Source organism: Aeromonas jandaei, from assembly GCF_037890695.1.
GTDB classification, from domain to species: domain Bacteria; phylum Pseudomonadota; class Gammaproteobacteria; order Enterobacterales; family Aeromonadaceae; genus Aeromonas; species Aeromonas jandaei.
Genome location: NZ_CP149571.1, coordinates 1,419,314 through 1,474,688, shown reverse-complemented (window position 1 = coordinate 1,474,688; position 55,375 = coordinate 1,419,314). Strand labels below are relative to the sequence as shown.

At 60.7% G+C, this 55,375-nt stretch carries 58 protein-coding genes and 1 pseudogene (2 of these 59 cut by a window edge); 22 read left to right on the top strand and 37 right to left on the bottom strand.

Annotation, left to right across the window (positions count from 1 at the left end):
* The 5 genes from rplS to ffh form a co-directional block, all read right to left on the bottom strand.
* On the bottom strand, positions 1-96 hold the beginning of the coding sequence (gene rplS, locus WE862_RS07165) for a 50S ribosomal protein L19 (RefSeq protein WP_005308701.1). Its footprint begins 252 nt before the window's first position; only the first 96 of its 348 coding nucleotides appear in the window; it begins with the start codon at positions 94-96; the stop codon falls past the left edge of the window.
* A gap of 32 nt (positions 97-128) precedes the next feature.
* Complete coding sequence (gene trmD / locus WE862_RS07160) at positions 129-878, bottom strand: tRNA (guanosine(37)-N1)-methyltransferase TrmD (protein ID WP_005308699.1); 750 nt, start codon at positions 876-878, stop codon at positions 129-131.
* 34 nt (positions 879-912) lie between these two features.
* Positions 913-1,434 carry a ribosome maturation factor RimM gene (gene rimM / locus WE862_RS07155; RefSeq protein ID WP_033114063.1) on the bottom strand — a complete coding sequence of 174 codons (522 nt, stop codon included), beginning with the start codon at positions 1,432-1,434 and terminating at the stop codon, positions 913-915.
* Between the two features lie 24 nt (positions 1,435-1,458).
* Positions 1,459-1,707 (bottom strand): 30S ribosomal protein S16, encoded by a 249-nt coding sequence (gene rpsP / locus WE862_RS07150; protein ID WP_339058721.1) that lies wholly within the window; start codon positions 1,705-1,707, stop codon positions 1,459-1,461.
* 182 nt (positions 1,708-1,889) lie between these two features.
* Positions 1,890-3,266, bottom strand: a complete 1,377-nt coding sequence (gene ffh, locus WE862_RS07145) for a signal recognition particle protein (protein WP_042030747.1) — start codon at positions 3,264-3,266, stop codon at positions 1,890-1,892.
* Positions 3,267-3,469: 203 nt separating this feature from the next.
* Between ffh and WE862_RS07140 the strand changes: the two genes are divergently transcribed.
* Both WE862_RS07140 and WE862_RS07135 read left to right on the top strand, forming a co-directional pair.
* Positions 3,470-4,258 carry a cytochrome C assembly family protein gene (locus WE862_RS07140; RefSeq protein WP_033114091.1) on the top strand — a complete coding sequence of 263 codons (789 nt, stop codon included), beginning with the start codon at positions 3,470-3,472 and terminating at the stop codon, positions 4,256-4,258.
* Between the two features lie 34 nt (positions 4,259-4,292).
* Complete coding sequence (locus tag WE862_RS07135) at positions 4,293-5,573, top strand: HlyC/CorC family transporter (RefSeq protein WP_033114061.1); 1,281 nt, start codon at positions 4,293-4,295, stop codon at positions 5,571-5,573.
* A 40-nt stretch (positions 5,574-5,613) separates the two neighbouring features.
* On the opposite strand, the gene WE862_RS07130 is transcribed toward WE862_RS07135, so the two are convergent.
* On the bottom strand, positions 5,614-6,084 hold the full coding sequence (locus tag WE862_RS07130) for an Rrf2 family transcriptional regulator (RefSeq protein ID WP_033114060.1): 471 nt from the start codon (positions 6,082-6,084) through the stop codon (positions 5,614-5,616).
* A gap of 113 nt (positions 6,085-6,197) precedes the next feature.
* Here WE862_RS07130 and hmpA point away from each other — a divergent pair, with 113 nt between their 5' ends.
* Entirely contained in the window at positions 6,198-7,391 is a 1,194-nt protein-coding gene (hmpA, locus tag WE862_RS07125; RefSeq protein WP_339058720.1) for an NO-inducible flavohemoprotein, read from the top strand.
* Positions 7,392-7,489: 98 nt separating this feature from the next.
* On the opposite strand, the gene WE862_RS07120 is transcribed toward hmpA, so the two are convergent.
* The 6 genes from WE862_RS07120 to WE862_RS07095 form a co-directional block, all read right to left on the bottom strand.
* A complete protein-coding gene (locus WE862_RS07120; protein WP_042030752.1) occupies positions 7,490-8,098 on the bottom strand; it encodes a tetratricopeptide repeat protein in 609 nt (202 codons plus the stop codon).
* 410 nt (positions 8,099-8,508) lie between these two features.
* Positions 8,509-9,444 carry a malate dehydrogenase gene (gene mdh / locus WE862_RS07115; RefSeq protein WP_042030754.1) on the bottom strand — a complete coding sequence of 312 codons (936 nt, stop codon included), beginning with the start codon at positions 9,442-9,444 and terminating at the stop codon, positions 8,509-8,511.
* 220 nt (positions 9,445-9,664) lie between these two features.
* The gene (artM, locus tag WE862_RS07110; protein ID WP_042030756.1) at positions 9,665-10,327 is read right to left on the bottom strand and encodes an arginine ABC transporter permease ArtM; all 663 of its coding nucleotides are present in this window, start codon (positions 10,325-10,327) and stop codon (positions 9,665-9,667) included.
* 3 nt (positions 10,328-10,330) lie between these two features.
* Entirely contained in the window at positions 10,331-10,981 is a 651-nt protein-coding gene (gene artQ, locus WE862_RS07105; protein ID WP_021230953.1) for an arginine ABC transporter permease ArtQ, read from the bottom strand.
* 3 nt (positions 10,982-10,984) lie between these two features.
* The gene (locus WE862_RS07100) at positions 10,985-11,722 is read right to left on the bottom strand and encodes a transporter substrate-binding domain-containing protein (RefSeq protein WP_042030758.1); all 738 of its coding nucleotides are present in this window, start codon (positions 11,720-11,722) and stop codon (positions 10,985-10,987) included.
* A 24-nt stretch (positions 11,723-11,746) separates the two neighbouring features.
* The gene (locus WE862_RS07095; protein ID WP_042030759.1) at positions 11,747-12,487 is read right to left on the bottom strand and encodes an ATP-binding cassette domain-containing protein; all 741 of its coding nucleotides are present in this window, start codon (positions 12,485-12,487) and stop codon (positions 11,747-11,749) included.
* A gap of 203 nt (positions 12,488-12,690) precedes the next feature.
* On the opposite strand from WE862_RS07095, the gene argR reads away from it, so the two are divergent.
* Positions 12,691-13,161: a transcriptional regulator ArgR gene (argR, locus tag WE862_RS07090; RefSeq protein ID WP_005340378.1), complete on the top strand. Its 471-nt coding sequence runs from the start codon at positions 12,691-12,693 to the stop codon at positions 13,159-13,161.
* Positions 13,162-13,476: 315 nt separating this feature from the next.
* Here argR and WE862_RS07085 read toward each other — a convergent pair whose 3' ends face one another.
* The 5 genes from WE862_RS07085 to glnK all read right to left on the bottom strand — a co-directional run bounded on the left by WE862_RS07085 (position 13,477) and on the right by glnK (position 18,805).
* Entirely contained in the window at positions 13,477-14,382 is a 906-nt protein-coding gene (locus tag WE862_RS07085; protein WP_042030760.1) for a Dyp-type peroxidase, read from the bottom strand.
* A 103-nt stretch (positions 14,383-14,485) separates the two neighbouring features.
* The gene (locus tag WE862_RS07080) at positions 14,486-15,520 is read right to left on the bottom strand and encodes an ABC transporter ATP-binding protein (RefSeq protein WP_198493538.1); all 1,035 of its coding nucleotides are present in this window, start codon (positions 15,518-15,520) and stop codon (positions 14,486-14,488) included.
* A 79-nt stretch (positions 15,521-15,599) separates the two neighbouring features.
* Entirely contained in the window at positions 15,600-17,225 is a 1,626-nt protein-coding gene (locus tag WE862_RS07075; protein WP_198493539.1) for an ABC transporter permease, read from the bottom strand.
* 40 nt (positions 17,226-17,265) lie between these two features.
* A complete protein-coding gene (locus WE862_RS07070) occupies positions 17,266-18,273 on the bottom strand; it encodes a Fe(3+) ABC transporter substrate-binding protein (RefSeq protein WP_143241803.1) in 1,008 nt (335 codons plus the stop codon).
* A gap of 193 nt (positions 18,274-18,466) precedes the next feature.
* Entirely contained in the window at positions 18,467-18,805 is a 339-nt protein-coding gene (gene glnK, locus WE862_RS07065; RefSeq protein ID WP_033114048.1) for a P-II family nitrogen regulator, read from the bottom strand.
* A gap of 201 nt (positions 18,806-19,006) precedes the next feature.
* On the opposite strand from glnK, the gene arfB reads away from it, so the two are divergent.
* A complete protein-coding gene (gene arfB, locus WE862_RS07060) occupies positions 19,007-19,423 on the top strand; it encodes an alternative ribosome rescue aminoacyl-tRNA hydrolase ArfB (RefSeq protein WP_198493540.1) in 417 nt (138 codons plus the stop codon).
* A 21-nt stretch (positions 19,424-19,444) separates the two neighbouring features.
* The gene (locus tag WE862_RS07055) at positions 19,445-19,936 is read left to right on the top strand and encodes a methylated-DNA--[protein]-cysteine S-methyltransferase (RefSeq protein WP_042031988.1); all 492 of its coding nucleotides are present in this window, start codon (positions 19,445-19,447) and stop codon (positions 19,934-19,936) included.
* A gap of 315 nt (positions 19,937-20,251) precedes the next feature.
* Here WE862_RS07055 and WE862_RS07050 read toward each other — a convergent pair whose 3' ends face one another.
* The 4 genes from WE862_RS07050 to tapT form a co-directional block, all read right to left on the bottom strand.
* A complete protein-coding gene (locus tag WE862_RS07050; protein WP_033114045.1) occupies positions 20,252-20,680 on the bottom strand; it encodes a hypothetical protein in 429 nt (142 codons plus the stop codon).
* Positions 20,681-20,874: 194 nt separating this feature from the next.
* A complete protein-coding gene (yaaA, locus tag WE862_RS07045) occupies positions 20,875-21,648 on the bottom strand; it encodes a peroxide stress protein YaaA (protein WP_198493541.1) in 774 nt (257 codons plus the stop codon).
* 47 nt (positions 21,649-21,695) lie between these two features.
* Positions 21,696-22,805, bottom strand: coding sequence for a type IVa pilus ATPase TapU (gene tapU, locus WE862_RS07040; RefSeq protein WP_198493558.1), 1,110 nt, complete (start codon positions 22,803-22,805; stop codon positions 21,696-21,698).
* Positions 22,806-22,833: 28 nt separating this feature from the next.
* Complete coding sequence (gene tapT, locus WE862_RS07035) at positions 22,834-23,868, bottom strand: type IVa pilus ATPase TapT (protein ID WP_033114043.1); 1,035 nt, start codon at positions 23,866-23,868, stop codon at positions 22,834-22,836.
* 39 nt (positions 23,869-23,907) lie between these two features.
* Between tapT and WE862_RS07030 the strand changes: the two genes are divergently transcribed.
* The 5 genes from WE862_RS07030 to WE862_RS07010 all read left to right on the top strand — a co-directional run bounded on the left by WE862_RS07030 (position 23,908) and on the right by WE862_RS07010 (position 26,814).
* The gene (locus WE862_RS07030; protein ID WP_042031661.1) at positions 23,908-24,609 is read left to right on the top strand and encodes a YggS family pyridoxal phosphate-dependent enzyme; all 702 of its coding nucleotides are present in this window, start codon (positions 23,908-23,910) and stop codon (positions 24,607-24,609) included.
* Positions 24,610-24,675: 66 nt separating this feature from the next.
* A complete protein-coding gene (gene proC / locus WE862_RS07025) occupies positions 24,676-25,503 on the top strand; it encodes a pyrroline-5-carboxylate reductase (protein WP_198493542.1) in 828 nt (275 codons plus the stop codon).
* An 11-nt stretch (positions 25,504-25,514) separates the two neighbouring features.
* Positions 25,515-26,066, top strand: a complete 552-nt coding sequence (locus WE862_RS07020; RefSeq protein WP_042031658.1) for a YggT family protein — start codon at positions 25,515-25,517, stop codon at positions 26,064-26,066.
* Complete coding sequence (gene yggU, locus WE862_RS07015) at positions 26,066-26,365, top strand: DUF167 family protein YggU (RefSeq protein ID WP_033114039.1); 300 nt, start codon at positions 26,066-26,068, stop codon at positions 26,363-26,365. Before WE862_RS07020 ends, yggU begins: the two co-directional genes overlap by 1 nt.
* A 29-nt stretch (positions 26,366-26,394) precedes the next feature.
* Complete coding sequence (locus WE862_RS07010; protein WP_042031657.1) at positions 26,395-26,814, top strand: DUF4426 domain-containing protein; 420 nt, start codon at positions 26,395-26,397, stop codon at positions 26,812-26,814.
* Between the two features lie 101 nt (positions 26,815-26,915).
* On the opposite strand, the gene WE862_RS07005 is transcribed toward WE862_RS07010, so the two are convergent.
* From WE862_RS07005 to WE862_RS06975, 7 genes are all read right to left on the bottom strand, one after another.
* Positions 26,916-28,112 carry a NupC/NupG family nucleoside CNT transporter gene (locus WE862_RS07005; protein WP_033114037.1) on the bottom strand — a complete coding sequence of 399 codons (1,197 nt, stop codon included), beginning with the start codon at positions 28,110-28,112 and terminating at the stop codon, positions 26,916-26,918.
* Positions 28,113-28,294: 182 nt separating this feature from the next.
* Positions 28,295-29,230 carry a LysR family transcriptional regulator gene (locus tag WE862_RS07000; protein ID WP_033114036.1) on the bottom strand — a complete coding sequence of 312 codons (936 nt, stop codon included), beginning with the start codon at positions 29,228-29,230 and terminating at the stop codon, positions 28,295-28,297.
* Positions 29,231-29,313: 83 nt separating this feature from the next.
* Positions 29,314-29,850 (bottom strand): glutathione peroxidase, encoded by a 537-nt coding sequence (locus WE862_RS06995; RefSeq protein ID WP_198493543.1) that lies wholly within the window; start codon positions 29,848-29,850, stop codon positions 29,314-29,316.
* Between the two features lie 59 nt (positions 29,851-29,909).
* On the bottom strand, positions 29,910-30,473 hold the full coding sequence (locus WE862_RS06990) for an NnrU family protein (protein ID WP_198493544.1): 564 nt from the start codon (positions 30,471-30,473) through the stop codon (positions 29,910-29,912).
* Between the two features lie 230 nt (positions 30,474-30,703).
* Positions 30,704-31,837, bottom strand: a complete 1,134-nt coding sequence (locus tag WE862_RS06985) for a glycerate kinase (RefSeq protein ID WP_198493545.1) — start codon at positions 31,835-31,837, stop codon at positions 30,704-30,706.
* A gap of 9 nt (positions 31,838-31,846) precedes the next feature.
* Positions 31,847-33,109, bottom strand: a complete 1,263-nt coding sequence (locus tag WE862_RS06980; RefSeq protein ID WP_041209065.1) for a GntP family permease — start codon at positions 33,107-33,109, stop codon at positions 31,847-31,849.
* A 118-nt stretch (positions 33,110-33,227) separates the two neighbouring features.
* A complete protein-coding gene (locus WE862_RS06975) occupies positions 33,228-34,343 on the bottom strand; it encodes a sugar diacid recognition domain-containing protein (protein WP_198493546.1) in 1,116 nt (371 codons plus the stop codon).
* Positions 34,344-34,538: 195 nt separating this feature from the next.
* On the opposite strand from WE862_RS06975, the gene WE862_RS06970 reads away from it, so the two are divergent.
* Both WE862_RS06970 and WE862_RS06965 read left to right on the top strand, forming a co-directional pair.
* Entirely contained in the window at positions 34,539-34,913 is a 375-nt protein-coding gene (locus WE862_RS06970) for a YacL family protein (RefSeq protein ID WP_042031646.1), read from the top strand.
* 65 nt (positions 34,914-34,978) lie between these two features.
* Positions 34,979-35,269, top strand: coding sequence for a hypothetical protein (locus WE862_RS06965; protein ID WP_041209062.1), 291 nt, complete (start codon positions 34,979-34,981; stop codon positions 35,267-35,269).
* Positions 35,270-35,335: 66 nt separating this feature from the next.
* Here WE862_RS06965 and WE862_RS06960 read toward each other — a convergent pair whose 3' ends face one another.
* Positions 35,336-35,692, bottom strand: coding sequence for a hypothetical protein (locus WE862_RS06960; RefSeq protein ID WP_422388484.1), 357 nt, complete (start codon positions 35,690-35,692; stop codon positions 35,336-35,338).
* Positions 35,693-35,824: 132 nt separating this feature from the next.
* A complete protein-coding gene (locus tag WE862_RS06955) occupies positions 35,825-36,076 on the bottom strand; it encodes a hypothetical protein (protein ID WP_339058719.1) in 252 nt (83 codons plus the stop codon).
* 119 nt (positions 36,077-36,195) lie between these two features.
* Between WE862_RS06955 and WE862_RS06950 the strand changes: the two are divergent.
* The 3 genes and pseudogenes from WE862_RS06950 to WE862_RS06940 all read left to right on the top strand — a co-directional run bounded on the left by WE862_RS06950 (position 36,196) and on the right by WE862_RS06940 (position 39,330).
* A pseudogene (locus WE862_RS06950) lies at positions 36,196-37,025 on the top strand (CPBP family intramembrane glutamic endopeptidase).
* 200 nt (positions 37,026-37,225) lie between these two features.
* The gene (locus WE862_RS06945) at positions 37,226-38,542 is read left to right on the top strand and encodes a sphingomyelin phosphodiesterase (protein WP_042030367.1); all 1,317 of its coding nucleotides are present in this window, start codon (positions 37,226-37,228) and stop codon (positions 38,540-38,542) included.
* Positions 38,539-39,330, top strand: coding sequence for a hypothetical protein (locus WE862_RS06940; RefSeq protein ID WP_042030365.1), 792 nt, complete (start codon positions 38,539-38,541; stop codon positions 39,328-39,330). Before WE862_RS06945 ends, WE862_RS06940 begins: the two co-directional genes overlap by 4 nt.
* Here the strand turns inward: WE862_RS06940 and WE862_RS06935 are convergent.
* Entirely contained in the window at positions 39,314-40,534 is a 1,221-nt protein-coding gene (locus WE862_RS06935; RefSeq protein WP_042030363.1) for a DEAD/DEAH box helicase, read from the bottom strand. The genes WE862_RS06940 and WE862_RS06935 overlap by 17 nt on opposite strands.
* A 146-nt stretch (positions 40,535-40,680) precedes the next feature.
* Here WE862_RS06935 and WE862_RS06930 point away from each other — a divergent pair, with 146 nt between their 5' ends.
* Positions 40,681-41,508 (top strand): transporter substrate-binding domain-containing protein, encoded by an 828-nt coding sequence (locus WE862_RS06930; RefSeq protein ID WP_042030362.1) that lies wholly within the window; start codon positions 40,681-40,683, stop codon positions 41,506-41,508.
* Positions 41,509-41,566: 58 nt separating this feature from the next.
* On the opposite strand, the gene tpx is transcribed toward WE862_RS06930, so the two are convergent.
* Positions 41,567-42,067, bottom strand: a complete 501-nt coding sequence (gene tpx / locus WE862_RS06925; protein WP_041209055.1) for a thiol peroxidase — start codon at positions 42,065-42,067, stop codon at positions 41,567-41,569.
* A gap of 230 nt (positions 42,068-42,297) precedes the next feature.
* Between tpx and WE862_RS06920 the strand changes: the two genes are divergently transcribed.
* Positions 42,298-44,745: a zinc/cadmium/mercury/lead-transporting ATPase gene (locus WE862_RS06920; RefSeq protein WP_042030361.1), complete on the top strand. Its 2,448-nt coding sequence runs from the start codon at positions 42,298-42,300 to the stop codon at positions 44,743-44,745.
* Positions 44,746-44,955: 210 nt separating this feature from the next.
* On the opposite strand, the gene pulA is transcribed toward WE862_RS06920, so the two are convergent.
* Complete coding sequence (gene pulA / locus WE862_RS06915; RefSeq protein ID WP_225628292.1) at positions 44,956-48,633, bottom strand: pullulanase-type alpha-1,6-glucosidase; 3,678 nt, start codon at positions 48,631-48,633, stop codon at positions 44,956-44,958.
* 265 nt (positions 48,634-48,898) lie between these two features.
* Between pulA and WE862_RS06910 the strand changes: the two genes are divergently transcribed.
* Entirely contained in the window at positions 48,899-49,312 is a 414-nt protein-coding gene (locus WE862_RS06910; RefSeq protein ID WP_042030359.1) for a hypothetical protein, read from the top strand.
* 54 nt (positions 49,313-49,366) lie between these two features.
* On the opposite strand, the gene dmeF is transcribed toward WE862_RS06910, so the two are convergent.
* Positions 49,367-50,332 (bottom strand): CDF family Co(II)/Ni(II) efflux transporter DmeF, encoded by a 966-nt coding sequence (gene dmeF / locus WE862_RS06905; RefSeq protein WP_042030357.1) that lies wholly within the window; start codon positions 50,330-50,332, stop codon positions 49,367-49,369.
* A 71-nt stretch (positions 50,333-50,403) separates the two neighbouring features.
* Here dmeF and WE862_RS06900 point away from each other — a divergent pair, with 71 nt between their 5' ends.
* The 3 genes from WE862_RS06900 to WE862_RS06890 all read left to right on the top strand — a co-directional run bounded on the left by WE862_RS06900 (position 50,404) and on the right by WE862_RS06890 (position 53,037).
* Positions 50,404-50,679: a metal/formaldehyde-sensitive transcriptional repressor gene (locus tag WE862_RS06900; protein WP_033114018.1), complete on the top strand. Its 276-nt coding sequence runs from the start codon at positions 50,404-50,406 to the stop codon at positions 50,677-50,679.
* A 168-nt stretch (positions 50,680-50,847) separates the two neighbouring features.
* Positions 50,848-52,044 (top strand): aromatic amino acid transaminase, encoded by a 1,197-nt coding sequence (locus tag WE862_RS06895; protein WP_042030356.1) that lies wholly within the window; start codon positions 50,848-50,850, stop codon positions 52,042-52,044.
* A gap of 60 nt (positions 52,045-52,104) precedes the next feature.
* A complete protein-coding gene (locus tag WE862_RS06890) occupies positions 52,105-53,037 on the top strand; it encodes a LysR family transcriptional regulator (protein ID WP_042030354.1) in 933 nt (310 codons plus the stop codon).
* Between the two features lie 17 nt (positions 53,038-53,054).
* Here WE862_RS06890 and WE862_RS06885 read toward each other — a convergent pair whose 3' ends face one another.
* The 3 genes from WE862_RS06885 to WE862_RS06875 form a co-directional block, all read right to left on the bottom strand.
* On the bottom strand, positions 53,055-53,378 hold the full coding sequence (locus tag WE862_RS06885; protein WP_042030352.1) for a DUF1820 family protein: 324 nt from the start codon (positions 53,376-53,378) through the stop codon (positions 53,055-53,057).
* A gap of 129 nt (positions 53,379-53,507) precedes the next feature.
* Positions 53,508-54,392 (bottom strand): YjjW family glycine radical enzyme activase, encoded by an 885-nt coding sequence (locus tag WE862_RS06880; RefSeq protein ID WP_042030351.1) that lies wholly within the window; start codon positions 54,390-54,392, stop codon positions 53,508-53,510.
* Positions 54,393-54,402: 10 nt separating this feature from the next.
* Positions 54,403-55,375: the 3' portion of a YjjI family glycine radical enzyme gene (locus WE862_RS06875; protein ID WP_042030350.1), read on the bottom strand. It continues 554 nt past the right edge of the window; only the last 973 of its 1,527 coding nucleotides appear in the window; its start codon lies off the right edge, out of view — the gene reads right to left on this strand; it ends in the stop codon at positions 54,403-54,405.

Genomic DNA, 55,375 nt, shown 5'->3' with positions numbered 1-55,375 from the left:
AACACGAACTTGAACACGTACGGTGTCGCCCTGGGCAAAAGCCGGGATGTCGGTACGCATTTGCTCTTGTTCAAGCTGCTGAATAATCTTGCTCATTGTCTTTCCTTACCTAGGATAAACTGAAAACTCTACTTAACGCTGTCACGCACTTCGCGGACATACTCGGCAAGAAGTGATTCTTGCTCGTCAGTCAGAGCTAGGTTGTTAATAAGTTCCGGCCTTCTTTGCCAGGTTCGTCCGAGCGATTGCTTGAGACGCCAGCGTCGAATCACTTCGTGATTGCCGCTTGTCAGCGCCTCGGGCACTGCCAGCCCATCCAACACCTCCGGCCGAGTATAGTGGGGATGATCCAGCAAGCCATCCGTAAAGGAGTCCTGCTCGGCACTGGCCTGATCACCCAAGACTCCTGGAACCAGACGCGAAACCGCATCGATCAGGGTCATGGCAGGCAACTCGCCACCACTTAACACGTAATCCCCGATAGACCACTCTTCGTCGACTTCGGTTTGTATCACGCGTTCATCGATACCTTCGTATCGACCGGCTACCAGAATCAGTTTCTGATTCGTCGCCAACTCGGTTACGCCCGCTTGAGTCAGCTTGCGTCCCTGAGGGGAGAGATAGATGACTTTCGCCCCGTCTCCCGCCGCTTGCTTGGCTGCATGAATCGCGTCACGCAGCGGCTGAACCATCATTAACATGCCGGGCCCACCACCATAAGGACGATCATCGACCGTACGGTGTTTGTCGTGGGTAAAGTCCCGGGGGTTCCAGCACTCAATCTGCAGCAGGCCACTCTTGACGGCCCGACCCGTTACCCCGTGCTCGGTAATGGCTCGGAACATTTCAGGGAAGAGGCTAATCACCCCAATCCACATAAGAAACCTCCGGCACTCGTGTTACCGCGGGAAACTAGAAACCAGGATCCCAATCAACTTCGATTGTTCGAGCAGTCAGATCAATATTCTTGATCACCTGCTCTTCCAGGAACGGAATCAACCGCTCCTTTGCACCAAAGGCATCTTTTACATTGGCCTCAACCACCAACACATCATTGGAGCCGGTTTCCATCAATTCGGTCACCTTGCCCAGGTCGTATCCCTTGGTGGTCACTACCGAGCAACCAATCAGGTCACGCCAGTAGAACTCGCCCTCGGGCAACGCAGGCAACAGATCGGCGGCTACGCCAATCTCGACATTGGTCAATGCCAGGGCATCCTCGCGCACATCGATACCATCGAGTTTGCAGATCAGACCCTTGTTGTGACGTTTCCAGGATGAAACCCGAATTTCACGCCACGCCCCGTTCTGATTAATCAGCCAGGGGTTGTAATCGAAAATCGCTTCGGCAACATCGGTGAAGGAGTTCACTTTAAGCCACCCCTTGATGCCGTATACGGTACCCAGGGTGCCCAGAACTACAGGTTTTTCCACCTTAACTCCTTACCGTTTGACTGATTAAGCAGCTTTGGCAGCGTCTTTGATCAGCTTGGCAACGCGCTCAGAAACAGCGGCACCAGTAGCAACCCAATGCTCGATACGAGCCAGGTTCAGGTTCAGCTTTTCAGCTTGACCAGCAGCAACCGGGTTGAAGAAACCAACGCGCTCGATGAAACGACCGTCGCGGGCGTTACGGCTGTCAGCAACTACTACCTGGTAGAACGGACGCTTTTTCGCGCCACCACGTTGTAAACGAATGGTTACCATATCGTCCTCATTAACATCTAATGAACAAGGCCCGCAAACACGCGGACCCTAGCTTAAAATAAGCCGCATAATTCTACTTGGATTCGTAATAAATGCAACCAAGCCAGCCATTTTTTGCGCAGAGCAGCAATGAAAAGGGTCTGCCACCGGCAGACCCTCATGCAATACGTCAACCCGGATAATCAGAACGGGCCGCGACCGCCACCAAATCCCGGTGGCAGCATGTTCTTCATCTGGCTCATCATTTTGCGCATGCCGCCCTTGCCGGACATCTTCTTCATCATGCGCTGCATCTCGGTGAACTGCTTGAGCAGCTTGTTCACGTCCTGCACCTGCATGCCGGAGCCTGCGGCGATACGGCGCTTGCGAGAGCCTTTGATCAGGTCGGGATGGGCACGCTCCTTCGGCGTCATCGAGCTGATGATGGCCTCCATCCGCACAGTGAGCTTGTCATCCATCTGATCCTTGATATTGTCCGGCAAACCGGACATGCCGGGCAGCTTGTCGAGCATGCCCATCATGCCGCCCATGTTGCGCATCTGGGCCAGCTGCTCGCGGAAATCCTCAAGGTCAAAGCCCTTGCCGCTCTTGACCTTGCTAGCCAGCTTGGCAGCCTTCTCTTTATCGACGTTGCGCTCCACCTCTTCGATAAGAGAGAGCACATCGCCCATGCCGAGGATGCGGGAGGCGAGACGATCCGGATGGAACGGCTCCAGCGCGTCGGTCTTTTCACCCATACCGATGAACTTGACCGGCTTGCCGGTGATATGACGTACCGACAGGGCGGCACCGCCGCGGGCGTCGCCGTCCGCCTTGGTGAGGATCACGCCGGTGAGCGGCAGCGCTTCGTTGAACGCCTTGGCGGTGTTGGCGGCATCCTGACCGGTCATGGCATCCACCACGAACAGGGTCTCGACCGGCTTGATGGTGGCGTGCAGATCCTGGATCTCGGCCATCATCTCGCTATCGACGTGCAGACGACCGGCGGTATCGACGATCACCACGTCATAGAATTTCTTGCGCGCCTGATCGATGGCGGCAGTCGCGATGGCGACCGGCTTCTGGCTGGCATCGCTCGGGAAGAAGTCGACGCCGATATCGCCCGCCAGGGTTTCCAGCTGCTTGATCGCCGCAGGGCGGTAAACGTCGGCACTGACGACCAGCACCTTCTTCTTGCTGCGCTCTTTGAGCAGCTTGGCCAGTTTGCCGACCGTGGTGGTTTTACCGGCACCCTGCAGACCGGCCATCAGGATGATGGCGGGCGGCTGGGCAGCCAGATTGAGCTGCTCGTTGGCCTCACCCATGACGGTGACCAGTTCGCCGTGCACAATCTTGATGAACGCCTGACCCGGGCTCAGGGATTTGGCCACTTCCTGGCCGACAGCACGCTCTTTGACGCGCGCCACGAAATCACGCACGACCGGCAGGGCGACGTCCGCCTCGAGCAGCGCCATGCGGACTTCGCGCAGGGTTTCCTTGATGTTCTCTTCGGTCAGGCGGCCGCGGCCGCTGACATTGCGCAAGGTGCGCGAGAGTCGTTCTGTCAAATTCTCAAACATGACGCATTCCGGTTCTTGGCGTTGTAAATGGGGGGCATTATAACCCAGAGCAGCCGCGAGAACGATTATTCACCGCACTGCCGCTCATCAATGCTTCATACCTATATATGGGCGGATCGGCCATTGCACAACTGGCGAGCATTTCGCGTGCAAGGTATACTGCCGCTCTTACCCTCAAAAGCTTGTGCATCAACGACCTGGTTATGATCGTAATCTCTGTTCTGGCCCTGGCGTTTTATCTGCTGGCCATCATCGCCTCCCTGCATCTGTTACTGAGCGCCAAGCCGGTAGGACAGCGCTCCCTCTTTGCCTGCATCGGACTGGCCCTGATCGCCCACGCTACCGCTCTCGGAACCGAGGTGTTGCAGGGCTCCGGCCAGAACCTGAGCATGCTCAACGTAGCCTCGCTAGTGAGCCTTATCATCAGTACCTTCATGACCTGCATCACCCGCCGCTTCAACGGCTGGATCCTGCTGCCGGTGGTCTACAGCTTCTCGGCGCTGCTGCTGGCGGCCAGTGCCCTCATACCCGGGCGCTATATCACCCATCTTGAGGCCCATCCCCAGCTGTTGCTGCATATCGGTCTGGCACTGATGGCCTACTCGGTATTGATGATCGCCTGCCTTTTTGCCCTTCAGCTCGCCTGTCTGGACAAGCAGCTAAAGTCGAGAAAGATCAGCCAGTTGCCAGCCATGCCCCCCTTGATGACCGTCGAGAAGCGGCTGTTCCAGCTCATCTCAGCCGGCGTGCTGCTGCTGACCCTCTCCATCGCCTCGGGCCTGTTCTTCCTCGAAGACATGTTCGCCCAGGGCAAATCCCACAAGGCCGTGCTCTCCATCATCGCATGGTGCATCTACGTACTGCTCTTGTGGGGCCATCACACCTATGGCTGGCGTGGCCGCAAGGTGGTCACCCTGAGCCTGATCGGCAGCGTCATCCTGACCCTGGCCTATTTCGGCAGCCGCTTCGTCAAAGAAGTGCTGCTGAGCTGATAACCGTTAGTCACACCATCTACAGGAGCCCTTTTTGGACAGCATCTCAACGAGCACACTACTGATTGTTCTCGTTATCTTGATCCTTCTATCCGCCTTCTTCTCCAGTTCCGAAACCGGTCTGATGTCCATCAACCGCTACAAGCTGCGGCATCTGGCACAGACCAAACACAAGGCGGCCCGTCGGGTAGAGAAGCTGCTGTCACGCCCGGATCGGCTGCTCGGCCTGATCCTTATCGGCAACAACCTGGTCAATATCCTCGCCTCCGCCATTGCCACCATCGTCTGTATCAGGCTGTTCGGCGATCTCGGTGTCGCGGTGGCCACTTTTGGCCTGACCCTGGTAGTGCTGGTATTTGGTGAAGTGACACCCAAGACGCTGGCGGCCATGTTCCCCGAGAAGATTGCCTACCCCGCCTCCTGGATCCTCAAGGGGCTGATGGTGCCGCTCTCCCCGCTGGTCTGGCTGATCAACGGCATCACCAGCGGTCTGCTCAAGATGCTGAAGATCACGCCAAACAAGGATGACTCCCTCAACACCGAAGAGCTGCGTACCATAGTCAACGAGGCGGGCAGCCTGATCCCCCAGCGCCATCAGGAGATGCTGCTCAGCATCCTGGATCTCGACAAGATGCTGGTCGAGGACATCATGGTGCCCCGCAGCGACATCTACGCCATCGATATCAATGACGACTGGAAGAGCATCCAGCGCCAGCTGGCCCACTGCGCCCACACCAAGATCCTGCTCTATCGCGACAGCATCGACGACGTGGTGGGCTTTCTCCACGCCCGCGACGCTCTACGCTTGATGGCCCGGGATCAGTTCAACAAGTCGAGCCTGCTGCGGGAAGTGGACGAGATCTACTTCATTCCGGAAGGTACGCCGCTCAACGTGCAGCTGGCCAAATTCCAGCGCAACAAGGAGCGAATTGGCCTGATCGTCGACGAATATGGCGACATTCAGGGGCTGATCACCCTGGACGACATTCTGGAAGAGATAGTGGGCGACTTCACCACCTCCATGACGCCGACCCCGAGCGATGAGATCCATCCCCAGCCGGACGGTTCGTTTCTGGTGGAAGGCTCGGCCAGCGTGCGCGAACTGAACAAGGAGATGAACTGGCATCTGCCCATCGACGGGCCGCGCACCCTCAACGGGTTGATCCTCGAATATCTGGAGGAGATCCCCCAGCCCAATATCGGGATCCGGCTGGCGGGCTACCCCATCGAGATCCTCGAAGTCGAGAACAACATGGTCAAAATGGCGCGGATCATGCCGGCTTCCTACCGGGCTGCTACGGCACCGCAGAATTGAAAAAGGGCTGCCACTGGCAGCCCTTTTTCATTGCAGCTCTTTACTGTTCATCTTCGTCATCCGGCTCCAGCACCAGCGTCGGGATCAACTCGCCAAACACCCTCTGCAGCTCGTCGCGATTGGCCAGCAAGTCCTGCAGCGTATAACTGTCCATCACCGCCAGAAACGCATCCATCGCCTCTTTCAGCGCATTCTTGAGCAGACAGACAGAGACGATGTGACAGGCGGGCGAGCCGCAATCAATCCCGTCCAGATTCCCTTCCAGCGCCCGGATCACCTGCCCGATGTTGATGGTGGCGGGATCGCATGCCATGCGGATCCCCCCATTCTTGCCACGCTGGGATTGCAGATAGCCCAGCTTCACCAGCTGATTGACCACCTTCACCATGTGGTTGCGAGAAACGTCGTACAAGGCAGAGACCTTGGCTACGCTCGAGAGCTCCCCTTCCGGCAGGGTGGCAAGGTAGAGCAGGGCTCTCAATCCGAAATCTGTATAACTGGTTAGTCTCATAAAGCCTGATTAGCGCGATGCGAAAAGTGGAGTATTGATTCAAATCAAATAAACATCTAGGATGCCACTTATTAAATGGCATTTTAGATGTTCAATTAACGACAAGGCTCCCTATGCTAGACCAAACCACCATTGCCGTCATCAAAAGCACCATTCCTCTGCTTGAATCAGCTGGCCCCGCGCTCACCCAGCACTTCTACCAGCGGATGTTCAGCCATAACCCGGAGCTGAAAGATATCTTCAATCTGGCCCATCAGCGCAGCGGCGGTCAGCCACTGGCGCTGTTCAACGCCGTCGCTGCCTACGCCAAAAATATCGACAATCTGGGGGCGCTGGCCGGCGCGGTCGAGCGGATTGCCCACAAGCATACCGGATTCCTGATCCAGCCAGAACAATATCACATTGTAGGTAGTCATCTCTTAGCCACGCTCAAAGAATTGGGCGGAAGTGCGGTCACCGACGAGGTGCTGGAGGCATGGGGCAAGGCATATGGCGTGCTGGCCGACATTTTCATCGGCCGCGAGCGGGAGATCTATCAGGAGAAGGCGAGCCAGAGCGGTGGCTGGCAAGGGGCCCGCACCTTCATCATCAAGGAGAAGCGAGCCGAGAGCGAGCTTATCACCTCCTTCCTGCTGACACCGGAAGATGGCAAGCCGGTGCTGACCTTCCAGCCGGGCCAATACCTCAGCATCAAGCTGGTTCACCCCGAGCTCGAGCATCACGAAATCCGCCAGTATTCGCTCTCGGATGCACCGAACGGCCGCGACTATCGCATCAGCGTCAAACGCGAGCCGCAGGGTCAGGTCTCCAACCTGCTGCACGACCGGCTGCAAGCGGGCGACAAGATTGAAGTGATGCCACCCACCGGCGATTTCTACCTGAAAGCGGATAGCCAGACGCCGGTTGTGCTGCTCTCGGCCGGGGTCGGCCTCACCCCCATGATGAGCATGCTCAACCAGCTGCTAGCGAGTGACCATCAGGCCGACATCACCTGGCTGCACGCCTGCAAGCATGGTCGTGTCCACGCCTTCCGGGAAGATATCCGCAGCAAAATCAGCCAGCACACCAATCTGGTCAGTCGGGTCTGGTATCGGGAGCCCGCAGAGAGCGACAAGCAGGGAGAGGATTACGACTTCACCGGCACCATGGATCTGAACGCGGTGAAGGCGCGCATCACACCAGAGGCCCACTACTACTTCTGCGGCCCGCTCGGCTTCATGCAGGAGGTGAAGCGCCAGCTGACTGAGGCCGGGATCCCCGCAAGCCAGCTCAATTACGAAGTTTTTGGCCCCCACCAAGATCTATAACCGCCGGGTAGCCATATAACGAAAGGAGGTTCCAGCCTGTCATGGCACGGCGGCAGGAACCGGACCCACAGGTGCAGACCTGTGGGTCATTTTTTGGATCAGTGCATCGCCTTGGCGCGGGCCACCACGTTGGCCGGCATCCGGTTGCCAAGCCGGCTCAGCAGACTGGCCGCCTTCTGGTGCAGGGTTTTGTCACCGATAACGGAGCCGTGCAGCCAACGGTAGGCATCCTCGTAATCGAGCGGGCTCCCCATCCCCTGCAGCAGCATCTCGACCCACTCCATGCGAGCCCGCAGAAAACCGAGGCTGGCCGCTTCACGCATCAGCGTCTCGGCGCGAACCAGATCCTTCTGTACCAGCGTCCCTTTCCAGTAGTAGCGGCCCAGCTGCTCGAGCGCGGGAGCCAGCCCCTGATTGGCCGCCTCCCACATATACTGCACCCCCAGCTCTGCGTTGGACTTGGTACAGACGCCCCAGGCCAGCATATCCCCCCAGAGGAACTGGTAGGCAGGGATCTTCATCACCGACGCCCGCGCCTCGATATCCTGAGTCAACTGGCAGCGATCCTGTTTCACCTGAGTGAGGTGGCGTCCCTGCTCGATCCAGTTGAGCAGCTCGTCCTGACGATAGATGGCCACCGCCTGCAGGTCGCCGGCATTCAGCGGTGCCACCGAAGGCGCAGGTTCGGCAGGTGGCGCGGCTGGCACGGGGGCTGAAGCGGGCTCTGCGGCCGGAGCAGGCGCTACCGGATCAGCTGGCAACAACACAGGCGCAGGGGCCGCAGTCACCGCCGCCGACGGAGCCGCCTCACCGGTAGCCGCGGGAGCTGGGGCAGCCGCTTCAGCTGGCAACAACACGGGGGCCGGAGTAGCTGTCGCCGCTGATGCTGGCGCGGTTTCACCAGCGGTGGCGGGAGCAGCCGAGGCAGCTGGCACCGACTCGGCGGCATAAAGGGGCGCGCCAGCCAGACAGATAAGGGAGAGAAGGGTAAGGGGTTTCATCATAAGGGATCTCCTGCTGCTCTCTGTTATCGGCCACAACCCCCATCTTCTTAAGCTGGCGGGAGCCCAACAACGCAAAAGGGAGCCGAAGCTCCCTTTTCATGCGGTCATGCCGCTTATTTGACGAAGTCGACACCCAGCTGGATATCGGCTTTCAGGGTGGCCAGCATCCCTTCCATCGCTTCCTGCTCGAAGGCGCTCAGCTTGCCGTAGTCCAGCACGGTTTCGACACCGTTCTTGCCCAGCAGGATCGGCTGTGCAAAGAAGGTAGCGTGCTCGCCGTTGCCTTCAACGTAGGCACACTCGATGACGTTGGCTTCGCCCTGCAGGCCCTTGATGAGCGACAGACCGAAACGGCAGGCAGCCTGACCCATGGAGAGAGTGGCGGAACCGCCACCGGCCTTGGCTTCCACCACTTCGGTACCAGCGTTCTGGATGCGCTTGGTCATGGCAGCCACTTCTTCGGCAGTGAAGGAGGCACCTTCAATCTGGGAGAGCAGCGGCAGAATGGTCACGCCACTGTGGCCACCGATCACGTTGACGCGAACCTTGTCCACGTTCAGCCCTTTGGCGGCGGCAACGAAGGTCTCGGCGCGGATCACGTCCAGAGTGGTGACACCGAACAGGCGACGCTTGTCATAGACACCGGCTTTCTTCAGCACTTCGGCGGCGATGGCGACGGTGGTGTTGACCGGGTTGGTGATGATGCCGATCAGCGCTTTCGGGCAGGCTGCCGCGCACTTCTCGACCAGATTCTTGACGATGCCGGCGTTGATGTTGAACAGGTCGGAGCGATCCATACCCGGCTTGCGCGCCACACCGGCAGAGATCAGCACCACGTCGGCACCAACCAGTGCAGGAGTCGGATCTTCACCGCAGAAACCCTTGATGGCGACATCGGTAGGAATATGGCTGAGGTCTACGGCTACGCCCGGTGTGACCGGGGCAATGTCATACAAGCTCAGCTCGGAGCCGGCCGGCAGACGGTTTTTCAACAGCAGAGCAAGGGCTTGACCGATGCCACCAGCGGCACCCAGAACGGCAACTTTCATGATCAACTCCATGTTTAAGCGTAGGTTTAAGGTTATTTGTTCTTGTGCGCCCAACCTTAATGGATCCCCCCATAAAAAACAATCTGATAACAGTTGCAGTCACGGGTTCTGTGAGCCAAGAAACAGGCAGCGAATAAAAATGGGGAAAAATCCAAAAAATTGGAGGGGAAGCACAGTTTTTCTGCACTTCACCCTCCCATAAAGAGGTAGTTATGCCGACTCAAGCCTGGAATGCCAACGCCCGCTTTTCACACCAGCGAAAACCAATTGTTAACAATCCGTTCATGGTGAGGTAAAGGGCCCCCGCAACGCCGAAGACGGCAAGGGTGTCATAGGTCTGGGCATTGAGTCCCTGTGCAAGCCCCATGATGTCCATGATAGTGATGGTACTGGCGAGGGAGCTTCCCTTTAGCACCAGGATCACCTCGTTGGAGTAGGCTGGCACCAGATGACGGGCGGCGTGGCGCACCTTCATCCAGAGGGTCTGACGACCGTTAAAACCGAGCGCACGGCACGCCTCCACCTCACCGGCAGGAATGGCGTCGAGCGCCCCCTTGAACAACCGGGTGGAGTAAGCCGCAGTGTTGAGGCCCAGCGCCAGCACGGCACAGAACCAGGGTTGCTTGAGCAGCGGCCAGAGCGGGCTGGCTTTCAGCCACTCGAACTGACCCGGCCCGTAGTAGATGAGGAAGATCTGGATCAGCAGCGGTGTGCCGGTAAAGAGCAATACCCACAGCTGTACCAGCTGGGTCGCCACCGGCAGCCGCAACTCCAGCACCCAGGTCATCAGGGCCGCCAGCACGAAGCCGAGCAGCAGGCTGAACAGGGTCAACTCCAGCGTGGTGAGCAGCCCACCCAGCAGGGTCACAAGATACTCTTGCATCGATTAGCCTCCGTAGCGACGGGTGTAGCGGGCCGCAAGGCCGAGGCCATACTCGCTCACCAGGCTGATGGCCAGATAGATGAGGGCGGCGGCGGCATACCAGGTGAAGGGCTGATAGGTACTGGCCGAGGCCATCTGGGCCTGACGCATCATCTCGTTCACCCCGATAAGCGACACCAGCGCGGTGTCTTTCAGCAGCACCAGCCACTGGTTGCCGAGGCCCGGCAGGGCGTGACGCCACGCCTGCGGCAACACGATGCGAAAGAAGATGTGACTCTTGCCAAGGCCGAGTGCCAGCGCCGCCAGCCGCTGCCCTGAGGGCACCGCATTGAGCGCCGCCCGCAGGGTCTGGGTCGCATAGCTGGCGAACAGCAGAGAGAGCGCCAGCACGCCGCAGGCGAACGGGCTGAACTCCACATACTCGCCGGTGATGAGGAACAGCACCTGGGTCGAGCCAAAGTAGATGAACAGCACCACCAGCAGCTCGGGCAACCCGCGGATCAGGGTCGTGAGGGTGGCCACCGGCCACACCAGAGCGCGCTGCTTGCTCAGCTCGGCCGCACTGAACGCCAGTGCCAGCACCATGCCCCCGACCAGGGATGCCAGGGCCAGCCCGAGGGTCATCCAGGCTGCATCCAACAACAGGCTCAACATGGCTTAGTGCGCGAAGTATTTGTCGAAGATCTTCTGATAGGTGCCGTTGGCCTTGATATCGGCCAGCCCCTTGTTCAGCTGGGTCAGCAACTCCTGATTGCCCTTGGCCACCGCGATGCCAAAGCCGGTACCGAAGTACTTGGCATCGGTCACCGGAGCACCCACCACGGCATACTCCTTGTGCTGCTTCAGCCAGTCGGCAGCGACGGCGGTATCGGCAAACACGCCGTCGGTGCGGCCGTTCATCATGTCGAGGAAGGCGCTCTGGTAGCTGGCGTAAGGCACGGTCAGCAGCCCCTTGCTCACCCAGTTATCCACCAGATAGGACTGGTGGGAGGTGCCGTTCTGCACGCCGACCGTCTTGTCTACCAGCCCTTCCGGCCCCTTGAAGGCGCCTTTCTTGGCAACGAATACCGCAGAGTTTTCGTAATAGATGTCGGAGAAATCGACCTGCGCAGCCCGCTCCGGGGTCACGTCCATGGCGGCGATGGCGGCGTCATAGCGACGGAATTTCAGGCTGGGGATCAGGCTGTCAAAGGCCTGGTTGTGGAAGCTGCACTCCAGCTTGGCCTGCTCGCAGATGGCGCGCGCCAGATCGATATCAAAACCCTGAAACTCGTTCTTGTCGTCCAGATATTCGAACGGTGCGTAGGTGGCCTCGGTGGCGAACTTGATCTCTTTGGCCAGTACGGAGGTGCTCAGCAGCCCCATGGCTGCGACCAGCAACAGACTCTTTTTCATGACAGCTTCCTTATCGATTCAGTATCAATGCATCAAGAATTCGGCAAACCGGCTGGTTTGCGGGGATTGGAAAATGGCGGCGGAGCCGGACTCGATGATCCGCCCTTTCTCCAGATAGATCACCTGACTAGCGACCTTGCGGGCGAAGTCGACCTCGTGGGTCACCACCACCTGGGTGATGCCGGTCTGGCTCAGGGTGCGGATGATCTCGGCCACCTCCTTGGTGATCTCGGGATCGAGGGCGGCGGTCGGCTCGTCAAACAGCAGCACTTCCGGATCCATCATCAGGGTGCGGGCAATGGCCACCCGCTGCTGCTGACCGCCGGAGAGGCGTGCCGGCCAGGCATCGCGCTTGTCGGCCAGTTGCAGCTGGGCCAGCAGGTAGGCGCCCTTCTCGATGGCCGCCTCCTTGCTCATGCCCAGCACCTTGACCGGTGCTTCGATGAGATTCTCCATCACGGTGAGGTGTGGCCAGAGATTGTACTGCTGGAACACCATACCCACCTTGCGGCGCAGCAGTTGGGACTGGCGGTTGAATTCGGCAGTGGAGAGGGAGCTCGGGAAAGAAAATTCATTTTCCCCTATACGCAGAACACCGGCATCCGGGGTGTCCAGCAGGTTCATCATGCGTAGCAGCGAGCTCTTGCCTGCACCGCTCGGGCCCAGCAGTACCAAGGTCTCACCGGGGGATGTCCGAAAGCTCACCTGTTGTAGTACCGGCACCTTGTGCCAGGACTTCTCGATACCTATTAATTCAATACCCATACAGCCCAATTGAATAAGTTTTCAAAATTTCGTCCCGATTCTATCCCTTATAAAGGTTGATGCAAGCCATTTTTGAATCAATATGCAGAACAAGCGCCGCTTCCTTGCAAAAAACGGCATATGAATGCAAAATAGCCACGCTGTTCGTATCTGCCGCCTGGCTCTGAAACAGGCCGCCACACCTCCTCATTCGTGAGACCAAGATGAAACATAACGACAAGCAAGAAAAACTGGCCAAGGCCTTTAAAGCCTTGCTGAAAGAAGAGCGCTTTGGCTCCCAGGCAGAGATCGTCACTGCCCTGCAAGAACTGGGCTTCGAGAACATCAACCAGTCCAAGGTATCGCGCATGCTGAGCCGCTTCGGCGCCGTTCGCACCCGCAATGCCAAGATGGAGATGGTCTACTGCCTGCCGGTGGAACTGGGCGTGCCCACCACCTCCAGCCCGCTCAAGAATCTGGTGCTGGATGTCGACCATAACGGCGCACTGGTGGTGATCCACACCAGCCCGGGCGCAGCCCAGCTGATCGCCCGCCTGCTCGACTCCCTCGGCAAGGCAGAGGGGATCCTCGGTACCATCGCCGGTGACGACACCATCTTCATCACCCCGACCAGCGACACCGATATCGAAGAGCTCTACCTCTCCGCCCTCGAGCTGTTCGAACAGACCCCGTAATGGTCTACCGCGTCATCGCGGTCACGCCAGAACGAAAAATCCCGGCCAAGGCCGGGATTTTTGTTTGGTGAGCCAGCAGATCGGGAGCCTGCTCTGCCCCCTATCTCTACACCCCCACTTGCGATGTTGATCGAGATTGTTGCGCTTATCACTGGCGGAAATTGATTTTCGTTGCACCAGTGAAACAATCTAGTCAGCAGCGTCAGCCGCACCCGGAGCATGACAAGCCACCCCAACCGCCCGATCTCTTGGCAACCGGGCGCTCTCTGCGCACTTGGCGGCACGAGGGGGAAGGTGGCGCTGTCACATCCGCTATTACTTGCCCTGCGCCATCAGAAAACCTTCCGATGGGGCGAAGAAGGCGGCGCCGGTCACTGCCCTGGTGAAGCGCAGCAGGTGATCGAAGTGGCTGCCCTCCCCCTTGTACATGCTGGCCAGCATGGCGTTGAAGTGCTGCTGAGTGCGGCAGCAGGAGATGAAGTAGAGCCCCTGCTCGGTCATGGTGCCCCAGGGCATGCTCTGGCGCAGGATCTCCATGGACTCCCCTTTCGGGGTCTTGAGGTTGACCCGCTTGATGTGGGCGGTCAGCGGCTTGGCGGCAGATTCATACTCGATGTTGTCGGGCTTGGTGCGACCGATGATGTCTTCCTGCTCTTTTTGCGCCAGCTTCTCCCAGTCGCTCATGGCGTGGACCCAGCGCTGGACGTGGATGTAGGAGCCACCGGCAAACTCGCCCTCGGCCAGCAGTGCCACTTCGGCGCGGTGCTCATCCTGCGGGTTCTCGGTGCCATCGACGAAACCGGTCAGGTCGCGGCAATCCAGATTGCGGAAACCGCGCACCTCTTCAGCCAACTCTACCACTCCGGCCAGCAGCGCCATCACGCGGTGACCGGCGTGGTGCAGCACGTCCACCCGATCGGCACGCAGCTGAATGAAGAGATCAAACGGAGTGTTGGGGGCTTCCTGACCGTTGGCGGATTGCGCCATAAAGCTGCGGAACTGGGGCGGACGGGCAGCAGGGTAGAGACCATCCCAGGCATCGGCGCCGACGGCGACCAGACCGCTGAAACCGGCCTCGGGGAAATCGGCGGCAACCGCCTGCCACAGGGCGGGCAGTTTGGCCAGACGGCCGACCAGTTCGGCGGCATCGCCAGTGCGATTGAACATCAGATAGAGGGCGTGCAGATTCGGCTCTGCGCAGATCCCGGCTTGGGCTTTCATATATCTCTCCCCTGAGTAGGCGTTAGCGTTATGGGCTATTAGCGTTGCGCGATTATAAACCAGAGCAGCTCCAGTTCTTTGATTTCACGACGATATCACGCGTTCAGGGTAAAGGGTCAAACAACACCAGCGTATGAGGCGCCACCCGGATGCGGGCCCGCATCCCCTCAAGAGGCTCGCCAATGCTCGCCTCCACCTGCAGATCGCCACACTCGAACAGCACCCGGCAGTGATGGCCGAGGAACTGCTGCTCCACCACCTTGAGCTCCCCATCTGCGGCGCTCTCCAGCAGCAGTTGCTGGGGTCTGAGCATCAGCTGCAACTGCTCGCCCACCGCGCGGCCATGGGGCTCGCTGCCACAGATGACCCCGAGCGCCGTCTGCACGCAGTGGCTGTCCACCACCTCGGCGGCCAGATAGTTGACCCCGCCGAGAAACTCCGCCACGAAGCGGTTTTGCGGGCGGCGATAGAGCTGCTCCGGCTGGCCCACCTGCTCGATGTGACCGGCGCGAAACAGCGCCAGTCGGTCGGCGAAGGCGAACGCCTCCTCCTTGCTGTGGCTGACGAAGATGGCGCCGATCCCCTGCTGCTTGAGCAGGGCGCGGATCTCGAGGATCAGCTTCATCCGCACCTGGGTATCGATGTTGGAGAAGGGTTCATCCAGCAGCATCAGCCGCGGCTTGCACACCAGCGCCCGGGCGATGGCCACCCGCTGCTGCTGGCCACCGGAGAGCTGGTGCGGATAGCGATCCCCCAGCCCCTGCAGATTGACCAGCGCCAGCGCCTCGTCCACCTGCTGCTGGCGGGCACGGCGATCGAGTTTGGTCAGGCCGAAGCCGATGTTGTCGGCCACCGTCAGGTGGGGAAAGAGAGCGTAATCCTGAAAGATCATGCCGATATTGCGCGCTTCGGGCGGCACGCTGGCACCCGCCCCGTCGAGCAGGGTATCGCCGAGGCGGATCGAGCCCTCCGCCAGCGGCAGCAGGCCGGCGATGGCCTTGAGCAGCGTGGTTTTGCCGCAGCCGCTTGCTCCCAGCAGGCAGACGATCTCGTTGTCTGCCACCGTCAGGGAGAGCTGCTCCAGCACATTGCGGCCGTTGTAACGGCAGCTGATATTTTCAACCTGCAAACAGGACAAGGCTGACTTCCTCTCGTTTCTGGCGGTGCGCGGCCTTTTTCAGCGCACCGCATGCAATTTCATTGGCCGACGTGGCGACTCAGTGGCCCGGACTGTCCAGAGTGCGGTTGACCCAGATCAGCGGCAACAGCCCCACCAGCACGATGACGATGGCGCCGAGCGCGCCGCGCTCCAGCATCTCGTCCGAGACGAACTGGTAGACGTGGGTCGCCAGGGTATCGAAGTTGAACGGCCGCAACAGCAGGGCGGCGGGCAGCTCCTTCATGGATTCGATAAACACCAGCATGGCGCCGGCAAACAGACCGCGGCGCACCAGCGGCAGATGGACCCGCCGCAGCATGGTCCCATCTCCCTGCCCCAGAGAGCGGGCCGCCATATCGAGACTGGGAGAGATCTTGCCCATGCTGCTCTCCACCGAGCCGATGGCGATGGCCACGAAGCGCACCAGATAGCCGAACACGATGGCGGTGATGGTGCCGGTCAGCAGCAGCCCCGGCCCCTGACGCCCCAACCACTCGGCCAGATCATTGATGGCAAAATCAAGGGCGGTGAGCGGCACCAGCACCCCGATGGCGAGCACGGTGCCCGGCATGGCGTAACCCATGGCGGCGATGCGCAGCGGCAGCAGACTCTTGATCCCGCCATCGAGGCGGCGGCAGAAGCCGAGCAGCAGGGCAATCCCCATCGCCAGCAGGGCGGTCAGCGCCGAGATAAGCAGACTGTTGCCGGCGAAGCGGATGAACTCCGGCGTCCACGACAACTCGAAGTAGCGCACCCCGTAGTCCAGCAGGATGACGAACGGCAGGCCGAAACCGGCCAGCACCAGTCCCCAGCACCAGAAACCGGCCAGAGCGCGACTCATCCCCCTGAGCGGATAGCGCAGCGGCTGCTCATGGCCCATCGACTTCTGGAACACCTGCTGCCGACTGCGCGAGCGGCGCTCCAGCGCGATCAAGAGCACCACCGCCAGCAGCATCAGGCAGGAGAGTTTGGCCGCGGTGGCCAGACTGCCGTAGCCGAGCCAGGTGTCGTAGACCGCCGTGGTCAGGGTGTTGATGGCAAAGAAGTGAACGGTGGCAAAATCGGCCAACGTCTCCATCGCCACCAGCGACACCGCCACCATGATGGCGGGGCGCGCCAGCGGCAGACTGAGGCGGCGAAAGCTCTGCCACGGGGTACAGCCGAGCAGGCGGCTGGAGTGAATGAGGCTGACCGACTGCTCCAGAAAGGAGGCGCGGGTCAGCAGATAGACGTAGGGGAACAGCACCAGTGCCAGCACCCAGGCGGCGCCGCCAAGGGAGCGAATGGCCGGAAACCAGTAATCGGCCGGACTGTTCCAGCCAAAGAGGGCGCGCAACCCGGCCTGCAACGGGCCCGAGTAGTCAAGCAGGTCGGTATAGACGTAGGCGACGATATAGGAGGGCATCGCCATCGGCAGCATCAAGGCCCACTGCAGGGCACGACGCCCCGGCACCTGACACATGGCCACCAGCCAGGCGGTGGGCACGCCAAACAGCAGGCTGAGCAACACCACGCCGACCACCAGCCCCAGGGTATTGGCCAGATAATCGAGCAGCACGGTATCGGCGAGGTGGCGAAACAGCTCCCCCTCAGCCGAGAAGGCTGAGAAGAGCAGAGCGAGCACCGGCAAAGCCAGCAGCAGGGCTGTTGCCCAGCTGCCGGTAATCCATCCACAATTTTTCATGAGACCACAGAGGTTGATGGGGCCATTGGCCCCATCTGAATTACAAGTCAAACTTCACTTCATCCAGCAACTGCAAGGCGTCCTTGCGGTGCTTGGCGTAATCGCTGACCGGTAGCGCGTCAGACTTGAAACTGCCCCAGGACTTGACCATGGCGGAAGGCTCGACCCCGGCCTTGACCGGATACTCGGCATTCACGTCCGCATACATGTGCTGGGCGGTGTCGCCAGCCAGAAACTCCATCAGCTTCTGAGCGGCCTCTTTGTTCTTGGCATACTTGGTCATGGCCACGCCGCTCACGTTGACGTGGGCACCGCGGTCGGCCTGATTCGGGAAGTTGATGTAGACGGCATCAGCCCAGGCTTTCTGCGCCGGATCCTTCAACATGGCGCCCAGATAGTAGCTGTTGCCGAGCGACAGGTCACAGATGCCATCCTTGATCGCCTTGACCTGATCCCGGTCGTTGCCCTGCGGTTTGCGCGCCAGGTTGGCCTTGACCCCTTCCAGCCAGGTTTTGGTCTCGGCCATGCCGTGATGGACAATCATCGAGGAGACCAGCGCCACATTGTACTCATGCTTGCCGCTGCGGGTGCAGATTTTCCCTTTGAATTCCGGCTTGGCCAGATCTTCGTAGCTGATGGTATCGAGCTTGCCGAGGCGATCCTTGCTGGAGTAGATGGCACGCACCCGGGTGGTCAGGGCGAACCAGCGGTTCTCCGGATCACGATAGCTGGCGGGGATGTTCTCCTGCAGGATCTTGCTCTCCACCGGCTGCACCAGCCCCTTGTCTACCAGATCGGTCAGACGGCTGATATCGGTTGTCAGCATCAGGTCGGCCGGAGAGAGCTTGCCTTCCCGCTCCAGACGCTCGTTCAGCCCCTCTTTGGCAAACACCACGTTCACCTTGATGCCCGATTCCTTCTCGAACTGCTGGATGATGGGCTTGATCAGCTCATCCTGCCGGTTGGAGTAGACATTCACCTCTCCTGCCGCCAACGCAGACTGGGCTGCCAATGCAGAGAAAGCCAGTGCCAGCATCTTCATTTTCATCATCCATTCCTTGAGTTGCTAAATCGAGTGAGAACAATTGCTGTTTGCATTCTGCATATTCCAATTGCGAGATCAAGGAGGAGTGGCGGGGGAAGTTCACATATTTAAACGCGGCATAAATAAAAGGGCCGGATAGAATCCCATCCAGCCCCAATCGGGTTTTGCTATGGCAAGTGAGGTGACAAACCGGCGATCAGAGCGCCTCTTCGTCGTTCTCGCCGGTACGAATCCGCACTGCCTGCAACAGGTCATACACGAAGATCTTGCCGTCACCGATCTTGCCGGTATAGGCCGCCTTGCAGATCGCCTCGATCACTCCTTCCACGTTGTCATCCGTGGTGGCGATCTCCAGCTTCACCTTGGGTAAAAAGTCGACCTGATACTCGGCCCCCCGGTATAATTCGGTGTGTCCCTTCTGGCGGCCAAATCCCTTGACCTCGGACACGGTCAACCCCTCCACCCCCAGGTTGGCAATGGCCTCGCGGACATCGTCCAGCTTGAACGGTTTGATAATCGCACTAATCAGCTTCATCTGGTTGCTCCCAATCCATGGTGTGTCATAAACCGGGAATCAATTCTTGTGCCAAGTATTTTTATTATTAAATTTCATGAAGATAGCGTCTAATTACGGAGCAACCCCCAAAGCGAGCCAGGATCGGCCTGCCACGCGCCCCATAATGAGGCACCACGCTGTGGCGGCCAGCGCCACTGCACCAAACAAGAGCACAGCAGTATGTTAGTCATCTCCAACAGCATTACCCTCCCCTGGCATGAGCTGCAATTCCAGACCATGCGGGCCCAGGGCAACGGTGGCCAGCACGTCAACAAGACCGACTCCGCCGTCTGGTTACGCTTCGATTACCGCAACTCTCCCAGCCTCACCCCGCTCTACAAGGAGGGGCTCGACAAGCTGAGCGACAGCCGGGTGCATGACGGTTTTATCCTGATCCGGGTCGAGAGCCACCGCAGTCAGGACATGAACCGCAAGGAGGCGATGAGCCGTCTGGTGGAACTGCTGAAAAAGGCGGCGTGGCGTCCCAAGGCCCGCCATGCCACCAAGCCGACCCGCAGCTCCCAGCGCAAACGGGTTGATGCCAAGAAGCGCAAGGGGGAGATCAAATCGACCCGCGGCAAGCTGGTACTGGACTAACCCTGGCCCGAGGATCACAGCATGAAATACAGTTTTTGCGACAGCGCCCGTGGCCCTCTGCTCATCGCCATCGATCGGGACGGGCTGCGTTATGTGGAGTTCGTGCGGGGGGAGCAGCCGGTAACGCCGACCGCAGAGTGGCAACGGGATGATCTGGCTCTTGCTCCCTTCGTCGAGCAGTTCGTCGCCTACTTCGCCGGTCGTCTGCAGCAATTCGACCTGCCGCTGGCTGCCCGTGGCACGCCATTCCAGCAAGCGGTATGGCGCGTCCTCTGTGACATTCCCTACGGTGAAACCGTCAGCTATCTCAAGATTGCCCACGCCATCGGCAATCCCAAATCGGTCAGAGCCGTGGGAGCCGCCAACGGGCGCAATCCGCTCAGCATCATAGTGCCCTGCCACCGGGTGATCGGCCGCAACGGCGAGCTGACCGGTTATGCCGGCGGCATTCCCATCAAACGCTGGCTACTGGAGCTGGAGCAGCGTCACGCGCCGTTTGTCCTGACCTCATAAACGCGGTGCGCTGAAGAATCATCGCAGCAGAGGCGAGCCTCGGTCACCTTGCTGAAAACGTGTCGAGAAGATGAACAGAGGATGAAGAATTGTCTCAGAACTACTTCAGATAGCAGCTGGCATGATGGCTCCATACTTGAGTGGCACGGCTCATTCACCACTCCAAGTAGCACCCATGTGACGCTTCCAATCTGTCTTTTTTCCCCAGCGCCTCCCTTGAGGCGCTTTTTTTGTGTCCGGAAGAATTCGTCTGTAAAGAGAAGGGGGAAGGCTGAAACGGCCTTCCCCCCTTGTTGCTACCAGACGATGACCGGATCAGGATTCTCGCGGGGCGACAAACTGCAGCTCCGGAGCCGAAGAGGTGAGTACGTCGGCGCAGTAATCCCAGGTCGAGATGCGATAGTGCTGCAAATCTTCGTCCAGATGCAGGCCATCAGACTCCTGATGGAACCAGCTGGCGAAACGGGATGGGGTGATGAGCTGGATCTGCTCTTCGATGGCGTGGCTATCCTTCCCCTCCGCCAGATCGCAATCTTCGATCACCCGCAGGGCGTAGATGTGGCGGAAATAGACCCGGCAGAGGATTTGCGGAGGCAGATCGATGCTGCGCGCCCGACCCAGCATGATGGTCAGGGAGTCGCTCCAGAGATCCTGATGCAGCTCGGCAACGACCAGTCCGGGCGGGAGCTGGCGGGACGGAGCCCAAGGTACGGCAACCTGCCGAATGGCATTTTTCTGTTCCATATAAACCTCGCGACGACTCACTCCCTGTCTTGAGTCTATCTGAACCACATAGTCCCCGCGAAGGCAATCGATGGACAATAAAAACGGCAATAAAAAAGCCGACGTATCAAACGTCGGCGAATAAAAAGTGCTTACAACAGAGGATTCACATATTCAGACCCGCGGGTCGAAAGATTGGTTCCCTCTTTTTGTAATTAATTTTCGGCGCGTTTAAACATCAGGGTATTGGCGTCCGACTCCTCCGGCACGAAGTAGTAGCCATCGGCGTTGAAACCGGTCAGCTGCTCCACCTCGGTCAGACGGTGCTTGATGATGTGGCGAGCCATCATGCCGCGCGCCTTCTTGGCGTAGAAGCTGATGATCTTGAACTGGCCATTCTTCTCATCCTTGAACACCGGGGTAACGATCCGCCCTTTCAGGCTCTTGGGTCGTACCGACTTGAAATACTCGTCGGAGGCCAGATTGATCAGCACCTCATCACCTTGGGCGGCCAGCGCGTCGTTGAGGTGGTGAGTGATCACCTCGCCCCAGAACTGGTAGAGATCCTTGCCACGGCTATTGTCGAGCCTGGTTCCCATCTCAAGCCGGTAGGGCATCATCAGATCGAGGGGGCGCAGTACGCCGTAGAGACCGGAGAGCATTCGCAGATGCACCTGAGCGAAGTCAAAATCGGCCTCGCTGAAATCTTCTACTGCCAGCCCGGTGTAGACATCCCCCTTGAAGGCCAGCAGCGCCTGACGGGCATTGGCCGGAGTGAAGTCGGGTTGCCACTCGGCAAAACGGGCGGCGTTGAGACCCGCCAGCTTGTCGCTGATCTTCATCAGGGTGGCAATTTGATCCGGGCTCAGTTGGCGAGCCCGCTTGATGAGTTCTGCAGAGTGATCCAACAGCTCGGGTCTGGTGAATCGGGTTGTCACCAGCGGTGACTCGTAATCCAGCGTCTTGGCCGGGGAGACCACAATCAGCATAAGGTTCCTTTATTGCGTGGGGCCGAGCCGCAGCCCGGCCCCATTGTTCATTCATCCAGCGTCACATTGTCCAGCGTACCAGTTCCAAGCTGATCACGGCCGGAAAGCTTGATCAGCAGCCGCAGGTCGTTGGCCGAGTCGGCATGGGCAAGGGCCTCACTGTAGCCAATCTGGCCGGAGCAGAACAGGTTGAAGAGCGATTGATCGAAGGTTTGCATGCCAAGCTCGGTCGATTTGGTCATCACCTCCTTGAGCCGGTGCATCTCCCCCTTGCGGATAATGTCGGTGATAAGCGGGGTGTTCAGCAGGATCTCGAACGCCGCACAGCGCCGCTTGCCATCCACACTCGGTACCAGTTGCTGGGCGACAATGGCCTTGAGGTTGAAGGAGAGATCGAACAGGAACTGGCGATGCTTCTCCTGCGGTACCAGATGGAGGATGCGATCCAGCGCCTGGTTGGCGTTGTTGGCATGCAGGGTCGCGAGGCAGAGGTGACCAGTCTCGGCGAATTGCAGGGCAAACTCCATGGTCTCAGAGCTTCTGATCTCGCCGATCAGAATGACGTCAGGCGCCTGACGCAGCGAGCTTTTCAACGCCACATCGAACGACTCGGTATCGATCCCCACCTCCCGCTGGGTGATCAGGCTGCGGCCATGCTGATGGACAAACTCTACCGGGTCCTCCACCGTCAGAATATGGCCGTCGGCATGCTGGTTGCGATAACCGATCATGGTCGCCTGGGTGGTCGATTTGCCCGCCCCGGTGGCGCCGACAAACAGCACCAGTCCACGCTTGGCCAATGCGACCTCCTGCAGGATCACGGGCAGTTGCAGATCATCGAAGGTAGGAATACGTGTCTCGATACGCCTAACCACCATGCCCGGCAGCTCCTGCTGCCAGAAAGCGCTGACCCGAAACCGGCCCAAGGTTTCGCGGTGAATGGCGTAGTTGGCCTCCCTGGTGCGGATATAGCGCTCGAAATGCTCGGGGCTCAGGGTCTCCCTCACCAGCGTAAGAGCAGCTTTTTTATCGAGCGCTTCGCCTCCCAAAGAGAGCAGATGGCCGTTCACCTTGAGGGTGGGGGACGTCCCCACCGTCACAAAGAGATCCGACCCTTTTTTCTCTACCAGCTGGCCCAGCAGTTCATCCAGATTCATCATCGATCCCTCCCTGGATCCGGCATCATCAGATGCTGTTGGGGTCAACCGCCTTGGCCTTGGCGTCGAGAGACGCCACCATGCCACGGCTGACCAGCTGCTTGAGGCTCTGATCCATGGTCTGCATGCCGTGGGTCATCCCGGTCTGGATCACCGAGTAGAGCTGGGCGATCTTGTCCTCCCGGATCAGGTTACGCACCGCCGGGATCCCCATCATGATCTCGTGAGCTGCCACCCGACCGCCGCCAATACGCTTGAGCAGGGTCTGGGAGATAACCGCCCGCAGGGATTCGGAGAGCATGGAGCGCACCATGTCCTTCTCTGCGCCGGGGAAGACGTCGATGATACGGTCGATGGTCTTGGCCGCCGACGAGGTGTGCAGGGTGCCAAATACCAGGTGGCCGGTTTCGGCTGCGGTCATGGCGAGGCGAATGGTTTCAAGATCGCGCATCTCGCCCACCAGAATGATGTCGGGGTCTTCCCGCAGTGCCGAGCGCAGGGCATTGCTGAAACTCTTGGTATCGCGGTGCACTTCCCGCTGGTTCACCAGACAGCGCTTGTTCTCGTGCACAAATTCGATGGGGTCTTCGATGGTGAGGATGTGGTGATGGAAGTTCTCGTTGATGTAGTTGACCATGGCCGCCAGCGTGGTCGACTTACCGGAACCGGTCGGCCCGGTCACCAGCACCAGACCACGCGGGAACTCGGCGATCTTGCGGAAGATCTCCGGCGCATCGAGATCTTCGAGGCTCAGCACAGTACTGGGGATGGTACGAAATACCGCGCCGGAACCGCGCGCTTGCTGGAAGGCGTTGACCCGGAAGCGGGCAAGATTGGGCACCTCGAACGAGAAGTCGACCTCGAAGTTCTCCTCCAGCTCCTTGCGCTGGTGATCGTTCATGATGTCGTAAATGAGGGCGTGCACTTCCCGATGTTCCAGGGCGGGCAAATTGATCTTGCGAACCTCGCCATCAACCCTGATCATCGGGGGAACCCCGGCGGACAGGTGTAGATCCGACGCTTTATGCTTTACACTGAAAGCCAATAACTCTGTGATATCCATAGATTTGTCATTCTCCCATCACAAGATCACTAACGAAACATGAACCAGATTGCCCAGCACCTGCTTCAGGTAAAAGAACGTATTGCCCAGGCAGCCAGAGGGGCGAGCCGCGATCCGGAGCAGGTCCGGTTGCTTGCGGTCAGCAAAACCAAACCCCTTGAGGCCCTGATGGCCGCTCACGCTGCCGGCCAGCGCTGCTTTGGCGAATCCTACGCTCAGGAAGCGGCCACCAAGATCGACACCCTGCGCCAGCAACCCGAATATAACGACATAGAGTGGCACTTTATCGGCCCTTTGCAATCGAACAAATCCAGGCTGGTTGCCGAACGGTTCGACTGGGTGCAAAGCGTGGACAGAGAGAAGCTGATCGAACGTCTGAACAATCAGCGCCCTGCCAGCATGGCGCCGCTAAATGTTTGTCTGCAAATCAATATTAGCGGAGAGAGCAGCAAATCCGGAACGTCGGAACAAGAGATTTTCCGCCTTGCCGAACTGGTTTCTCACAATGAACGGCTGGTGCTGCGCGGGCTGATGGCCATTCCCGAACACACCAGTGACGAGACCATATTGGCCGCCCAAATGGCCCGTATGCAGACTCTGTTCACCGAGCTTGCGCGACAATACCCGAGCGTCGATACCCTCTCGATGGGGATGACCGAGGATCTTGAACTGGCGATCGCCCATGGCAGCACCATGGTGCGGGTCGGCACCGCTATCTTCGGCGCCCGCGACTACTCATAAGCAGGTGCGCGAGCGCAGGCAACGCACGCCGCGTGCCAGCACCCCACCAAGCAACAGGAGCCTTTAATGCAACAGCACAGGACGCTCGCCTTCATCGGCGCAGGCAACATGAGCCGCAGCATCATCGCCGGTCTGGTCAAGGCGGGTTATCCGGCAACGCTTATCACTGCCGCCAACCCGAGCCAGCCCAAACTGGATGCGCTGGCCAACGACTACGGCATTTGCACCACCCGGTCCAATGCCGAGGCTGCCCGCCATGCCGAGGTGATCGTGCTGGCGGTCAAACCACAGCTGATGGCCGGCATGCTGGCAGCACTGGTTGCCGAGCTGGGCTCCCTTGCGGGCAAGCTGCTCGTCTCCATCGCGGCCGGCATCAAGGTTGCTCGCCTTGCCGAGATGGCCGGTGGTCACGACCGTATCATCCGCACCATGCCCAATACCCCGGCCCTGCTGGGTCTGGGCATGACTGGCCTCTATGCGCCCGAGCATATTGCCGCCGCAGATCGCGACTTTGCCGAGCAGATGATGCAGGCGGTCGGCAAGACTCTCTGGGTAGAGCAGGAGTCCGGCATCAACAGCGTCATCGCCGCTGCCGGCAGCGCCCCGGCCTACTTCTTCCTCTTTATGCAGGCGATCGCCGAAGAGGCAGAAGCGATGGGCTTCTCACCCGAGCAGGCACGCCAGCTGGTGCAGCAGACCGCCCTCGGTGCAGCCGCCATGGTGGAGCAAAATCCCGAACTGTCGCTGCAAACCCTGCGTGAACAGGTCACCAGCAAGGGCGGCACAACCGCCGAAGCCATCAAGACATTCCAGCAGCAGGGGCTGATGCCGCTGACTGCCAACGCCATGCAGGCAGCCGTAGCTCGCGCCGCCGAAATGGAAACTCTTTTCTGACAGGAGCCCAGATGAACACCGCTTACTTTCTGATCAACACCGTTTTCGATCTCTACCTGATGGTGGTGCTGCTGCGCGTCTGGCTGCAGTGGGCGCGTGCCGACTTCTACAACCCCATGAGCCAGATGGTGGTCAAGCTGACCAACCCGCTGGTAGTGCCGCTACGCCGGGTTATCCCGGGTCTGGGAGGGCTGGATCTCGCCTCCGTGGTGCTGGCACTGGCTGTCGCCTTCCTCAAGCTGGCCCTGCTCAAGAGCATGAACGTGCTGCTGGCCGACTGGCTCAGTCTCAGCCTGTTTGCCGTGCTGACCGTGCTGAAGAAGGCCGGTTCGATGATCTTCTGGGTACTGCTGATCCGCGCCATCCTGAGCTGGGTCAGCCAGGGCCGCAACCCCATCGAATATGTGATGTACCAGCTGACCGAGCCCTTCCTCTCTCCGATCCGCCGCGTGCTGCCGGCGCTGGGCGGGCTGGATCTCTCGGTGCTGGTTGCCTTTATCGGGCTGCAGGCCATCAACTATCTGCTGGGCGACCTGTTCGGCCAGCTGTGGTGGATGATTTGATGCCTGCCGTCCTGCTACAGGGGGATGAGCTGGTACTGCATCTGATGATCCAGCCCAAGGCGAGCCGGGATCAGATCGTCGGATTGCACGGAGAAGAGTTGAAAGTGGCCATCACGGCACCGCCCGTCGATGGCCAGGCCAACAGCCATTTGATCAAGTTTCTGGCCAAGCAGTTCAAGGTGGCCAAAGGGCAGGTCACCATAGTGCGGGGCGAGCTGGGGCGACACAAGACGGTCGCCATCGACAGCCCCAAACAGTTGCCACCGGAAGTGAGCGCTCTGCTGGACAATCCGGCCTGAGCCAACATTGATACGAGAGGGATGACACCATGAAAACAGCCTGGATGAGCTGCCTGTTGGCTCTGCTGATGACCCTGCCCCTGCGGGCTGAACAGATGAAGGAGCTGGGCCCCTGGCAGGTGCACTACAACGCCTTCAACTCCAGCTTCCTCACTCCCGAGGTGGCCAAAACCTACGGTCTGGAGCGCAGCCGCTACAACGGCATCATCAACATTGCGGTGCAGGACAAGCAGGGCAAGGCCCAGGCTGTTTCCGTCACCGGCGAGGCCAAGAACCTCACTGGCACCATCCGCAACCTCAGCTTCCAGGAGGTCAAGGAGGGGGATGCCATCTACTATCTGGCAACCCTCCCCTACCGCAATGAAGATACCTACCAGTTCACCTTGAAGATCATGGGGGGCGGTCAGCAGCAGGTCCTCACCTTCCAGCAAACCTTCTACGTTGACTGAATAGCGCAACAAAAAGCCCCGACTCAGGTCGGGGCTTTTTATTCGGGAAAACAGCAAGGGCGCCATGATGGCGCCCCTGTTTTACGAATGATCCAGGCCTGTTACAGGGCGAGGAAGATGCTTGCGAGGGAGGCGCTCATCAGGTTGGCCAGCACGCCGGAGAGGATGGCACGCATGCCGTAACGAGCGATAAAGCCTTTGCGCTCCGGCACCATGGCGCCCAGACCGCCGATCAGGATGGCCATGGAGGAGATATTGGCGAAGCCGCACAGGGCGAAGGTGACGATGGCCTTGCTCGACTCGCTCAGGGTCTGATCCTGCACCAGAGCGATGAAGGCGACGAACTCGTTGACCACGATCTTGGTACCGATCAGAGCACCGGCAGCCTGTGCCTGCTCCCAGGGTACACCGATCAACCAGGATACCGGGGCAAACAACCAACCCAGAATGATCTGGAAGCTCAGATCCAGCCCCACCAGACCGCCAGCCCAGCCGAGCAGACCGTTGAGCATGGCGATCACACCGACGAAGGCCAGCAGGGTCGCACCGACCGCCACGGCGATATTGAGGCCGGCCATGGCACCATCGGCAGCCGCTTCAATCACGTTGGTGGCGCGGGGGATCTCGACATCCTGATGGTGATCCACCTCTTCAACACTCGGCGGCACCAGGATCTTGGCCATCGCCAGACCGGCTGGCGCGGACATGAAGGCGGCCGCAATCAGGTATTTCAGCTCGACCCCGATGCTGGCGTAACCGACCAGAGTGCCGCCCGCGACAGAGGCGAGACCACAGCTCATCACCGCGAAGAACTGGGAGTCGGACATCTTGGAGAGATAGGGTTTGACCACCAGCGGCGCTTCTACCATGCCGACGAAGATGTTGGCAGTGGCGGAGAGGCTCTCGGCACGGCCTGTGCCCAGCAGCTTCTGCAGACCGCCGCCCAGCAGGGCGATGACCCGCGGCATGATGCCGATGTGATAGAGGATGGCGATCACCGCGGAGAAGAAGATGATGACCGGCAGCACGTTGAAGGCAAAGATGAAGCCCAGCTTGAACTTGGCCAGATCGCCAAACAGGAAGGCGATCCCCTCCTGACCGTAGCCAATCACGCTGCTGACACTCTCGCTCACCCCGTTCAGCACGTGCTGACCAGCAGGCAGCCAGAGCACCAGCGCAGCAAACATGACCTGCAGGCAGAGGGCAAGGCCAACTGTTCGCAACGGGATACGACGACGATTATCAGAGCAGATCACGGCAAGCGCCAGGATACTCAGGATGCCGAGCAGGGCAATCATAGGGACTCCATCAGGTGGGGAAAAAGATGGGCGCGGATTCTGCGCCTCTCCCCCCGTCACTGCAAGTCCACTTGGTTACGGGCCTGTTAGAAAAAACGTTTGCACGATACCGGTTGCGCCAACTGGCTGATTTGGCTCGATTTTAGTATCAGAAGAAATCGAGTGTTTCCATTTAAAAACAATTATTCCTCACTGCCGGACAATCGACCACCGAGCCAGGGGGCCAGCCGCTGCTCCCAGTAGGGTTCCGGGCCAAAGCGGGCCTTGAGGAAATCGATAAAGAGACGGATCTTGGGATCCAGATGTTCGCGCCGGGCATAGACGGCGTGTACCGCCATCTGCTGATTCGGCCGCCACTCCGGCAGCAGCGGGATCAGCTTGCCGCTCTGTAACTCCTTGTCCAGCAAGTAGTTGGCGATATAGGCGATGCCAAGTCCGGCCAACGCCGCATCGCGCACCGCTTCCGCCATGTCGACCCGATAGTTGCCAGCAACCTGCACCGTCTGGCGCTCCTTGCCCTGACGGAACGACCACTGGTGATAGCGCCGCTCCCGGCTCTGATAGGTGATGCAGTTGTGCTGGGCCAGCTCTTTCGGGTGGAGCGGCGTGCCGTGGCTCAACAGGTAATCCGGCGAGGCCGCCAGCACGAAGCCGATATCGGCCAGCCGCTGCCCGACCAGCCCTTCCGGTTTGTCCTCATAGGTGGTCAGCCAGAGATCCAGCCCTTCGTCCACCAGATTGGTTTTGTGATCGAACAGGGAGACCTCCAGCTCAAGCTCGGGATAACGATCCTGAAACGCCTTGAGATGGGGAATGACATGCAGCCGCCCGAAAGATTGGCCCACCCCGAGATGGAGCACGCCACTCACCTTGCCGCGCCGCTCGGCGATCATCGAGTTCGCCTCCTGCGCCACCGCCACCAGCGCATGGCAGTGGCGGGCATACTCCTGACCCAGCTCGGTCAGGGCGAAGCGACGGGTAGTACGCTGTACCAGCTGGGCGCCAAGGGCGGTCTCCAGCAGCGCCAGCTGCTTGCTGATGTGAGATTTGGAGACGCCGAGACGACGGGCGGCAGCAGAGATCCCCTGCTCGCGCACCAGCGCATCGAAGATCACCATTTGCGGAAGACGTTGCAGCACAGGATAACCGGGTTGAAAGGGCGGGAGCCCATTATTCCAGAGCTCCTCGCCAAGGGGTAGGGTCAGCGCGCCAGCGCCCGGGTGATCTGCAACTTGAGGGGATCATCAGACGGATTCTGGTTGGCGCCGTAGCTGGCAATCAGCTTGCCATCGCGCCCCACCAGATACTTGTGGAAGTTCCAGCTCGGTTCATCGCCATCTGCGGCCGCCGCCAGCCCCTTGAACAGCGGCACGGCATCAGAACCACGCACAGCCACCCGGTTGAACATGGGGAAAGTCACGCCATAGTCGCGGCGGCACACCTCGGCGGTCTTGTTCTCGTTGCCCGCCTCCTGCCAGAAGTCGTTGGAGGGGAAACCGAGAATAATCAGCCCCTTGTCCTTGTAGCTCTGATAAAGCTTCTCCAGATCGCGAAACTGGCCGCTATAGCCGCAGTAGGAGGCGGTATTGACCACCAGCACCACCTTGCCCTCGGTCAGCTGACAGAGATTGTGGCGCTGGGTGCTATTGAGCTCGCGCATCTCCACATTGAAATAGTCGGGACAGGCGGCAGATGCCATGCCACTGCCAAGCAGCAACAACAGCGCTAACCATTTCATCGGCAACACTCCTTGTGGTTTTCTCTCTGATACGTCCCTTGCATCGGGGCGGTTCACTCTCAATGGAGAGGAATGCCGGTCAGCCAACCGTGGCCCCAGAAGATGAGCAGCGCCGTGGCCGCCAGCCCGGCCCCGACACTGATGCCGGTACCGGTCCAGTTGGCCTCGGGGCGTGGATACTTCTGCCAGTCCCGCACCGAAATCCAGACGATGCTCACCAGCGCCCACAGCCCGATACCGCCAAACAGCACCAGTGAACGCGCCTCGCTGTTGACCAGCAGGTGGGCAATGGCCCAGAACAGGGTGCCGAGCAGCTGCGGATGAACCAGCCAGCGGCGCAAATGGTTGGGGCCCTGCCCCGAAAAAAAGAGAATGAGGGAGATGGGCATCATCCCCATCATGGCCAGCGGCCCCCAATCCGGCAGGAAATAGAGCGGAAATGGCCGGACAGTGCGCCAGCCGGCAATGATGCAGGCGATGGCAACGAAAACCAGCAGGGAGAAGAGCCCCTTGTAGCGATTTTCCCCGAGCCGCTCGCGCAGCCGTGCCCGATGCGCCGCTGCAAAACAGGGATAGAGGTGGATCAGGGTAAACAGCGCGACGCCCAGAGTCAGCAGGATCATGGGTCTCTCCTTGTTCGTGTGGCTACCACTATGCCGGAAAGGGCGGAATGCGCCTATAGAAACCACGCAGCCCCATGGCGCCGAACATGGCTGTTAGACGATGCTGCAAGAAAAAAGCCGATCACAGAGGATCGGCAAAGAAGTGCTAGGGCAGCCAGACATCTCGCAGGATGGGAGATGCCCCAAACGGGGATATTGGGTGGCCGATGGCGCCCATCGGCCGAACCGGATCAGCCCTTGAGCTGATAGAGTGCCGCGACGTTGCGCGCAGTCAGCTGAATGTTGGTGCTGGCGGTCTCCAGTGCTTCCGGCAGAGACATGGCACGGTTGACCACGGCGAATACCGCATCCAGCCCGTGCTCGTGCACCACGCCGCAATCGTCGGTCAGACAGCCGGAGATACCGATCACCGGCTTGCCGAACTGCTTGGCACAGCGTGCGACACCGATTGGCGTCTTGCCGTGGATGGTCTGGCTGTCGATACGACCTTCACCGGTAATGACCAGATCCGCATCGGCCACTTCATCAGCCAGTTTCAGGGCTTCGATGACGATCTGGATACCGGGCTTGAGCTCGGCACCGAGCAGACCGACCAGCGCGGCCCCCATACCACCGGCAGCGCCCGCCCCCGGAATATCCTTCACCTGTTTGCCAAGGGCCTGCTCGATGCAGTCGGCATAACGGGAAAGGTTGGCATCAAGCTGCTGCACCATCTCCGGGGTCGCCCCCTTCTGCGGGCCAAACACCGCGGAGGCGCCTTTCGGGCCGCACAGCGGGTTGTTCACATCGCACGCCACCTCGATAACCAGCTCGCCCAGACGCGGGTCCAGACCGCTCAGATCGATGGTCGCAAGCCCGGCGAGACCGGCGCCACCCAGCTCGATGGCTGAGCCATCGGCTTTGAGCAACTTGCCGCCGAGCGCCTGGATCATACCGGCACCGCCGTCATTGGTGGCACTACCACCGATACCGAGGATGAGGTGCTTCACTCCCATCTTCAGCGCGGCCAGGATCAGCTCACCGGTCCCGAAGCTGGAGGTGAGCAGCGGATTGCGCTGCTCGGGAGCGACCAGATGGATACCGGAGGCGGCGGCCATCTCGATAACAGCGCGCTGGCCATCGCCCAGCAAGCCGACAAAACCCTGTACCTTGTTGCCAAGGGGGGCAGTCACTTCGACCGGCAGAATGCGGCCTCCGGTGGCATCGACCAGTGACTGCACCGTGCCCTCGCCGCCATCGGCCATCGGCAATTTGACGTAGGTGGCGTTCGGCAACACCTGTTTGAAACCGGCCTCGATGGCATCAGCCACCGCCATGGCGCTCAGGCTCTCCTTGAATGAATCGGGGGCAATAACAATTTTCATATCAATTCCTTAGGCGAGGCCAAACACGCCAAACATCAGGGTAGAGACAGCTGCAATGGTCAGACCGACCGCGGTTTCGTAGGGGATAAGCTTGAGTCGCTCACCCACGCCCATGTGGACGCTGCCGCCAGTAGCATGAAAGAAGGAGCCGTGGGGCATATGGTCAAACACGGTGGCACCGGCATGGATCATGGCGGCACCCGCCAGCGCGCTGACGCCCAGTTCAAGCAGGGTGGAGCTGAATACGTTGGAAGCCACTACAGTACCGGCGGTAGTCGAGGCGGTTGCCAGCGACATCAGGGCACCGGAGATGGGGGCCAGCAGGTAGGAGGGCAGACCGGAGGCGGTCAGGCCGCTGATCAGCACATCCTTCAGGCCGGAGTTGGCAATGATGCCCGCCAGAGTACCGGTACCCAGCAGCATGATGGCCACCGGTGCCATGCGGGAGAGACCGGAGACCGCAAACTGGTTCACCTTGCTGAACTTGCCCATCATCAGGGCACCGACCAGACCACCGAGCGGCAGCGCAATCAGCGGATCCACCACGATACCGGCGACCGGGCGCAGGGCCAGCAGCAGGATGGCAACCAGCGGCGCACTGATGGCGGCGGCAAAGCCTGGCAGTTTGGTGCCCTCGAAGCTCACCACCTCGTCAGCGGCAACCTTGCTGCCCTTGTTGTTCAGACGCTTGGCCAGCCAGTAAGCCATCACCAGACCAAACAGGCCCGGGATGATGCCGGCCGCCATGACCGAGGTCAGGGGCAGGTGGAAGGCATCAGCCGCGGCAATAGCGTTAGGGTTGGGGGACATGACGTTACCCGCCTTGCCGCCGCCGATCATCGCCAGCAGGATGGCCGCCTTGGAGAGGTCGGCACGGCGGGCGATGGCCAGCGCGATGGGCGCCACCGTGATGACTGCCACGTCCACGAATACACCTACCGCGGTCAGGATCATGGTCGCCAGCGCCAGCGCCAGCAGGGCGCGGGTCTCACCCAGTTTCTTGACAATGGTCTCGGCGATGGTGGTAGCCGCACCCGATTCGATCAGCACGCCGGCCAGTACGCCGGCCGCCAGGATCCGCATCACCGCAGTGGTGATCCCCTGGGCGCCGCCGATCATCAGGGCGACGGTCTGGCTGAGATCGGCGCCGCCGATCAGGCCGCCAGCGAGCGCGCCGACGATCATGCCGTAAGCGGGCGGAACCTTCTTCAGAATGAGGAAGATGGCGATGGAGAGCGCCGCGATGGCGCCAAGGGCAGTAACCGGGATCATGACGGACACCTTCAATGGGAGTGAATGGCCGCCATTATGGAGATCTGCAATCAGAATGCTTTGGCCAAATGGCCAAATATTGCATCCTTAAACAGGGTTTATTTGTCTATCTGAACAATCACAAGTCGAGGTTAAGGCCGAGATAGAGCAAAAATTTGTCGTCTAACTTGTTGAAATTCAATCCGGTTATCTGCTCGATCCGGCTTAGCCGGTAACGCAGGGTATTGGGGTGAATGAACAAGGCCTCGGCACAGCGATGCAGATCACAATCCTGCAAGAAATATTGGCGCAGGGTCTTCTGCAGCGCCCCCTTGCCATCTTCCCTGGCCAGTTTCTGCAGCGGTGTGCGCAGCTGATCCGCCTGCCAGGAGTCCGCCAGACTGCCGAGCAGCACCGGCAAGCGGTAATCCTCGAAGAAGTAGACCTGCTTGCGCGGCGCTTGGCGCATGCCGTGGCGCAATGTATCGCGCGCAGTCTGGTAGGAGCGCGCCAGCCCGTCGATCCCGGCGAAGTAATCCCCCACCCCGATCCGCACCTTGAAGTGGGGGATGCGCGCCAGCAGCTGCCTGATGCGGCTGCGCTCCTGCGCCGATTGCCAGAGGCCGTCGCTGAGCTGGGCCGGTTTTAGCACCACTATCTCGTCAAGACCGTTGATGGCCACCAGATTGTCCCGCTCAGGGTTCTCCAGCAGATGTACCAGCTCTCGCAGTCGGGCCGGATCGCTCTCCTCCAGTGCCAGCACCGCCACCACCCGCGGCTGGCCGAGATCGAGCCCGAGGAAGCGGGCCGCCTGCTGCAGCTGATCGACCCGCCCCTCACCACGAATGAGCTGCAGCACCAGCTCCTCCTTGTGGCGCTTGTCCCACTGCAGCTGTTCGGTGAGCGCCGCCTGCTCCAGGATCAGCTCGGCAGTCATTCGTACCAGCTCGGCGTAAGCTCGAACGATGTCCGGATCTCCGGAGATACCGATGACCCCCAGCAGCTCCCCCTGATAGGCGATGGGCAAATTGATGCCGGGACGCACCCCCTTGAGCTCGCGGGCGGTCGCTTCGCTGATCTCCACCACCCGGTTTTCGGTCAGCGCCAGCACGGCCCCCTCGTGACGCTGATGGAGCCGCTCCGGATTGCCGGACGCAATGATGAGACCGTGTTCGTCCATCACGTTGACCGAGAACGACAGGATCTTCATCGCCCGGCTCACAATCTGGCGCGCCAGGGTATCGTTTAGCTGCATAACATCTCCAAAGAAGGGACTCGGCAACCCGCAGGAAAGCGCCTGCTGCGGGGCAAAGATGCCACATCATCAAGACAAGCGAGAGGGGGATCGCTAGAATAGGCCACTTTACCCGATGTGAGCCCGCCATGGAGCAGGATTTGGTGCTGCCACCACGGCTTCGTGCAGGCCCATCCCCCCGATTTGGAGTGCGCTATGGATTATGAATTTCGCCGCGACCCGTTCGGTGGTTATCGCGCCCGCTTCTCCATGGGCCATGAAGCCATCGGCCAGTGGCTGATCGACGAAGTGGGCAAAGATGAGGAGAAGATCGACGAGCTCTTCACCATCATCGACCAGCTATCCAGTCGGAGTCGCACCGAATACCGGCTCACCGGCGGGGATTACTCTCTGCTGCTGACCCACGAAGAGGCGGAGGTGAAAGCCAACGTCCTCAATATCGAACTGGGCGAGGATCTCGACGATCTCGCCTACTACGATGATGAACAGCTGGCCATGTGCGGGCTGGAAGACTTTGCCCAGGTGCTCACCTCCTGGCGCGCCTTTATCCGCAACGAGGATATGGGCTGATTGACCCCGTTTCGCTTATTCTGGTCGGCCACTGCGGTCGACCATCCAAACCAACAGGATTGACTATGTCTATTTACGATTTTGATGACGAGCTGCCGGAAGACGAGCAGGATCAACCGAAGAAACCCGCCCAACCCAAGAAGAAGGGCAAGCAGGTGCTGAACACTCAGGTCAACCTGAGCCCGCGCGATGCCAGCCGTCTGAACGGCATGCACGTTGAAGCGATCACCACCCTGGATGATGTCAGCCTGCCGAAGAACGTCATCTTCAAGGCTGGCCTGATCGCGTTGGGTGAGCTGGATGCCAACCAGCGCGCCGACATCATCGCCCGCGTCATCGCCGAATCAGGCCGCTAATCGCGTCCCCTGAATGAACAAAGCCGGAGCCACTGCTCCGGCTTTGTTGTTTCTGCCCCTGCCACCTTAGTGACAATCAATGCCTTCTCCCGTGCGGGAAACCAGCTGATCATAACGCCCGTCGGCACGGGCTGCAGCCAGAGCATAATTGAAACGCTCGAGCAGACGGGCCGCATCCGGATAATGCCGTGAAATGATCAGGTAGAAGGTGTCGCTCTGGCGAAAATAGGGTAATGCCTGCAAATGACAGGGTTCCCCAAACAGCTTACGGCTGGCATCCCGGGTCACTGTCTCGTTCATCGGCAACAGATCAACCCGCTTGCGATCCAGCAGTTGCAGACACTGATCCAGCGTCTTGGGACGCTGCAAAGCCATGCCAAAGTGCTTGATCACCCCGTCGGCGTGGCTGGTACTCCACCCCAATGGGATACAGACCCGCAGCCCTTGCCAACGACCAGCCTGAATAGCCCCACCACGTCCTCGATAGGTGAACCAGGAGAGGCGATCTATATGAATGGGGGCGCTGTAGTAGAAGAGATTTGCCCGCTCGGCGGCTCAGGCATAAGGGAACGTTGCCGCAACCAGACCGTTGAGGGTCAGCTGATAGCCGCGGGGCCAGGGTAGGTAGTCAATCTTGACCTCCTGATAACCAGCTTCTTGCAGTAGAGTGGTCACCAGCCGGGTAGTCTCGCCCCCTGCAGCCAGCTCCTTGCCGCTATAGGGAGCAAACTCCCCGGTCGCCAGCAGCACGGGGGCTGCCTGCAACAAGGTGCACCAACAACAGAACAACCACAGATAGTGCTTCATCACCAACTCCCCCTTCACCCTGTGATGAGTATAGAGAAGGGGCCCGACCACCTGCTGCGCGGTTGTTCTCGCGGCGGCCCCTTGTTAAGGTGGCCGTTTGCCTCGACCAAGGAGATCCAATGTTACCCCTGCCCGATTCGCTTATCTGGGGCGCGCTGGCGCTGGCCGTGCTGTTTGCCCTGCTGCGCCAGCGCCTTCCCGCGTTTGGCCTGCTAGGCCTCTCTCTGCTGCTGGCCCTCTGGCTTGGCCGCATCACGCCGCCTGCGCTGGTCATCACGCTGGCGGGATTGCTGCTGGCGTGGCGCACGCCCACCCTGCCCCCCCGCTGGGCGACCATGGCCAGAGTTGCACTGATTGTCTGGTCGCTTGCGCTGACCCTGCACTTCATCCACGGCTTCAGCAATCTCAAGGTGCTGGACAAGGTGCTCGCTGGCCCCAGCAGCGTGCCGTTCAACATGTACCTCAATCTGGACAAGCCGCTGCTAATCTTCGCCCTGCTGCTCGCCTTCCCTACCCTGCTCGGCAAAGGAGGGAGCATTCGCTGGCGTCCGCTGGCTCTGCTGATCCTGCCGCTGGCGGCGCTATTCGGCATTGCCTGGCAACTGGGAGCACTGCGCCCCGAGGTGGGGCTGCCCCACTGGTGGTGGCTGTTTGCCCTCAACAATCTGCTGTTCACCTGTGTGGCGGAAGAGGCGCTGTTTCGCGGCGCGATCCAGCAGGAGCTGGCAAGCCGCAGCAAACCCTGGTTTGCCATTGTGACCAGCGCCCTGCTGTTTGGCGCCATCCACCTGCCGGGCGGAGCCTGCTGGCGCTCTTCGCTGCCCTTGCGGGCTGCTGTTATGGTCTGGCCTTCCAGCTAAGCGGCCGCCTCAGCGTCGCCATCGCAGTGCACTTCGCCTTCAACTTCGCGCATCTGGCGCTCTTCACCTATCCGCTGGCCCACCACTAACGCCTGCAGGCGCCCGACACGGGCGCCTTCCCTCGCTCCTCCCCCTCTCTCTTTAAGCGTGCTGCCTTGCTCGCTTTACAGCTCCACAAAGCTCCAAACAAAACCAATTCATTTACTTGTAACCAAAATGTAAACAAGCTGACCTCTGCATTCGCCATAACAGTCACTTTCCATTGCCCTGCAACCAAAAGGATCCTGTGATGCAGAAACCCCTCAGTTATGCCGCCCTGCTGCTGGTCAGCCAGTTCCCGCAACTGGCACTGGCCGATACCGATGTCTATCTCACCAACAACAGCCCTGAACCGCTCCAGATCGACATCCGCCAAAGCGGTACCGGCCAGCTGCAACCCGGCAGTCAGTGGCTTCAGCACCGCACCGAGCTGGGCCCATGGGAGAGTGCCATGGTGCTCAGCTTCAATCGCTATGAGGGGGTCAAGGCGGGCAAGAGCTATCTGTTCGAAACCCGCGTGACTACAGCGAGTGGCGACGTCTATCGGCTCAACCAGCTGATGGAGGGAACCTGGTGGAACACCACCTTGCAGCACGGCGGCGAGACGCCGACCAGCGCATCCGGCTGGCAAAACGATAGGGAGATCCATCGCGTGGCGGGGCCACAAGAGCTGGCCTTTGCCGCCAAGTTCACCGGCCGCTACGACGATCTGCACTATATGATCACGCCCCCCCAAAAACGGGAGCAGCCGGAACCGGCAGAAAACAGGCTCAAGGTGGCCAGCTACAACGTCTGGGCGCTGCCGGTGATCGCCTCCAGCATCGGTGAGCGGCTGGCTCTGCTGCCAGAGCATCTCAAGGGCTATGACGCCCTGCTGCTGCAAGAGGTATTCGATGGCCGCCGCGAGGGCTTTTTGCAGGCGCTGGCGAAAGAGTATCCCTACCAGACCAGGGTGCTCGACAAACCCGGGGTCAACGTCCACGACGGCGGTGTAGTGATCGTCAGCCGCTATCCGATAGTGCGGGAGGCACAGCTGGTCTATCCCCAATGCACCGGCACCGACTGCTTCGCCGACAAGGGGGTGATGTACGCCGAGGTGATCAAGGGGGGCAAAGCGTGGCACCTGTTCGCTACCCACACCGCCAGCTTCGACACCGACGAGGCGCGCAAGCTGCGCCAGACCCAGTTCGGCCAGATCCGCGCTCTGGCTGCCAGCCTGAAGATCCCCGCCAGCGACACCGTCATCTACGGCGGCGACTTCAACGTCAACAAACGCAAGTTTGCCGACGATTACGCCGGCATGCTGGCCAACCTCAATGCCGATGAGCCAGCCTACGGCGGCTATACCGAAGCGACCTTCGATCCCAGGATCAACCCCTATGCCGGCGGGCCGCTCTCGGGCGGAGCCAACGTCGAGTATCTGGACTATCTGGTGGTGAGCCGGGAGTACGGCGCCGTACGCCACAACCTCAACACGGTCTGGATCCCGCGCAGCAGCGCCGCCAGCCTCTGGCCCGCCAGCAACCTCTCCGATCACTTCCCGGTCAAGGGAGAGATAAGCCGATGAAACGTTACCACGGCTTGCTGGCGTTGGCTGTGCCGGCACTGTTGCTGTTCAACCTGTTCGGCGAACAAACAACACCAGAGCAGCGGGCTCCGGCCAGCCAGCCGACCCGACCAGCCAACGTGGCGGCTCAGGTGCCGCTTTCTACGGTCGCCGGCTCGCAGGCCACCACAGCGTCGTCTGCTCGCAGCGAACCACTGCCCGCCAGCTGGCATGCTATGCCGGATGAGCTGAGCCAGCAGCTCGCCAGCGAGGTAAACGACAGCGATCTGCCGCTGGCCGAGCGGCTTGCCAATCTGGAAGGGGCAGAGGCCCGCTGGCTTGGCGAGGGAGAGAGCCTGTATCGGCTACAGGGGCGCTATGCGCTGGCGCTGGAGGAGCTGGCTCAGGAGAGTGAGCAGTTATCACTGGCCGAGCGACTGGACGCCCTCAGCCGCTTGCAGGATCAGTGGGCGGCAGCTCACCCGGATCTGGCGGGCGAACTGTTCAATCCGGATGCCCGTTTGCAGCAGGCTCGCCAGCTGTGGGGGGATGAGGAGCTGGCGACGCTGGCTCGCCACTTCCTGCCAGCAGATCGAGCAGAGGCGACCGTGCAGTTTGCCGCCAACCGCCAGCAACAGCTGGATCAGCGCAGCCGCTATCAGCAGCAGCTCGCAGCGTTGGAACAGCAGCTGGCCACCGCGCAGGGGGCTATGGCGCCTACCGCGTGGCAGCAGTACCGCGAAGAGCAGCTAAGCCGGTTCAGGCGCGATTTTTTCGCCAACGAACAGAGAGTTAGCGCCGGCCCTTGAACTGCTTGACGCTGCGTTTGGCCTGAGTGCGACGATTGGCCTGCTTGTCGCGGGGTGGGCGCTTGCCCTCCCCGCTGGCTGGCTGGTCGGTGACCGGGAAGCCGGCCAGCTCACTCACCGGCAACTCACGTCCGGTAAGGGTGCGGATCGCAGTCAGCATATCGGCTTCACCATGACAGGTGAGCGAGATGGCGAACCCGCTGCGCCCGGCCCGGGCGGTACGGCCGATGCGGTGCACATAGACGGGGGCGCTGGCGGGCAGATCCAGATTGATCACCACCGGCAGAGCCTCAACATGGATGCCGCGCGCCATCAGGTCGGTGGCCACCAGCACCCGAATGTTGCCCGCCTTGAAATCAGCAAGAGCCTGCTCGCGCACCGCCTGCTCCTTCTCGCCATGGAGTGCCGCCACCGCGATACCCGCCTTGGCCAGCTTTCTGGCGACGCCGTCGGCATCATCCCGCGCACTGATAAAGACCAATACCTGCGACCACGCCTGCTCCTTGAGCAGGCTGATGAGCGCTGGCACCTTGCTGCTCTTGTTGACCAGATAGAGCCGCTCTTCGATATCGTCGGCCACGCTGTTGCGGGGATCCGCCTCCACCCGCTCCGGTGCCTTCAGCAGGCTGGCTGCCAACTCATCGAGCTCGCCCGGCAGGGTGGCAGAGAATAGCAGGGTCTGGCGCCCGACCGGCATGCCATTCATCAGCCACTGGATATCGGGCCAGAAGCCCATCTCCAGCAGGCGATCCGCCTCATCCAGTACCAGGGTGCGCAACCCGGCCAGATTGAGCAGTTGCTGACCCAGCAGATCCCTCAATCGCCCCGGCGTCGCCACCAGCAGTTGCGGCCCCTGCGCCAGCTCAACCTGTTGCAGCTCCTGCGCTACCCCGCCACACAGGGTCACCAGCCGCACGCCCAGCGCATCGGCAAAGCCTTGCAGCGCACCGCTCACCTGAGCGGCCAGCTCGCGAGTCGGCACCAGCACCAGACCCTGTACCTCAGACATGGCGGGATCCAGCCGCTGCAGCAGCGGCAGACCGAACGCCAGCGTCTTGCCACTGCCAGTGCGGGCCAGCGCCAGCAGATCCCGTCCCGCCAGCACGGCAGGGATAGCCAGTTGCTGTACCCGGGTCGGGTGCTTGAGGTCGGTTGGCAGGGCTGCCAGCAGGGCGGGCGCGAGGGCGAGTTCGTTAAAGGTCATGGCGTTACGCAGATATCGGCTGAATGAAGAGGTGGAGGCGAAGTCTAGTGAGCAGGGAGAGATAAGTAAAACCCAATCCGTTATGGCACGGCAGAGAGAGGGGGATGGCTACACTTGTCCTGACCCTATGCAAAGAGTGAGAAGCCATGATCAGACACATCCCCCTCCTGCTGTTGGCTGCAGCCCTGACCGGCAGCGTCACCCTCGGCCTCTCCCGCAGCACGGCGAGTGACACTGCCACCACTCAGGCCAAACCGGTTCGCATCATCAATGCCCACCTTGGCGAGCTACCGGGGCTGATCAATGCCGACAAGACGGGCCCTTTCGTCGATCTGGTGCACGCCATCGACGATCTCTACCCCGATGTGACCATCAAGATCACTATCTATCCCATTGCGCGAGCCATGGTCGGGGTGATCGCCGGCAAAGCCGATCTCGGCCTGCCCGCCATCCGCAATCTAAAGGATGTCGACATGCTGCCCTACCGCTTCAGCACCCGCAGCTTTGGCAAGGTGACCCATGTGATTTACAGCAATACCGCCAATCCGGTCACCACTGACATGGCTTATGGCATAGTTCCCACCAAACGGGATCTGCTGATCGAAGCCGTGCCCGACTATATGCCCTTCCCGGTACAGCGTTCGATGAGTATCGAGCAGTCACTGCGCAAGCTATCTCGGGGTCGCATCGACGCCTTTGTCTGGGCCCAGGAAGAGGCAGATCTCATGCTGAAAAGTCTGAAACTGACCAATATTCACCGTGAATTCTTTGGCGATTTCGAGGATGTTTTCATCATCCAGAAAGGGGGAAACGGGGATGAAATGGACGAATTTATAAGTCGCGCCATCGAGCAACTCGCCGCCTCCGGCAAACTGGCCGAGATTTACGAGAAAATCCACCGACCCTATGTGGATTGGCAACCATCCCCGCTTGCCAGGGCTGAATCGGTAACCACCAAGTCCACCAAGCCCTGAACAGGTTCTCTCCCCATAAAAAAATCCCGCCAAGGCGGGATTTTTTACGCTCAGCCTCTTACAGCACGGCCAGCGCGGCGGCGTAGTTCGGCTCGTCGGCCACTTCGGCCACCAGCTCGCTGTGCAGCACCTTGTTCTCTTCATCCAGCACCACGATGGCACGGGCTGCCAGACCTACCAGCGGGCCGGAGGAGAAGGCCACGCCGTAATCCTGCAGGAAGGCGGCACCACGCAGGGTGGAGAGGGTCACCACCTTGTCCAGCCCTTCGGCGCCGCAGAAGCGGGACTGGGCGAACGGCAGATCGGCGGAGATGCAGAGCACGACGGTGTTGTTCAGAGCGCTGGCCTGCTCGTTGAACTTGCGCACAGAGGTAGCGCAGGTCGGGGTATCGACGCTCGGGAAGATGTTCAGGATCTTGCGCTGACCGGCGAAGCTCGCCAGGGTCAGGTCGGAAAGATCCTTGGCCACCAGAGCGAAAGGCTTGGCCTGCTCACCGGCAAGCGGGAAGTGGCCAGCGACGGAAACCGGGTTGCCTTGCAAAGTGACTGAGTTGCTCATGTGTCATGTCCTTTATTGGTGTTGTAAAAATCAGGCCTCCCAGTATAGGCGTGCCGGGGGTACACAAACACCCGCCAACCACAGGGATATAGCTGGAAAAATGGCGCCTCCCCGGCCGAACCACCAACGCGATAAAAAGGGGGTTGACCTTGGATATAACACCAAGGTTTACACTCGATTCAGTTATTCAGGATCCCGCAGGGGCGGGATCCAGCCAAGAGGAACACACCATGAGCAAATCCTGCTGCTCCACCCAGCATGCTGCGGCGCCCATCAAGGCTGTCAGCAAGGCCAGCTCCTCCACCGAGCACCAGCATAACAGTCACTGCTGCGACAATGCCGCGCCAGTCAGCTGCTGTGGCGGCGCCACCTCTCATGACCATCAGGATCTCGAGAAGTGCGACTCCCCGGGAGATGAAGAGCCCCCCCTAGGCGGCGCGCACTCCCGGAGCTGCTGCACAGCGAATTCATCCCATGACCATGACCATGACCATGACCATGACCATGACCATCATGATCATGACCACGATGCGCAGGCTCCTGTCGAGCCGCTGACCGCACCGGCGCAAGGCAACAGTCGCCACAGCTGGCAGGTGTTGGGGATGGATTGCCCCAGCTGCGCTCGCAAGATCGAGACAGCCGTCAGCCGCGTCAACGGTGTCCAGCAGGCACGAGTGTTGTTTGCCACCGAGAAGCTGGTGGTGGATCTGGCCCCCGGCCTCTCCCCTGATCCCGTGACTGCCGCCGTACTGGCCGCCGGCTTCCAGCTTAAGGGCGAGAGCAACGGCAAGCAGGAGCCCGGCCGTGAGCGCGGCCCGCTGCAGACCCTGCTCGCCAAATATTGGCAACCATTGTCGCTGGCTGGCCTGATGCTGGTGGCGGCCCTGCTGCCGAGCCAGATCGGTCAGCCGCTCTTTACCCTGGCCACCCTCTGGGGACTGTGGCCCATCTCCCGCAAGGCGTGGGCACTGACCAAGAGCGGCTCCCCCTTCGCCATCGAGACCCTGATGACGGTCGCCGCCGTGGGCGCCCTGTTCCTCGGCGAAACCGCCGAAGCAGCCATGGTGCTGCTGCTGTTCATGCTGGGTGAGCATCTGGAGGCCTACGCCGCCGGTCGCGCCCGGGCTGGGGTCACCGCCCTGATGGCGCTGGTGCCTGACAAGGCATTGCGGATCCGTACCACTGCCGAGGGCGAGGTGCGCGAAGAGGTCGGCGCCGATGAGCTGCGTCCCGGCGACATTATCGAAATCGCCCCGGGCGCCCGTCTCCCAGCCGATGCCCGCCTGCTCGACGCCCTCGGTGCGTTTGACGAAAGTGCCCTGACCGGTGAATCCATCCCGGTGGAACGCCGCCAGGGTGACAAGGTGCCGGCCGGCAGTCTGGCTGCCGATCGGGTACTGCGTCTTGAGGTGGTATCGGAACCGGGCAACAACGCCATCGACCGCATCCTGCACCTCATCGAGGAGGCCGAGAGCCAGCGCGCCCCTATCGAGCGCTTTATCGACCGCTTCAGCCGCTGGTATACCCCGGCCATGATGCTGGTTGCCCTGCTGGTGGTGCTGGTGCCGCCCCTTGTCTTCGGCCAGAGCTGGGATGAGTGGGTTTATCGTGGGCTGGCATTGCTGCTGATCGGTTGCCCCTGTGCGCTGGTCATCTCCACCCCGGCAGCGGTTACCTCCGCACTGGCCGCGGCAACCCGGCAGGGGGCCCTGATCAAGGGTGGTGCCGCACTGGAGCGATTGGCCCATATCGATACTGTGGCGTTTGACAAGACCGGCACCCTGACCCTGGGCAAGCCGCAGCTGACCGAGCTGGTGAGCCTCAATGGTCAGAGCAATGGCGAACTGCTGGCGCTGGCTGCCGCTATCGAGCAGGGCTCCCACCACCCGCTGGCCCGTGCCGTGGTGGCCGCCGCCAACGAGCAGGGGCTGGCACAGGTAGAAGCCCGCGATCTGCGAGCCCTGCCGGGCATGGGTGTTGAAGGGCGCATCAACGGCGAGCTGTGGCAACTGCTGGCACCGAGCCGGATAGCTACGCTGAGCAAAGATCAACAGGCCCAGATCGCCATGCTGGAGAAGCAGGGCAAGACGGTGGTCGTGCTCTGCCAGAGCAGCAGCGAACAGGCTCTGCCGGTGGCCCTGCTGGCCCTGCGGGATCAGATCCGGCCGGAAGCGGCAGAGGCGCTGCAAGAGCTCAACCGGCTCGGGCTGCAGAGCATCATGCTGACCGGCGACAACCCCCGCGCCGCCGAGGCCATCGCCGGTGAACTTGGGATGGGCTGGCGCGCCGGCCTGTTGCCGGAGGGAAAGGTCGATGAGATTGCCAAACTCGCCAGCTCGCAGAAAGTCGCGATGATCGGTGATGGCATCAACGATGCCCCGGCCATGAAGCGGGCCATTATCGGCATCGCCATGGGTGGCGGCACCGACGTGGCACTGGAGACAGCCGATGCGGCGCTGACTCACAACCAGCTCGGCGGTATCGCCGCGATGATCCGCCTCTCCCGCTCGGCGCTGGCCAATATTCACCAGAATATCGCGCTGGCACTGGGACTGAAGGCCATCTTCCTGGTCACCAGTCTGCTCGGCATCACCGGCCTGTGGATTGCGGTGCTGGCCGATACAGGTGCCACCGCACTGGTCACCGCCAACGCCCTGCGCCTGCTGCGCAAGCGTTAAGCCAGCCGATAACATCCCAACCAAAAGCCGTCCCCCAACCGGGACGGCTTTTCTTTTTCCTCTCATTTCTCTCACGGCACCCCGTAAAAGAAAAAGCGCGCCTGCCGGTCGGCAGTCGCGCTTTGCTTACTCTCTCGGATTATCCCACCCTTGGCGAGGTGGAATTCAACCCGGGGACGCCGAGCCATCCCCCGGGCTCAATGGGTTTGCCTAGGGTGTTGCATCCGCCACGCTGACGCTCAGGGTCGGCTTCTCCTTGTCCATGGCGGTAAAGACAAACTTGTAGTTACCCGCCTTGCTCAGGGTCATACCGACGTCACTCCCCCCTTTGCACAGGGTAAGAGGGGCTGAAACGGTCAGCACATCGCTCGGCGCACACTTGCCATAGTTGGCGATGTTCCAGCTGGCATCGGCGATCTTCAGGGTGGTCTGACCCAATTGGCCATCGGTGACCGGCACGGTCAGCCCGTACATGTAGTTGCCATCAAAGCTCATCTGGTTGACCGCATCCCACTGACCCAGGAAGCCACGCACAAAGATGCCCGTGTTGCCAAACGGTGGCAGGGTGCTCAGGTCGGTTTTCTTGCCAAGCGGCAGACCCGCTCCCTGCGCACCGGACTGCGGCTTGACGAACACAGCGGCCGACCAGGCCCCCAGGGTCAGGGTGCCGCCACTGACAGCGGCATCGCGGGCGATACTGTTGCCAGCGTGGTGAGCTGAGCTCAGTTGCAAACCGCTCAGGTCGATCGGCTGATCGTTGCCATCACGGAAATCGCCGATACTCTGGCTCTGGTTGGTGGCGTTGATCATCACCACCAGACCGTCGATGGCCGGATCCAGATCCGCTCCTGCATTGACGCCGTCATCCACCGTCATCACGATAAGCCCGGGCACCTGAGCCGGGCCGGTATTACGGAAATCGACCCGCTTGATCACCTCGGCGCCGCTGCCAAGACGCAGCAGACGCGATGATTTGCGCAGCTCCACCAGCTCCTGATAGAAGCCAACCATGGTCTCCATGTCGGTGCCATTTGGCTTGCCATTGAGCGTCAGCACCTTCTCGATCAGCGGATAGTTGTCGCCATCCTTATCCTTGCGCGGCAACCCCTTGTCGAAGTTGTTGTCAGCCAGGGTGTAGTCGACCTTGTTGTACCAGTCGCCCGAGTCGTAGCTGTCCCGTTCCATGGATTTGGATCTCAGCAGCTCGACACCGGCGTGGGTGAAGGGGATACCCTGCCCCAGCATGGCGGTGGCGAGCGATACCCCCTGCATCCGCACCAGATCGGCGCTGGCAGGTGCCTTGTAGCTCAGGTTGTCGAACAGGGTCTGGTTGTCGTGCTTGTCGACATAGTTCTGCACCTCCCCCGGATCCTTGGCATAACCGGCGCTCTGGCCGTTATAGTCGATCTCGGAGCCCTTCTTCGGCACCCCGTCCTTGTCGGTCAGGACGAAGTCCCTGAGGTTGCCCGCCATGCCAAGACGCACCAGATCCGCCAGATGGAGCGCCTGATCCCTGGTCACCTTGCTCGCTTCATTGGGATAGACAAAAGCACCGTTGCCAAAGCCCTGAGTCTCGCGAATGGTATCGCCACCGTCGAACGGACTGCCACCGCGCACCGCATCCCGCAAGCGGTCGGAGAAGGAGCCGATGCCGGTGCCGCCCAGATGCTTCTGGGTCGCCTGCACGAAGCGCTTGTCATCCTGCACCTCGCCGAAGTTCCACCCCTCGCCGTAGAAGTACATATCCGGGTTGACCTTCTTCACCGCGGCCAGCGCCTGCACCATCTGATCTTTCGGGTGGTGGCCCATCAGGTCGAAGCGGAAGGCATCGATCTTGTAGTCGCGAGCCCAGGTCACCAGCGAATCATCCATCAGCTTGGCGAACATGGCGTGCTCCGGCGCTGTGTTGGAGCAGCAGGTGGAGTTCTCCACCGAGCCGGTCTCCGGGTTGAGGCGCTGATAGTACCAGGGCACTATCTTGTCGAGCACCGACTTGGGGCCAAGTCCGGATTCGTTGGTGTGGTTGTAGACCACGTCCATCACCACGTTCATGCCGATATTCTGCTTGATGGCCTTGACCATCTCGCGGAACTCCAGGATGCGCTGGGTACCCTCGGCATTGGTAGCGTAGGAGCCTTCCGGCGTGGTGTAGTGGTAAGGGTCATAACCCCAGTTGAAGGAGTCGACGCCGCGCAGATAGCCGGAGAGCTCCTGCACCTGCGGGTTATCCTTGCTGTCGCCCGACTTGAGAGCATCCAGCACCTGGCCGACAGTCTGGCCACCGCCGCAGTAAGTGCCAAACTTGGATGTTTTCACCTCCGGATTGACCTGACAGAGCTTGCTGAAGTCATCGCCGATATTGGCCACCTTGGCCGGATCCTCGTTGACGGTAGCTATGTCGAACACCGGCAGCAGATGCAAATGACTGACGCCGCTCTTGGCCAGCGCCTGCAGGTGGGCGACCGGCTTGGTGCCATGATCGGTCAGGCCGAGGAACTTGCCGCGATGCTCCACCGGGGTGGAATCATCGTTGCCGGTGAGATCGCGGACATGGGCTTCATAGATGGTAATATCGGCTGGATTCTGCTGGCTGTGGGGTGCTTTCAGGCTATCCCACCCTTCCGGCTTGAGGGCCGGATCGTTGAGATCCACCACCTGACTGAACTCGGAGTTCATCGCGAGGCTCAGGGAGTAGGGGTCGGTCACCTCATAGTGCTCGACCTTGCGGCTCAGCGGGTGGTACACCTCCATGTCGTAGCGGTAGAACTTACCGATCAGCTCGCTACCCCCTTCGTAACTCCAGCTGCCGCTGGCGCTGTCAAAGGTCATCGCTACCTCGCCACTCTTCTGGTGGCTGGCGTTGTAGAGAGCCAACTTGACCGACTTGGCGGTCGGCGCCCAGAGACGGAAGGTGACCCGGTTGCCATCTACCACGGCACCATAGCTGAGCTTGGTCGCCTCGGTCGCATAGAGGGCATCGAGGGCGCCAGCGCTCTGCACCAGGGTCGCCCCCTGCAGGATACCGTCGGCATCGGTACCGATAGCCACCAGTTCCCCCTTGAGCAGGGGTTTGAGATCCTTGCCGCTGGGCAGGGCAAAGGCAGCCGCATCCTTGAGATGCGGATATTTGGCCTGCTGCTCGGCGGTCAGAGCGGTCGCGGTCAGGGTGATATAGGGGAAGTCAAATACCCCATCGGCATTGGCCTTGATAGTGCCGGAGTCGGTGTAATAGAGACGAACATGGGGCTTGTCCTTGCCCCCTTGCCAAATCAGGGTGTTGCCATCGATCAGATGAGCGCTGGCCCCTGCCACGCCAAACGCGGCGGTGAAGGCTTCGGCACGGCTGCCAAATACCTCCTTCTTGCCGGCCACGATGGCCACGGTGCGATCCGGATGATCCTGGAAGATCACCTTCATGTCGCTGCCGGTCAGGTTGGCCAGATCGCCGTTGCGAGCGATAAAGTTGATGCAACCTTCCAGCTTGCTGAGCGGCACCACCCAGGCCGGGCCAAAGCTGTCAGCCGCTGCTGGGCTCTTGCTCTTGTCATCCCAACCGCTGTTCAGACCGCTCGCCTCGGTGGCAGAGCAGGCCTCATTGTTCCAGAGATGGAGGCTGTAGCTGGCAAAGGGCCCTTCGGCACTTCTGGCTGCCGCGGTCTGGGTATCGACCAGGGCAATCACCGCCTGATTGTTACCGGCCATCAGCAGCTCTTTGGGAGGATCCATCTTGGGTAAACGGGCAACAGGCCCATCAGTCACTTCAGGGGTAGGTGGTGTGGGAGGGACAGGTTTCACACCGGAGGAGTCAGAACCATTGTCATTACAGCCAGACAAAAGCGCGAGCAGTGAGGCTGTTACCAGCGCCACTTTGGTCTTTTTCATATCCATATTTTTATAATTCCCGCTGTTTAGTTAGTCTCGATAATCGAGCACCCGGTCATTGCCAGGTGGTGCCATCTTAATCAGCGAAAATCGTTGCAAATGTGAGCAAGCAGGCAGAAAAGCCAAACTTTTTCAACAAGATAACGTTTTCAGATGGAAACTTGGATCCGGCTCACAGACCCCGCGGCAATTTGGCCTCATATCTGACTAACGGTGGTCACCGGGTCGGGAAAAACAATTTTCGATCAAGTGGATAGAGAAGGAGCAGGTGATGAAAAGGATTGAGGAACAGGCGCAACGGCTGGATCTGGAGTACCAGGCGATCGGTCAGCTGTTCGACCAGTTTTGCCAGCAGGCTGGCACCCTGGCCGAACAGTATCACTTCTTCAACTGGCCCGACTATGAGGACTCACCTCCCCTGAGCCGCGCCTTCACTCTGCTGGGAGAGGCCCGCGAATTGCGGCTACGCTGCCAGCCAGGTGAGCGCGGTGCCCTCAACGGTCTGCTCCAGGTGGTCGCCGAAGATGGCACCGTCGATGCGAGCCTTGGCTTTGGTGCCGACGGACAGCTGCTGCTGGAGTCCGGCAAACTGCTCGACAACCCACCGCAACTGCTGCTCAAGCTGCTGCTGGGCGCAGTCTGGCAACACAAGCCGCAGGAGGAGATCACCGGGCAACCGCACTGACATCAGAGCGCCAACGGCATTGAAACCGGGGGGCCAAGGCCCCCCTGTTTGCTTTTATTCGGTCGCAATCTCGATGGTGACATGTACCAGCTCTTCATGGATGGCGAGCCGCTCGCGGATCTGGTTGGCCGACAGGGGCGCCATCATCAGCAGGGAGAGCACGCAGGCATACTGCTGCTGCCCCACTCGCCAGACGTGGAGATCGCGGATCTCGGTCTCCGGCAGCTCGGCAATCACCTCGCGGATTTCCGTCACCAGCGGGGCATCCATCTCGGCATCCAGCAGCACCCGGCCGGAGTCGCGCAGCAGCCCCCAGGCCCATACAGCGACCAGTCCGGCACCCACTATGCCCATCAGCGGATCGAGCCAGTCAGCGCCCCACAGCATGCCACCCACCAGCGCCAGAATCGCCAGCACCGAGGTGGCTGCATCTGCCAGCACGTGGATGTAGGCGGCACGCAGGTTGAGATCCTGATGGCCGTGGTGATGATCGTGCGAGTGATCGTGGTCGTGATGATCATCATGGTGGCCATGCCCATGGCCGTGATGATGATGATGGTGGTGACCGTGATCATCCTTGAGCAGCCAGGCACAGGCGAGATTCACCAGCAGGCCGACGATGGCGATGGCAATAGCCTGCTGGTAGTGGATCGGGCTGGGATCCAGCAGCCGGAACACCGATTCGAACAGCATCATGCCGGCCACCCCCACCAGCAAGAGAGCACTGGTAAAGCCACCCAGCACCTCGATCTTCCAGGTGCCGAAGCTGAATCTGTGGTCACGGGCAAAGTGGCGGGCGGCGCGGTAGGCCAATACCGAGAGACCGAGCGCCAGTGCGTGGGAGCTCATGTGCCAGCCATCGGCCAACAGCGCCATGGAGTTGTAGAACCAGCCGCCGCCGATCTCCGCCACCATCATGATGACAGTGAGCAGCACGGCCCAGCGGGTCTTCTGTTCGGCCAGCGGATTGCCTTCGTGCACAACGGGTTGGTGGCAGTGGGATGAGGCGAGGGATGACATGAATTTCTCCTGAGAACGACAATGCAATATACTATACCCCAGTATAGTTTTATTGATCGAGAGGATCCTGCATGTCACACACCATCCACGACAAGAAGAAGCTGCTGGCACGGGTGCGCCGCATCAAGGGACAGGCCGGGGCGCTGGAGAGTGCGCTGGAGCAGGAGAGCGAGTGCGCCGCCATTTTGCAGCAGATCGCCGCCATCCGCGGCGCCGTCAACGGCCTGATGCTGGAGGTGCTGGAGGGGCACATGCGCGAACACCTGGGAGCCGAAGAGGCGACCCACGCCGAGCGGCTGGAGGATCTGGATCAGGTAGTGCGGGTCTTGCGATCCTATCTGAAGTAAGGCCTGAGAATGGGGCTGCGGGCAGCCCCACATCATCCCGTTTACAGCAGACCAGTGTCAGCCCGCCAGCCCTGCCCCTTTCTGACTTGAGCCCTCGCCGGCTTTACGCCATGATGAGCGCCGATCATTGATCGCCATACCCTGGATTCCATTTCGCAAGGACCCCCCATGTTTGAACACGTCGATGCCTATGCTGGCGACCCCATCCTGACCCTAGTCGAGACCTTCCACAAAGACACCCGCGAGCAGAAGGTGAACCTGGGGATCGGCCTCTATTACGATGAGCAGGGCCGCATTCCGCTGTTGCCGTCGGTGCAGCAGGCCGAAGCCCAGCGCGCAGCCGCCCCGGCCCCGCGCCCCTACCAGCCGATGGAAGGCGCCGCCAACTACCGCACCGTGGTGCAGCACCTGCTGTTTGGTGCCGACCATGAAGCGGTCAAGGCGGGACGTATCGCCACCATCCAGACTATCGGTGGCTCGGGCGCGCTCAAGATCGGCGCCGACCTGCTCAAGCGCTACTTCCCGACCTCCGAGGTATGGGTCAGCAATCCGACCTGGGACAACCACAAGGCGATGTTCGAGGGAGCCGGCATCAAGGTGCACGACTACCCCTACTACGATGCGGCCACTGGCGGCGTGCAGTTCGATGCGATGATCGACTGCCTGAGCACCCTGCCGGCCAAGAGCATCGTGCTGCTGCACCCCTGCTGCCACAACCCGACCGGGGTGGATCTCTCCCGCGCCCAGTGGGATCGGGTGATTGCGCTGGTGGTCGAGAAGAACCTGATCCCCTTTATGGACATCGCCTATCAGGGCTTCGGTGATGGACTGGAAGAGGACGCCTACGCCATCCGCGCCATGGTGGCCGCCGGTGTCAGCTTCTTCGTCAGCAACTCCTTCTCCAAGAACCTCTCCTTCTACGGCGAGCGCTGTGGTGGCCTGTCGGTCATCTGCAAAGATGCCGAAGAGGCGAGCCGGGTGCTGGGCCAGATGAAGGCCACCGTGCGTCGCAACTACTCCAGCCCTCCCACCCACGGTGGCCAGATCACCGCGGCGGTGATGAGCCAGCCCGAGCTACACGCCATGTGGGTCGATGAAGTGACCGAGATGCGCACCCGCATCAAGGCGATGCGCCAGAAGCTGTTCGAGGTGCTGAGCGCCAAGGTGCCGGGCCGCGATTTCGGCTACTTCATCAACCAGCGCGGCATGTTCAGCTACACCGGCTTCACCCCGGAGCAGGTAGACCGCCTGCGCGAGGAGTTCGCAGTCTATCTGGTGCGCTCCGGCCGCATGTGCGTGGCGGGCCTCAACAGCCGCAACGTCGACTATGTGGCTGACGCCATGGCCGCGGTGCTCAAGGGCTAATCCGCATCAGCCCCGCTTTGGCGGGGCTTTTTGTCTGTTTCATTCGCTTGTGGAGTCTTTATGGATCTGATCGCACTCTCGAGATTGGGCGGTCGCCATCTGGTCACCCTGCACCTGCTGCTCGATAACCAGAGCGTCACCCGCACCGCCGAGCGGCTCTGCACCACCCCCTCTACCGTCAGCAAGACCCTCAACCAGCTGCGTGAACAGCTCGGCGATCAGCTGCTCTACCGCCAGGGCAACCAGCTGCTGCTCACCCCCTTTGCCGAACGGCTGGCACCGACCCTGCACCGACTGCTGAGCGAACTGAGCGGACTGACCCGCCAGAACGCCTTCGACCCCCAACAGTGGCAAGGCACCTTGCGGCTGGGATTGCGCGAGAGCGTGATGAGCTGGCCGGTGGGGCCGATTTTGGGGCAACTGATGAGAGAGGTGCCCGGCATGGTGCCGGAGATCCGCAACAAGGATGAGCAGGGGCTGGAAGCGCTGGCGGCGGGCAAGCTCGACTTCGTCATTCTGCCCCACGATCAGAGCCAGCCACTGCCGCGGCAGCAGGGGCTGGTGTGGGAGACCCTCCGGGAGGAGCAGCTGGTCTGCCTGCTGCGTAAGGATCATCCGGCGCTGGCACAGCCATGGGATCTCGATGCTTACCTTAGCTGGCGCCACATCGCTATCCGCGACAGCGAGCTGGCCAACCCCTTCTTCGAGCAGAGCCTGGCCCAGCAGCAGGTACGCCGCCAGATTGGCGCCACCCTGCCCGATTTTGCCAGCGCCGCGGCCCTGCTACCTCACTGCGATCTCATTCTCACCGCCATCGGTGGCTGGGCGACACGCATGGCCAGCCAGCAGGATCTGGCGATCCGGCCGGTCCCGTTCGATTACGGCAAGGTGAGCCACAGTCTGGTCTGGTATGGCCCGGCCGGCGATGGTTCGGCTCGTCACTGGTTCCGCCAGCGGATCCTGCAACTGGGCCGGGAGTTGACGCCGCCCTGAACCGGGCGGCAGAGCCATCAGGGGCGTTTGGTGTAGATAGGGCTGGGGAAGGAGGCAACATTGTTGCCCAGCTCGGTAATGCGGGCCGCCCCCTGTTTTTGCACCTGATCGATGCGCAGCACCTGATGCATGGGGATCATGGTGTGGCGGACATCGGCAAATTCGTTTTTGAGCTTCTCGTGGCTGGGGTCGACGATAAGCGCCGTGTGGTTGTCCCACACGAAGTCGGCGATCTCGATAAAGCCGAACAGCTGACCCTGATTCACCTCGCGCACATACACTTCGTAGCGCTCGCTGTGGCAAATAAACTGAACCCGATATAACGCCTTGCTTTCACTCATGATTCTTTGTCATCGCGGGGAAAAGGATGGCCGATATTCTAGCTGTCCCCCTCGCCCCCTCCAATAGACAGAAATCACAGTTGTCCGCTTTGGCTGCGCCGTATGTCGTATTGTTGCATCACCCCGAAATCAGATTAGCGGCGGCAGCGTCACTGGCCCCAGCCCGGCCTCGCGCAAACGACTCGCCAGCTGTTCCAGCTCGTCACGGGTTGCCTCGGGCCAGCGGATCGCCTCACCCCTCACCCCGTGGTGGCGAAAACCGTTGAGCCGGATCGGCACGGCGCCGAGCTGGCGCAGAAAATCGGCAAGACCGCGATCAAGCAGCCCCTCTGCGTCCAGAAAATCGCTCCTGCCCGGCACATGGAGCAGCCGCAACTCGGCCAGCTTGCCGTGACTTGCCAGCAACCTGAGCGAAGCCAGCACCCGATCGCGGCCATAGCCGGTCAGGGAGAGGTGTACCGAGTCACGCCACCCCTTGAGGTCGATCATGGCGCCGTCGAGCTGCGGCAGCAGCCGCTGCCAGCCTGTCTCCGCGAGCGAGCCATTGCTGTCGAGCAGACAGCTGAGATGGGCCAGATCCGGCGCCTCCTTGATGGCGCGAAACAGGGCCACCACGAAAGGAAGCCGGGTGGTCGCCTCACCGCCCGAGACGGTAATGCCGCTCAGCAGCGGGCCGTAGCGGCGCAGCAGGGCCAGCACGTCGGCCACCGTCATGGTAGTGGTTTTGGGATTGGCGCTGCGCGGGCAGGCCTCCAGACAGGCATCACAATCGGTGCAGAGCGTCTCCTGCCAATGAACCTTGCCCTCGCTCATGGCGAGGGCGCCACTCGGGCAGACCGCAAGGCAGTCGCCGCAATCGTCGCACAGCCCGATAGTGTGGGGATTGTGACAACCAGGGCAGCTGAAGTTGCACCCTTGCAGGAAGAGCACCAGCCGGTTGCCCGGCCCATCAACACAGGAAAAAGGCAGCACCCTGCTCACCAGGGCGCTGCGCGTCAGCAGAGCCTCATCCATCGGACTTGGCTCAGTACTGGAAGATGGTCGACTCATTGGCCACCACTCGCGGTGCCCGCTGGCGAATGGCGGTCACTTCACTCGCCTCGGCACCAAGACAGGTGGTCTGCAACCGCGAGCCCTCCTCTGCGAAGCGGGCCACATCGCTCTTGCGGATCATATAGCCGGTCACCCGCACCAGATCGCTGTCGGCCACGTTGGCGGTGAACTCGCGCATGCCGATGGCGAGCGCCCCCTTGCAGAGCTGCAGCAGCGCCTGCGGATTCTGGCGGATGGTGGGATCCAGGGTCAGGATCTCGCTGATCCCCGAGTGGTAGTAGCCGTGGTGCGGCGCCAGCGCCAGCACATGACTGGCCGGATCCGGCTCCTGCCCGTAGGGAATCCGCACCCCCGGGGTCACCGCCACATCGATGCTGAGGCCGCCCTGTGAGTGCAGCAGAGCGTGCCCACCCCAGGCATGGGCCTGCGGCGTCGCAGTGACATATGCCGAAAGCTGGGCAGAGATGCGATAGCCAAGCTGGTTCGCCTCTTCGTCGTGACCGTAGCGGCCCGGCAGATTCTCTTTATCCATCAGGATGTTGACCGCTTCCGCCATGCCGTAGATGCCGAACATGGGGACGAAGCGATCCTCATCCAGCAGCCCCTCCTTGACCAGGAAGCTATCGAAGAAACCGGACTCCTCGTGCAGGAAGGCTGCGCGCACCGCGATCAGCTGGGACGTGAGGCGGCAGTAGTGGGGCAGCAGACAACCGAGGAAGTCATCGATCCCCTGTGCCTGCTCGGCGACCCGCTTGAGGGAGATGCGCACCAGGGTGTTGGCACCACCGGCCTGCGGCAGGGAGTTGTAGCAGCTGACGATGCCAAAACCACGCTGGTCGAAGGTATCGCGATGGATCGGGTAGTTGGCGATGTGCGGCTTGCTGCACTCGGCGATATTCTTCACCGCCAGCAGCAGCAGATCGTCGGGGGTCTGCTCCGGATCG

Bases quoted from the DNA above. Each gene is read 5' to 3' on its own strand.
- yaaA (WP_198493541.1), bottom strand. From the start codon at position 21,648: ATGCTGATTGTGGTCTCCCCGGCCAAGACGCTGGATTACGAGTCACCG.
- trmD (WP_005308699.1), bottom strand. From the start codon at position 878: ATGTGGATTGGGGTGATTAGCCTCTTCCCTGAAATGTTCCGAGCCATT.
- pulA (WP_225628292.1), bottom strand. From the start codon at position 48,633: ATGGATATGAAAAAGACCAAAGTGGCGCTGGTAACAGCCTCACTGCTC.
- WE862_RS07100 (WP_042030758.1), bottom strand. From the start codon at position 11,722: ATGAAAAAGAGTCTGTTGCTGGTCGCAGCCATGGGGCTGCTGAGCACC.
- WE862_RS06975 (WP_198493546.1), bottom strand. From the start codon at position 34,343: ATGCAGCTAAACGATACCCTGGCGCGCCAGATTGTGAGCCGGGCGATG.
- WE862_RS07030 (WP_042031661.1), top strand. From the start codon at position 23,908: ATGAACCAGATTGCCCAGCACCTGCTTCAGGTAAAAGAACGTATTGCC.
- WE862_RS06935 (WP_042030363.1), bottom strand. From the start codon at position 40,534: ATGACCTTTAACGAACTCGCCCTCGCGCCCGCCCTGCTGGCAGCCCTG.
- WE862_RS06945 (WP_042030367.1), top strand. From the start codon at position 37,226: ATGCAGAAACCCCTCAGTTATGCCGCCCTGCTGCTGGTCAGCCAGTTC.
- tapU (WP_198493558.1), bottom strand. From the start codon at position 22,805: ATGAATCTGGATGAACTGCTGGGCCAGCTGGTAGAGAAAAAAGGGTCG.
- WE862_RS06965 (WP_041209062.1), top strand. From the start codon at position 34,979: ATGTCTATTTACGATTTTGATGACGAGCTGCCGGAAGACGAGCAGGAT.
- WE862_RS07085 (WP_042030760.1), bottom strand. From the start codon at position 14,382: ATGAAAGCCCAAGCCGGGATCTGCGCAGAGCCGAATCTGCACGCCCTC.
- tpx (WP_041209055.1), bottom strand. From the start codon at position 42,067: ATGAGCAACTCAGTCACTTTGCAAGGCAACCCGGTTTCCGTCGCTGGC.
- WE862_RS07070 (WP_143241803.1), bottom strand. From the start codon at position 18,273: ATGAAAATGAAGATGCTGGCACTGGCTTTCTCTGCATTGGCAGCCCAG.
- WE862_RS06955 (WP_339058719.1), bottom strand. From the start codon at position 36,076: ATGAAGCACTATCTGTGGTTGTTCTGTTGTTGGTGCACCTTGTTGCAG.
- WE862_RS06895 (WP_042030356.1), top strand. From the start codon at position 50,848: ATGTTTGAACACGTCGATGCCTATGCTGGCGACCCCATCCTGACCCTA.
- WE862_RS06980 (WP_041209065.1), bottom strand. From the start codon at position 33,109: ATGATCCCGGTTACTGCCCTTGGCGCCATCGCGGCGCTCTCCATCGCC.
- dmeF (WP_042030357.1), bottom strand. From the start codon at position 50,332: ATGTCATCCCTCGCCTCATCCCACTGCCACCAACCCGTTGTGCACGAA.
- WE862_RS06990 (WP_198493544.1), bottom strand. From the start codon at position 30,473: ATGATCCTGCTGACTCTGGGCGTCGCGCTGTTTACCCTGATCCACCTC.
- WE862_RS07000 (WP_033114036.1), bottom strand. From the start codon at position 29,230: ATGGTGATCTTCGATGCGCTGGTGCGCGAGCAGGGGATCTCTGCTGCC.
- artQ (WP_021230953.1), bottom strand. From the start codon at position 10,981: ATGTTGAGCCTGTTGTTGGATGCAGCCTGGATGACCCTCGGGCTGGCC.
- WE862_RS06940 (WP_042030365.1), top strand. From the start codon at position 38,539: ATGAAACGTTACCACGGCTTGCTGGCGTTGGCTGTGCCGGCACTGTTG.
- WE862_RS07005 (WP_033114037.1), bottom strand. From the start codon at position 28,112: ATGATTGCCCTGCTCGGCATCCTGAGTATCCTGGCGCTTGCCGTGATC.
- rpsP (WP_339058721.1), bottom strand. From the start codon at position 1,707: ATGGTAACCATTCGTTTACAACGTGGTGGCGCGAAAAAGCGTCCGTTC.
- WE862_RS06930 (WP_042030362.1), top strand. From the start codon at position 40,681: ATGATCAGACACATCCCCCTCCTGCTGTTGGCTGCAGCCCTGACCGGC.
- WE862_RS06995 (WP_198493543.1), bottom strand. From the start codon at position 29,850: ATGAAATGGTTAGCGCTGTTGTTGCTGCTTGGCAGTGGCATGGCATCT.
- ffh (WP_042030747.1), bottom strand. From the start codon at position 3,266: ATGTTTGAGAATTTGACAGAACGACTCTCGCGCACCTTGCGCAATGTC.
- glnK (WP_033114048.1), bottom strand. From the start codon at position 18,805: ATGAAGCTGATTAGTGCGATTATCAAACCGTTCAAGCTGGACGATGTC.
- WE862_RS07055 (WP_042031988.1), top strand. From the start codon at position 19,445: ATGAAATACAGTTTTTGCGACAGCGCCCGTGGCCCTCTGCTCATCGCC.
- WE862_RS06880 (WP_042030351.1), bottom strand. From the start codon at position 54,392: ATGGATGAGGCTCTGCTGACGCGCAGCGCCCTGGTGAGCAGGGTGCTG.
- proC (WP_198493542.1), top strand. From the start codon at position 24,676: ATGCAACAGCACAGGACGCTCGCCTTCATCGGCGCAGGCAACATGAGC.
- arfB (WP_198493540.1), top strand. From the start codon at position 19,007: ATGTTAGTCATCTCCAACAGCATTACCCTCCCCTGGCATGAGCTGCAA.
- WE862_RS07075 (WP_198493539.1), bottom strand. From the start codon at position 17,225: ATGAAAAATTGTGGATGGATTACCGGCAGCTGGGCAACAGCCCTGCTG.
- WE862_RS07140 (WP_033114091.1), top strand. From the start codon at position 3,470: ATGATCGTAATCTCTGTTCTGGCCCTGGCGTTTTATCTGCTGGCCATC.
- hmpA (WP_339058720.1), top strand. From the start codon at position 6,198: ATGCTAGACCAAACCACCATTGCCGTCATCAAAAGCACCATTCCTCTG.
- WE862_RS06970 (WP_042031646.1), top strand. From the start codon at position 34,539: ATGGATTATGAATTTCGCCGCGACCCGTTCGGTGGTTATCGCGCCCGC.
- argR (WP_005340378.1), top strand. From the start codon at position 12,691: ATGAAACATAACGACAAGCAAGAAAAACTGGCCAAGGCCTTTAAAGCC.
- yggU (WP_033114039.1), top strand. From the start codon at position 26,066: ATGCCTGCCGTCCTGCTACAGGGGGATGAGCTGGTACTGCATCTGATG.
- WE862_RS06910 (WP_042030359.1), top strand. From the start codon at position 48,899: ATGAAAAGGATTGAGGAACAGGCGCAACGGCTGGATCTGGAGTACCAG.
- WE862_RS07130 (WP_033114060.1), bottom strand. From the start codon at position 6,084: ATGAGACTAACCAGTTATACAGATTTCGGATTGAGAGCCCTGCTCTAC.
- WE862_RS06885 (WP_042030352.1), bottom strand. From the start codon at position 53,378: ATGAGTGAAAGCAAGGCGTTATATCGGGTTCAGTTTATTTGCCACAGC.
- WE862_RS07020 (WP_042031658.1), top strand. From the start codon at position 25,515: ATGAACACCGCTTACTTTCTGATCAACACCGTTTTCGATCTCTACCTG.
- WE862_RS06985 (WP_198493545.1), bottom strand. From the start codon at position 31,837: ATGAAAATTGTTATTGCCCCCGATTCATTCAAGGAGAGCCTGAGCGCC.
- WE862_RS06920 (WP_042030361.1), top strand. From the start codon at position 42,298: ATGAGCAAATCCTGCTGCTCCACCCAGCATGCTGCGGCGCCCATCAAG.
- WE862_RS07050 (WP_033114045.1), bottom strand. From the start codon at position 20,680: ATGGAACAGAAAAATGCCATTCGGCAGGTTGCCGTACCTTGGGCTCCG.
- WE862_RS06900 (WP_033114018.1), top strand. From the start codon at position 50,404: ATGTCACACACCATCCACGACAAGAAGAAGCTGCTGGCACGGGTGCGC.
- mdh (WP_042030754.1), bottom strand. From the start codon at position 9,444: ATGAAAGTTGCCGTTCTGGGTGCCGCTGGTGGCATCGGTCAAGCCCTT.
- artM (WP_042030756.1), bottom strand. From the start codon at position 10,327: ATGCAAGAGTATCTTGTGACCCTGCTGGGTGGGCTGCTCACCACGCTG.
- tapT (WP_033114043.1), bottom strand. From the start codon at position 23,868: ATGGATATCACAGAGTTATTGGCTTTCAGTGTAAAGCATAAAGCGTCG.
- WE862_RS07095 (WP_042030759.1), bottom strand. From the start codon at position 12,487: ATGGGTATTGAATTAATAGGTATCGAGAAGTCCTGGCACAAGGTGCCG.
- WE862_RS07010 (WP_042031657.1), top strand. From the start codon at position 26,395: ATGAAAACAGCCTGGATGAGCTGCCTGTTGGCTCTGCTGATGACCCTG.
- WE862_RS06890 (WP_042030354.1), top strand. From the start codon at position 52,105: ATGGATCTGATCGCACTCTCGAGATTGGGCGGTCGCCATCTGGTCACC.